Source organism: Peribacillus sp. Aquil_B1, assembly GCF_022603275.1.
In the GTDB taxonomy this organism is placed as follows: Bacteria; Bacillota; Bacilli; order Bacillales; family DSM-1321; genus Peribacillus.
In genome coordinates this window covers 165900-223570 of the sequence record NZ_JAKXEE010000001.1, presented here as the reverse complement: position 1 = coordinate 223570, position 57671 = coordinate 165900, and the positions used below count along the sequence as shown (strand labels likewise).

The following is a 57671-nucleotide window of genomic DNA, read 5'->3' as shown; positions in this document are numbered from 1 at the left end:
AATTTTTGGATACCATAACATAAGCGGTTTCCCCTTCAAGTCTGTCAATGTCATCGACGGAACATCTAACTGTGCATCTAAAGGTATGACCATTCACATGGAAGGTGCTCCTGCTCATGCCAGTCAACCCGAGGACGGGGCAAATCCTGCCTTTGCAATAGCGAAGATCATCGATGCCATTCCTGAGTTCATCTCTCCGGATAAAAACAGGGGTTTAATCCTTTGCACGGTTGTTCAGGTAGCGATTGGAGAAAGAGCCTTCGGCTTATCTGCGAGTAAAGGAGACTTGCTTTTAACCATCCGTGCTTTGTACGAAGATGAATTGGATAGGCTTCAGAGTAATCTTGAAGATCTTGCTAAGGCTCAAGCAGAGGAATTTGGTTTGAAGGTACGCTTCTTTTACAACGATGAATTCCCAGGAACCGTAAACCACAGTGAGAGCTCTGACAAGATTCGTCAGGTTGCAAAAGAAAAGGGAATGCAGCTGCTTGAAATGAAAGAAGCTTTCCGCGGCTCTGAGGACTTCGGCCACTATACGAAGTTAACAAAAGGAGCCTATTGCTTCATCGGAAATGGAGAGGATTATCCCCAAGTTCATACATTTGAGTATGACTTCCGCGATGAACTCATTGAAGCTGGAGTTGAGCTATTCAAAGGACTTGCAGAACTGTAACGATAATGGATGACAATAGGGTAAACGGGTTAGGGAGAATCATCATGATTCTCCCTTTTTTATTTTGCGGTGAATCTTAACCATTCATGGATTTAAAGTAAAATAATTTTTACTCAATTAGTAAAAATTATTTTACTTTCGGAAACCAATCCTGCTTCGGGGGTCGTCAGTTTTATTACCTATCATTTTGATGTGGATAAAATTTAATTGATAAAAATTAAGAATGATAGGATTTCATCACCATATTGAAAGATAATTCAAAAATTCTCACTAAAACTAAAAGTAATTTATTAAGCTGGCATTAAATTTGCATAATATATTTTTAATCTCCAAATTATTTTGCAAACATAGGAAATCGCTTTCAATAGTTTGTGTGGATTCGAGCCTTTAGAAAAGGAGTGATTTAATCTTACCTTTCGCAGTTAAGTTGTAGCTCTGAACACTATGTTATGGACTAATTTGTAAAAAAGGATGTGTTATATGAATAAAAAAGGAAAGATTTTTTATGGTTGGTGGATAGTGGCGGCTACCTTCATGATTATGACGTTAATCTATGCGCCGATAGCAAACTTGGTTTCCCTATTTACTCTGCCTGTTACGAAAGAACTTGGATTTGGTATACCTCAGTTTATGGTTTATTATACGATAATGGCTTTAGCAGGAATGGCTGTAGGCCCAATAGCAGGAAAACTAATGAAAAAGATGGATATAAGATTATATTTAACTATATTTATCGTAATTGGGGCTAGTGCATTTGTTGGTTTTTCGTTTGCAACTAAGCTCATTCACTTTTATCTATTTGCCATACTTATGGGTGCAGGTCTCATTGGAGGCGCAGCGATTCCTGCATCGGTTCTTATCACGAATTGGTTTAATGAAAAACGCGGATTATGTTTAGGGATCGCTTTATCTGGGAGCGGTTTCGGCGGTATAATTTTCAGTCCCTTAGTTAACTGGCTGATTACAGCCTACGGATGGAGATCAGCTTATCTCGCGATAGGTGTTTTAATATTTGTTGTATTAGTTCCATTAGCGGTGTTTGTCATAAGATTGAATCCAGCTGACAAAGGACTATTGCCTCTAGGTGAAGCAAAGTCTTTGAATAGTACACAAAGAACCGTATTTACAGGTACACCCCAGGGAGAAACATTTAAATCATTATCATTTTGGGCTCTTTGTTTAGCCATTACAATAGGTGGCATCGTTGTAAATAGTATGCTTATTAATCTTGCTCCCTATTTAAATGAAATAGGCACCACAGCCAAAACAGCTGCACTTTTATTATCATTGGGTTCAGCAATGGTGATAGTTGGCAAGCTATTAATAGGGCGATTATTTGACAGGTTAGGATTAACAACGACTTTACTTATTATATCTGCAGGAAGTTTAGTGAGTTTCTTATTCTTGATGAACGCAAACTTGTTATTGCCAGCCATTTTATATGGAGTATTCTCGGGATTAGGCGCAACGGCTGTTACTGTAACCCCTGCCTATATTACAGGAGCACTTTATGGCGAGAAAGAATTTGGTGCCAAATATGGGATTGTATCCATATTCATCTCACTAGGCGCGGCCATCACCCCTATCATTTCAGGGGCCATTTATAATATTAATCATTCATATGGATTGCTTCTAAATGTTTTAATTGTGCTTTCTGTTGTGCAATTTGCGCTATTTTTAGTTGCGATTAAAACAAAACCAAAATTCGATATACATTCAGATAGTTTAAAAGAAGAGGCATTTTAATTTACGATGAACCATATTGCATGAGTATATCTTGATTATGAGATATCTCATTCGGATTTAAAAGAATCCATTATCACGCCCCATCTTTAAGATGGGGTATCCTCAGCCTTGATAAAAAGGTTACAACGCTAACGATATGCTAAATAAGGAGGAATGAACATGGTTGATTTTTCTGCAGAATCAAAAAAACACAAAGAACAAATCATTAAAGACCGTCGTTATTTACACCAATATCCGGAGCTGGGCTTCGATCTTCCAAATACACAAAAATATATTCGACAACGTTTGGATGAAATGGGGATTGAAAATGAACCATGCGGTGTCTTCCCTGATGATATTAGACAAAAATATGTGAAAGCAGGATTTGGGGAAAATAAAAATTGTACAGGTGTAGTAGCCAGCATTGGCAAAGGTGAACCTTGCATTCTCCTTCGTGCAGATATGGATGCACTTCCAATTGAAGAAGAATATGAATCCGACTATAAATCCAAAATTTCAGGTAAAATGCATGCTTGTGGTCATGACTCACATGTAGCCATGCTTTTAGGGGCCGCTCAAATGTTGAAGGACCATGAAGATGATTTACAAGGAACGGTTAAACTAATGTTTCAGCCGGGTGAAGAATGGGGCTATGGAGCCAAGTTAATGATTGATGGCGGTATCCTTGAAAACCCTAAGGTAGATGCCGCTTTTGGCATTCATATTATGCCTGACCAGGAAGCAGGCACATTATCTGTTCACAAAGGAACTTTAACACAAGCTATGGATACCTATATCATTGAGATTCAAGGTGATGGCGGACATAGCTCACAACCTCATAAAACAATTGATGCCAATATGATCATGAATCAATTATATACAAGTTTAAATTTATTATATACTCGCGAAGTGGATCCCAAAGCGAATGTTACATTCTCTATAGGAGCTATGTCTGGCGGCACGGTTACAAATGTCATACCGGATAAAGCAGTATTACAGGGGAATATGCGCAGCTTTGATCAAAAATCCAGAGATCATTTGTGCAATCGAATTCCCGAAATGATTGATCATGTTGTTAAAGCGTGGCGCGGGAAATATAATGTAGTCGATTTCCATACACCAACCACTTACAATGATTCACAATTCATTGCTGAAATTATGCCTGCTTTAGAAGAAGTCATGGGTAAAGACAATATTGGAGATAATGGACCACTGGGCGGTTCGGAAGACTTCTCCTATATCTCTCAGGCAGTACCTTCTGCATTTGTGGTTTTAGGTACAGGTAAAGAGGGTGCAGCACCCGTTCATAATCCCCGCATGCACCAAAATGAAGAAATGTTTATATACGGTGCTGCTTTACATGCAAACGTTGCTATGGAATGGTTAAAAGCTCAACATGAATAAGAATTTAAATAATACGGTTCTGGGAGTAAGATAACTCTAAATAAAAAAAAGAAATGGATAGTCCCTTTGTTTTCGAAAGGCTCTATCCACTTCTTCTTATATAAAAATATTCCTTACTTTCTATGTGTCAAAATTAAAACGCCGGTATGGCGGTTTCACTATATTTCTCTTCTAAAAATTTGCGTACCTCCGGGCTTGTCATGGCCTTGGCCAACTTTTGGACTGGCTCGGAATCCACGTTATCCTTGCGTGCCACTAATGTAATCGCAAAGTCATTTTCAACACCCTCTGTTAGAAGAGCGTCATTTTTTGGTGTCAAACCAAGCGGTGCGGCGTAAGCAGGTGTTATCACGATCGCATCTGCTTCATCATATGTTCTCGCTAGCATTAATAAATCGACTTCTTTAAACTGATAGTTTTTAGGGTTCTCAGTAATATCAGACATTGTATAGTATGGTCCCTTTTTTTCCTTTAAAGTAATAACTTTATGCTGTGCCAGCAATGCCAATGAACGATCGATATTCGACACATCATTTGCAATCGCAATAACGGCACCCTCTGGCAATTTATCCATTGAATCGTATTCTTTGGAATACACCCCATAATTGGCAAAATAAATGGGTTTCACTGGTACAAGCTCGGCATTTTTGTTTCGATTGAATTCCTCCATATACGGAACGTGTTGGAAGAAGTTCACATCCACTTCTTTTGCCGCTAGTGCGGTGTTAGGCTGCACATTATCACCTAATACAACCATTTCCAGGTTAATGCCCTCCTCTGCCAGCTTTGGTTTAACAAGCTCAAGAATTTCCGTCATTGGGGGAATGAGTGAGGCCACTTTCAATGTTACCTCTTCCTTCTCCTGATTCTGGGCATTTTCTTTCTCTTTACCTTCATTCGCCTTTCCGCATCCGACTAAAAGCAACATGATTGCTGTCATAAGAAAGAGTATTTTTTTCATGATGTTTCCCTCCATTATTTATCTTTTATCAATCATTCTGGCAACAGCCGTTCCAATGAATTGGATAAGCTGTACTAGAATAATCATAATGATAATCATATAAATCATTAGTTCTGTTTTAAATTGCTGATAGCCATACCTGATGGCAAAGTCGCCGATACCACCGCCCCCGACCACACCCATGATCGTTGAATAGGAAATAAAGCTGATAATCGAGGTTGTTAGTCCGAGGACAAGCCCTGAACGAGCCTCCACGTAAAGAAATTTAAAGATGACATCCTTAACGGAAGCCCCCATGGAAATGGCTGCCTCGATCACACCCTTTGGCACATCCAATAAAGATTGCTCGACCAACCGCGAATAATGGGCAATGGCAATGATCGCCAATGGAACGCAAGCAGCTGCTGTACCAATGGCTGTGCCGATTATGAGTCTTGTAAACGGGATTAAAAAAACAACCAATAATAAAAATGGAAAAGAACGGATAATATTGACCAATAAATTCAAAATCGAGAAAGCCCACGGATTTTCAAGCAAATGCCCCTTCCTACAAAGAAATAGCAAGGTCCCGACAGGCAACCCAATCAAAATCGCAGCTAAAATGGACACACCAACCATCGTAATGGTTTCTCCAATAGACTGCCAAATTTCTGCCTCATATTGAACTAAAATCTCAGGCATGACCTCGCCCACCATTCTCTGCTAATTGTTCGATAAAGTATTCTGGACGATTATCCTTTTTTTGAATCCCGGTTGGTTCGATTAAGACCGTGTCATAAATTTCTCCATCTGCCATGATCGATACACGATTGCATATACTTTTAATGACATCCAGCTCATGACTAACAATGACAATCGTCACACCGAAGCGTTTGTTTATGTTCTCCAGCACGTCCAATATTTCAGCCGTTGTATTTGGATCAAGGGAAGAGGTCGGTTCATCACATAATAACACTTGCGGGTTATTTGCCAATGCCCTTGCAATGGCAACACGTTGCTTTTGTCCCCCGCTTAATTGTGCAGGATATCTCTCCATCTCACCCTCCAATCCGACAAATTGAAGGCACTCAACAACACGGCCCCGACGTTCCTTCTTTGGATACTGTGCCAGCTCTAAAGAGGCTGCCACATTGTCATAAACCGTTTTATTTGCCACGAGATTAAAATGCTGAAAGATCATGCCAATCGACTTCCGTGCCCCTCTAAGTGCTTTATTGTTCAATGTTGTCAGCCTTTGGCCATTTACCTCCACGTCGCCCGCATCTGGGGTCTCCAACAAATTCATTAGCCGCAGCAACGTTGATTTCCCTGCTCCACTTGCTCCGATTATTCCATGAATTTCACCTTTAGGTATTGTTAAAGTAACAGACTTAATGGCCTGAAACTGTGAAAATTTTTTACTCACTTTATGCAGGTTAATCATAAAATCCCACTTTCTGTTTGTTGAAAGATAAGCATACCGCTCCTCATTATCGTTTCATCAAAGAAACACAGCTGATAAATCATTTTATCAACTAATGAGGACCTAATGCAAAGACACAAATTAACAGTTAAAGACTTCCAACCCAATTAAGTTCCCTCTTTCTATTGGCACTCTTAGAAATCACGGATTATTTCATTATTATCATCCTTTATGACTGGAGTTTTCACTCTATTAGTCGGATTATTCCTTTCAAAATAACTAAGTGTGCATTATAATTTTAAATGATAATGGTTATCATTATCATCCGTTTTTTTCTAAGGCTGTTTTCGCATACTTTGTTGCTATTTACCAAGTAAAGCGTTGTGTTGATTTCCCCTCCAGATGCTCGCTTTCCACGGGGCGGCCGGTGCCCCCGCAGGAGTCTCGCACTTGCGCTCCAATCAACCTTAAATCGTTTCGTTTTAAAAACAACAACCTTTACGAAAAGACCCTTTTTTAAACTTCAACATACGAATATTCTAAAGAACGTGGAGGAAAATACATGATTCGATACCTTGATGAGAAAATTGCCAACTATGAAGTATTTGTCATCTTACCTTCAAGTTATGATCCAACCAAGAAATACCGAACGCTCTATATGCATGATGGTGGTGAAACTGCCAAGCAAGCTGCAAACTATATCGATCATTTAATTCTTTCAGGGCAAATTGAACCGCTTATCGTTATTGGAATTGAACCCATTGATCGCAAAAATGACTATACGCCGTGGGAAGCACCATCACTTGCACCACATGCTTCCACCTTTGAAGGACAAGCGCAGGTTTATTTACATACTGTCGTAACCGAAATAAAGCCATATATAGATGCCCATTATGCTACGAATCCCGAGCCTTCACATACAGCGATTTCCGGCTGCTCACTTGGAGGACTTGTTTCGATTTTCGCCTCCTATTATTATCCAGAGGTATTCCATCAATATATCTCATTATCGGCTTCCTTTTGGTACGAGGATGTTCTTCGCTATCTTCAAGGGGAAAAGATCGAACGGCAAGGAAATATCCATCTCAAACCAACTGTGAATCGTCAAGATCATCAGCTTTATTTATATGTCGGGGAATTAGAGGGAATTTATAAAGAAACGATACAAAAGCATATGGTTAACTACACGAAGAAGGCCCACCTTGAATTTATCAAGGAAGGCTATTCGGAATCTAATCTATTATTTGAGTTAGATCCAGAAGGAACTCATGATGACCTATTCTTTACTACCTACTTCATTCAGTCCCTTCGTTGGTTATTTGGCATCGAAACTAAAAACGAAACGCTGGATCGTTAATTCCCCTTAATCGATTGCATCACAACAGCCCCCAAGAATGGTGATTTCCCTCCAGTCTTGGGGGTTGCTTTTTCAAAGATTTTTATCTATAGGCCAATCGAAAGTCCCTGCTTATAATGGTCGGGACTACAGAAGCATGATTTTCATACATCGCTACATACAGCTCAACTGCTAGTGGATGATTCAGCTACAAGCTTTTTAGCAAGAAATAACAAACGATAACTAAGCAAGGGTTTTCCTCGTAAAAATGTTTTGTGGTATGATAGTTAAATTGTTTATCTACCCTGTGACACATTTACATTCATCTAAGAAAAGAGGTATTTATGCACGCCACAGAATTATCCAAGCGACATTGGTTGCTCATCTTAACACTTACTTTATTAACATTTGTTCTCGGGACAAGCGAATTTGTTATCGTCGGGATCTTAACCGATATTTCCTCGAGTCTCCATATCACAAATGCCAAAGCAGGCACACTCGTTTCTGCGTTTGCGCTTACGTTTGCCGTTGCCACACCGCTCGTGATGTCGGCAACGAGCCATTTTCCAAAGCGGAAATGGATGTTGTTTTTGATAGGCTCGTTCATCGTCCTTAATGCTTTGTGCGTGATTTCGACGAGCTACATCATGCTCCTTGCACTTCGGATGCTGACTGCGATTGTAACAGGCGTTTTAATTTCACTTGCCATGGTTGTTGCAAGTGAAAACATGCCGATCGCTAAACGCGGACTTGCTATATCATTCGTTTTCGGTGGCTTTACGCTTGCAAACGTGATTGGAGTACCGATAGGCACTGTCATCGCTGAATGGTACGACTGGAATACATCCTTCCTGTTAACGACTTTTCTCGGAGCTATTGCGTTTTTGGCATCTTTCTTCGTATTGCCTACTATGCACAGTACAATTCGCAGTTCGATGCGTGATCAATTTTCTTTATTAACACACCCGCGAATTTTAATGGCTTTTTTCATTCCATCTCTTGGATTTGGAGCGACGTATGCCGTTTATACGTATCTCGTTCCAATCCTGAAAGGAATGGAAGCACCAAGCAGTTCAATCAGTTTGATCTTGTTTGGCTACGGGTTCATTTCCATTTTCAGCAACATACTCGCGGGTAAAATTGCCAACTACAATGCGATCGGACGACTCCGGTTTGTTTTCCTCGTGCAAGCAATCGTTCTGATCAGTTTGTATTGGACGACAAATCATTTTATCTTTGGATTGATTAACATTGGCTTGATGTCATTAATGGCCATCCTTTTAACAACATCTACCCAGCTTTATTTGATAGACCTTGCCGGTATTTATCAACCAAAAGCAACAGGGCTAGCTGCTTCACTGATGCCAGTAGCAAGCAATGTCGGTATCGCCTTTGGTTCCGCTTTAGGCGGAATTGTTTACCATCAGGGAAATTTAATGAATGTGACTTGGGTCGGTGGGCTGGTTGCTATCCTTGCAAGTCTTCTAACATTCCTAAGTTATCGCTTGGACCAAAAACAAAAGAAAGCAGCATAAGAGAAAGCTAAGAACGCTTTAGTATGCTTCCTTTGGTACCTCATCATTTCATGGCATAATAAACGAGATTACAGTTAATCCTTCAAATAAAATGGAGAAAGGAGTATCGAGAACGCTAGTTGTTCTTTGATACTTCTTTTTTTAAAAAAACTAGGTGCTAAAAACCAAGCGGACAATTGCGATTTACGCTGCCTGAATTATACGCCCTTTTCTTCCATTTATATACCATGCCGTTATTTCGACGACACCACCAAAAACCGGACAATTTGATCCGAGAAGTTAAACCAGTAATGGGCTTTTCTAGCATCGAACATGAACGACTGCTGTTCATGGAGTTCTATTCTTTCTCCCTCTATTTCCACTGTTAACTTCCCTTCGACAATGAATAAAAATTCATGTCCGCTATGAGAAAAAGCGCTTCCTTTATTTTCCCCTGGCTTTAACGTGACAAGAATAGGCGAAAAAACAGCATCACGAATGCCGCTGGATAAATTCTGATAATGAAATTGTTCATGATTATAATCTGAATTTTCTTGGGAGCGGTCCTCAGAAAAAAAGAAGCTTGGGTTGACATCCAATGTATCAGCGATTTTTTTTAATGACTCTAATGTGACGCTTGATTTTCCCCGTTCTACTTGTGATAAAAAGCTGATCGAAACGCCTGTTTGTTCAGCCAGGCTCTTTAATGTTAGTTTTCGCTCTTTCCTCAATGATTTCATTTTTTCTCCGATTGAATCAAAAGGCATACAGATGCCCCCTTTTTTACATAGTATCTAGCTTCATTATACAGTACAAAATTTAATGAATGCTTCGTCATTAATAACTTATTAAAAAATATTGACAGAAAATTTTAAATTATTTAAAATGAAGAAAATCATAAATTGAAGTGATACTTCAATTTTAAAGGGGTGACTCATGATGGAGAAGAAACAAATGCGGCGAATTTTAGTCGCGAGTTTAGTCGGAAGTTCAATTGAGTGGTTTGACTATTTTTTATATGGGACCGTTGCAGCTCTCGTGTTTAACCAGCTATTCTTCGTGAATGAGGATCCGACAATAGGGCTGTTGCTTTCCTATGCATCCTTTGCGTTAGCATTCTTCATCCGCCCTTTTGGCGGAGTGATCTTTAGCCATATTGGCGATCGTATCGGGAGAAAGAAAACACTTGTTATAACACTTAGTTTAATGGGCGTCGCAACATTTGGGATGGGGCTTCTTCCTACGTATCAAGCCGTTGGTATTTGGGCGCCGATTTTATTAATCACGTTGCGCTTAGTTCAAGGTCTGGGAATTGGCGGTGAATGGGGAGGCGCGCTATTATTGGCCGTTGAATATGCTCCCGCTGAAAAACGGGGCTTGTTCGGAGCCATTCCTCAGATGGGTGTTACTATAGGAATGCTGCTTGGAACCGTTGCCTTATCTATTATGACACTGCTTCCTGAAAACGCATTCATGACCTGGGGATGGCGTATACCATTCATTTTTAGTGCTTTGCTTGTATTTTTTGGCCTATGGATTCGTAAAGGAATTGATGAAACTCCGTCTTTCAAAAAAGTAAAGGAATCCGGAGAAGTTCCAAAGCTGCCGATTGTAGAAACTCTTAAGAATTATTGGCGTGAAGTGCTTATCGCCGTGGGAGCCAAAGTGGTAGAAACAGCGCCATTTTATATTTTCAGCACATTTGTCGTATCTTATGCTACTGCAAATCTCGGTTTCTCACGGACAGCTACATTGACTGCAGTCATGATTGCAACAATTATAACGACAATTTTAATACCATTCATGGGGATGTTATCTGATAAAATTGGCCGCAAAAAGCTGTTTATAGGCGGAACGATTGGGATGGCACTGTTTGCATTCCCATACTTCTGGTTGCTGCAGCAAAAATCGGTACTGCTTTTAATCGTTGCAACAGTGATAGGTTTAGGGGTTATTTGGGCTCCGATCACAGCTGTTCTGGGAACGATGTTCTCGGAAATTTTTGATGCAAGGATTCGTTATACCGGCATCACGCTTGGTTATCAAATCGGAGCAGCTCTGGCAGGAGGAACAGCGCCGCTAGTTGCAACGGCTTTACTTAATAGGTTTAATAACTCCTATGTTCCTGTCGCCATCTATATTATTTTTGCATCTGTCCTGTCACTAGCAGCGATTTGGGCAGTTAAGGATCGCAGCAATCAGAAATTAGACGAAACGCATAATACTAGTGCCATGTAATCTATGGTTCTTTTACTTCAAGGAGGACAATTGAATGTTGGTTATAAATGAAAAGGAAATTCAACAATCATATGAAATGAAGGATGCAATATCAGATGTAAAGGCCGTATTACGTGCACATGGTGCTAGAAAAATAGACAACCCTCATCGCACGGTTCTTGATTTTCCTCAACACGAGGCATCAGCACTTTACATGCCAAGCGCTGATTTATCTGAAGAAGTTTCGGCGGTCAAAGTCGTTACCATTTTTTCAAAGAATCCTTCAAGGGGGATGGCAACCACACAAGGAGTCATCTTGCTTTCAGATGCAGAGAATGGCGAACACTTAGCATTGTTGAATGCCTCCTATTTAACACGTCTCAGAACGGGGGCATTGAGCGGCATTGCCACGGACTTTCTTGCTCGTAAAGACGCCCGGGTTCTCACGATTATTGGAACAGGGGCTATGGGATTTGAACAAGCAATTGGTGTGTTAGCCGTAAGGGACATTGAGCGTATTTTATTAGTAAATCGCACACGAGAGAAAGCGGAGAAATTCGGTGAGAAGCTGCGGGCATTCGGAGTAACCGTTCCTTTTGAAGTTTGCGAAGATGTTTCAGCAGCTGTTCGCCAAGCAGATATAATTTGCTGTGCAACCCGCTCGAACGAGCCAGTATTTAATGGACTCGATTTAAAGCCGGGCACACACATTAACGGGGTCGGGTCTTATTTGCCGGATATGAAAGAAGTGGATAATGCCACGGTTACACGCGCTGCTAAAATTATCGTCGACGATTTGGCGGGCGTGAAGGATGAAGCAGGAGAGCTCATTGATGCAGCCAATCGGGGAAATTGGTCGTTCAATGATATTCACGGGGAGCTTTATGAACTTGTAACGCTGACCAAAACAGGCAGGGAAAATGAAGAGGAAATAACCTTCTTTAAATCAGTCGGTGCTGCTTACTTTGACCTCGCTGTGGCAAAAGGTGTTTACTTCCAATCAAAAGAACGGAACATCGGGATGGAGATCGAGGTATAGCAGAAGCTGCGGTCTATTATTTGAGTTAAATCCAGAAGAAACTCATGATACCGTATTCTTTTCCAACTACTTCATTAAGTCGCTTCGTCGGTTAATGGGCATTGAAAAAATAGAAACGATGGATCGTTAATCATTAAAATAGCCGCAAAGAATGGTGATGTTCACCAAGTCTCGGCGGCTCTATTTAATATACAATCTTTAATTACTCAACTTACGAATCATTTCCAAGTATTTTCTCTAATAATCCCATCTGACTAACTGTTTCAATATCATTTTTAAAATTTTGTAAACTAGCTTTATATTCATCGTATTCTAAATCTTTGGAGTAGCCAATACATAAGTTTAATATACTGTTTAGTTTTTCAGCAGAACCACTAATAAAATAGGTCGTGAGTATTTTATTATTTGTGCTTGCAAGTACTACAATTGTTGCCATGTCCAGTGCATATTCTATGTCTGTATCTGAAATCTTTCTATTCTTTTTCTTAGGATATTTAAATTCATAACTATTAATAGAATGAATTTTTCCTGTGAGTAATTCTAGTATCGTTTTATTATAGATTAAATATACTCCTTTAATTAGCTTCATTTCTGGAGCATAAGGATCAGCCAGTATATATTTTATACGTTCATCTTCTTTAGGAATCTCCATTCCGTCTAAATCATGCTCTAATATATTAGCTACTTCCTCAATTCTTTTAGGAGGGAATAACTTTGCGAAGTCGTATTTTTTTTCCATTGAAAACTTCCTTTATAAACAAATTTGATAAATTACCAGAGCTTACCTCCTCCGTAGAATGAGTGGGTACCATATTCATGAGGATGATAATGTGCAAATGTACGTTTTCCTTTACCAGCAGTATGTGCTGAATCAAATCTATATCGTCCAGTTGGTGAAACACCTTTTGCTATACTGAGTGCATTTGATGAGCCAATACTCCAAGTATCTAATCCACTTTTTAATCTTGAAATTGCTTTCGATTTAGATCTACCTGGACCAACCCATAGCCCCTTGGAGTTTGAAGTTCTCATTGCTTCATAATGCACATACCTCTTATTTTTTGTGTTATCATTAGCTACCTTACCTACTACCCATAATGCACCTGCTTTTAATGAAAGAAGTCCTTGAGCAGCCAAATATATCAGTGTAGTTGCTCCAACACTGATAGCTAATAATTGAAGCATACTTGCAGTCGCCACCACTCCTAGAGCTGGAATCCAAAAGGCAGATGTTTTGAATTCTTCATTATTGAAATCTACACTCACATCTTCTCCAGTATTTAAATTAGTGACATCTGCTTTTACTGAATCCTCGGTAAGAGTAGTTAATTTAATTTCATATTTTGTATATTCACCAAGTTCTGTTTCTGAAAACACATTAATTATATTGTCCCCAATTTCAAAACCAAATCCTACAAGAAATTCTTCATTAGACTCATTAGTTCCTTCAATTTGGACAATTATATCTTTTTGAACATGAAGGAGGAAATGAAGAGCTTATTGATGGTAGATTTTGATACACCCCGGATTCCTTTTTTATTATCTATAGCTCCAATAATTCCTGCAACAGCTGTACCATGCCCTGTATCATCAATGATTTCATTATTAGGATTTATTGCATTATACTCTTTTGTAACAATTCCCTTTATATCAGGGTGAGATTTATCAATTCCAGAGTCAATTATTGCAATTTTTATTATCCTCTTGTGAACTTTGTTACCTTGAATATTTAAAGATTTATACTCCCAACTTTCCATTTGTTTATCATATAAATCTGGAATTTTCTGTTCTTTCTCCCAATCTTGAATCTCAATACTTTCAGGATTTTTTATCCAAATGCTTATAAAAAGACCTGAAACGATCACACCAACCATAAATATCCATTTCATTCAAACCACACATTTCTTGAAAATTTTAACTATAGGAAGAAGAGCCTTGCTCATAAGGAGGCGTATATCGTTAAATAGAAGAAAGCAGATAAAATAATAATCTGCATCACCTACAGTTTCTTGTGGAACATCCACATCTACCGCAAAAGTACCATCCATTTGAATTACCTTTAGATTTTTTTATCCTCCGAACTTACATTCTTTCTTGGAATTAGAACAAGTTGAAACGATCAAAGAAAGACTAACTATAAATAATAGTGAAGCAAGTAACCGAACTTTTTTCTTACCCATTTTTTCACCCCTCCTTCCTGTTAGTATTTCTTATAAACTGTATAGATGCTCTATCATAATGGCATAATAACCATAAATTCAGATTGATAGGTCCCAAAATTGAATTCAGGAATATCACATATGGAATCGTTCCTCCTTCGTTTCTGTGACCCTCCACGTTATACCTTTCTTGCCACAAATAAAAGCCCCTGACACTAGAAGTGCCAAGGGTTGAAAGAATAATGAATTTATACATATAGTTTGCATTCCCAACATTTCTCGAGAGTAAAAGTTTTAATTCTGAAATAATCTATATCATCCTATTTTTTATTGACCTTTGAACGAATAAGTATAGATATGACACAAGTACCATAGAGAAATAAAGCTACGAAAAGTAATGGTACAAATATTGTTGATATTTGGTCTTTTGGGACAACCCAAAATAATAGAACTGCAAAGGAAATTGTTCCACTTAACCCCACGAATATAGCATAAAATAATAATCCAAAATTTAAAGCCTTTTTAAAACTCTCTTTATACGTAGACACCAATATCAAAATTCACCACCTAAATTTTATTTTGTTTTACCCACTGTTTTTTAGAATTACTTATCTTCTTCTAATCCTGCCTTTACCAATTATTCTCGTATTTCTTAAAACGTCGTTAAGTGCCTCCGTTAGGAAGTAACCCCCTTTTTTAGGAGTACCTGTAAGTTCAATAAAAAATCTCCTCCATCCCAATCTTTCACGACAAATAAAAAAAGAATCTACCTTTAATAAAGATGGATTATTTTAATATCTGCGTTGCTGTGTCGATGTAGTTTTCACGCAGAGTTGATTGAAACGGAAGGTGGAGACTCCTGCGGGAAATACGCGTCCAAGGGAGACCCCGCAGGCGCAAAAACGCCGAGGAGGCTCCCGGACCGTCCGCGGAAAGCGAGTGCCTGGAGTGGAAATGAACGTCACAATTTCACAAAAAAAGATGGATCATTTTCTATCTGTATTCCTCCACAATCGTGCCCGGCTGGGAAGATTTTTCTGGTTTTAACGAAGAAGAGCTAGTTGTTACCCGTTTCGGCTTCAGCTACCTTTTTGACACGGTCCAAAAATTCAACGACCACTTTATCGGTGGCAAATAGTAAAAGCAATTTCAAATACCACTTCAATGGGCGACTGGCGACTGTATATGTAAAGGAAGTTCTATTGTCATTGATTTTATTTAGTTCATATAAAGCGGTAATATCAAACATTTTTGCAAGTACAAATCCTACTTTAAGCTTTTTCTCATTAGTCTCATTCAAATATTCCAATGTTTCTATATCATACTCTTCTGTTCGTTTTCCTTCTCTATATGTTTGACGATATACGCTTCCAACCACTTCTTCCGTTATTTTAACCGGCTTTTGTTCAATTACTTGAGGCATGATTTTTTGCATATTTTCTACAGAACCATCAAGAAACTTCCATACCTGTTCAATTGGGGCGTTTATTTCTATTTCTCTTGTCCATTTTTTCAATGTAATCACCTCTACCTATATTATATTTCCTTTATTATGTAAAACCAAATTTCCAACTGATAAATCGGTAAATAATTCAAGTTACATTAGATACATTAACCAACTCTTTTTGAATTTAAATGTCTTTCTGTAAAAAAATTACTTTATTATGACTCTCTTTTTTGGTGTTATTCTTGTATAATAAACCAAACGGTTACTTTTTCAGGAGAATCCTATGAATTTTATATATATCAATCAAAACATATTAGATAATCTCTTTTATATCTTAGTAAGTATTTTAATTTATTACATCTTATTAGATCATGGCAAAAGGTTAAGTCATTATGGAAAGACCCTTATTACTGCATGCATGAGCATTCCTATTATTTTATGTATGAAGTTTCCTATTTATATCGATGAATATTGTGTCCACGATCTCAGGCAAATTCCTTTTATAATAGGGACCCTTTATGGTGGTTGGCCTGTAGGGGCTGCTCTGTTAGTCATCATATTAACTTTTAGGTTTGCTTTTTATGGCTTTAATTTACTTACGTTAATTGTATATATCGTCATCTTTATTATAACGGCTCTATTTTCTTCGAAATTCAAAAATTTTAATCGGAAAAATAAGTTTAATAGCTCGATACTATTAATTTTGTTTCTTGGAATACTAACGAGCTTCATTTCACTCGCTATGTCTGATTATTTTCGCATAACGGAGGCGTATGTATTTTACTTTATCATCCTCCCTCCATTCATTATTGGTTTAGCTGTTTATATCATGGAAATTTTAAAGGATGCCATTTTAATCCGGACACAAATGATAAGGCTTGAAAAAATGGAGGTAGTCAGCCAGCTTGCAGCCAGCATTTCACATGAAGTAAGAAATCCTTTAACGGTTGTGAAAGGATTTGTTCAACTGCTAAAGACTCGTGATCTGACTCAGGAAGTAAAAGAACAATATATAGAGCATGTTGTCAGGGAGCTTAATAGTGCAGAATCCATAATTAGTGAATACTTAGCATTTGCAAAACCTGCACTTGAGAAAGTGGATAATATTTCAATTAACCGTGAAATAGGGTATGTAATTGAAATGATCAAACCATTGGCTAGCATGAATTTAGTTACTATATCTGAACAGTTGGCTCCAGGCATTACCCGGGGGAATATTCAACATTTCAAGCAATGCTTCCTAAACCTCATCAAGAATGGTATAGAGGCAATGCCACACGGCGGGGAACTTAATATTGTTTCTTATGTAAATAATTTCGATATCATTATCGAAATCAGTGACAATGGAGTGGGAATGAACAAGGAACAAATAAATCGTTTTGGCGAGCCTTATTACAGTTCCAAAGAAAAAGGGACTGGGTTGGGATCAATGGTGGCTGTTAAGACCATCCAAACGATGAATGGTACACTTCATATAACAAGCGCTTTGAATAAGGGAACAACGATTTCAGTAACACTTCCCGTCTATCAAGAAGATTATTAAAAAGGCCCGCCATTATCGGCGGGCTTTAAGACTGTAGAAAAACTCGATGAAAACTCGGTTTGCCTGCAGTTTTTTTATTTAAAAAGTTCAGTTGATTTCAGAAATCCGCTCCCTTTCCGCCGACTATCTGCCATACCTCCTCGACACAAGCGTCTGTGGGGGCTTATTCAGGAGTGTCGCAGTAAAAAAACATAAAAACCGGAGCACTTTATTCGAACAGCTGCACTGTCTTGGGCTGTTGACGCAGTTATCGACCTAATCCACACAATATTCGACCGTTCGCGCACAGTATTCGACCTAAACTACATAGTATTCGACCGTTCACGCACAGTATTCGACCTACCTCGGTATTCGACCTACCTCGCATAGTATTCGACCGTTGAGGCACTATATTCGACCGTTCACGTATTTTTTTCGACCTACACCTCACTATTCGGACTCTAATCCCTTATGTCCGCAAAATAAAAGTCCGCCTATTACGGCGGACTTTTCACTTTATTTTTTCTGGTCAAGGCATTGACTAACAGCCATCATGTCTCGTTTGTTCAGTTCACGAATCCGGGCGAAAATGGGGATATCGGCCACGGCCTCGGTACGTTCACTTTCAGCGACGACATCCTTTACTTTCCCTGTCAGCCAGGTCTGTACGTCGATATCTTCGACGATTTCTTTACGACCTTCATCATCGATGCCACTGGCATGACAGCTCACACAAGGGATCGTTAACTTATACACACCGTCATGGATGTTGTCTTCTGAAATGACTTTCTTGCCATTACAGAATGGGCATTTATGACTTGCTTTAATTTTATTGATTTGGGTAACGATTTTTTTGTAGCCGAATGCTTCATAGACATAGGTTAGTTTTTTGTATTTGCCATTGGTGAAATATTTATCAATAATGGTTTCTCTTGTTTCGTTAATATTGGCAAAGTCACAGATGGTGATCTGATTTTTGCTGCTGATCGCTTCGATATTGCCTTTAATGCTGTCCCAGAATGGTTGGGTATTTTGTAAAACCACTTCATAGCCGACGAAGCTTGCCAGTTCGAGTTCGAGCATTTTCAACGCCGCTTTTGTTTCACGTGGAAGGAATGAGACATCATCAGTAAGTGCGATATCGCCGCCTACAATCGCTTTTAGTTTTTCCAGTTCCGGCAGCTTTCCAACAATTTTGATGACTTGATCAATTGGCTGTTGGATGATTTCACGAATATCCGTATCACCAAATATCAGTTTTTTATGATGGTTCAGGACCGTTCCTTGACAGACAGGACAGGCGATCATCTCTTTTGTTTCTTTCATCTGCTCTTTAATGATTGATTTCGATACGAAGATATAACGCCCAATGATGAAATTGAACCCTTCCCAAATTCGCGATGCCTTGCCTGCTTTATCGTAAAAGGACTTTTCCCAATACCCATATAAAAAGGTATGCTTTTCGGCATCTGTCATCTCATTATAGCTTTTACTAATGTCGTGACCGAGTTCATTCTTGATCTCATCAAAGAGGAATTGCAGCTTCGAATGTTGATAATATTTTAATACTTCCATCACGTCTGGATGTAATAAACCATCCCAGAATGGCACGTTTTTGTCTTGAATGACGACATCAATGTCAAATTTTTCAATGACCCGGCGCCCCGAACAGCTTGGACAATGATTTTCTGCAGAATAGAAATCGAAGCTTCTTGTATCCTTATTGGTCGGATGTGCAGCCACTATATGGTTGATCATTCCGCCCAATTCATAAAGAAACGTATATTGACTGTACAAGTGCCGTTCAAGATCAATGGCGATCACAGGTGCAATCGTGTCTGACTCGTACTCCCCATAAATCACGCGAGCGATTGGTGATAGGCTTTTTAAAATGCCGCCCTTATAGACGTTCTCTGCATTTTTGAAATAGTCCAGATGATTTTCCTGTAAATAAGTGATGCCATTTTTTGACCGCAGTGTGGAAGAAATATGCAATGGCGCCACTTGATCGTCACTGTTTTTGTGACGATAATAATCATCATGACTGACAACGTCAAGATGCTGGACAGGTGTTAGCTGTCTTTTACCAAAATCCACGATATAATCCGAGCTTTCCAGCATATAGGCATTATGTTCAATCATGATGATGGAGACCGATTCATCCTCTAGAATGACTCTTACACTATCAATGAATTGGTTTAAAATATTTTGCGATAACCCTTTTGAAGGCTCGTCAAAAATGAACAGCGTGTGCGGGTTCCTTGTCTTGGCAAACAGCTCGGAAACTAAGTGGACACATTGAAATTCACCCGTCGATAGTGTTTGTGTTTTTCTTTCTAGCGTCAAATAACCAAGCCCAAGTTTGATCAATAAGCTCAAGCGTTTATGTGCGATGTCTTCATTAGGCAATTCTTCAATGATATCTTCGATTGAACGCTGAAAAATATCATCAATTTCATCACTGTATTTGGTGAGTTTCTTTTTAATATCAAGAAACGTCGCAACGGTTGAACGGCTGGTAATCGATTTGTTTCGATCCTGCCCGACCATGACCAGCTTATCCTTTGGATACCGCTTCTGAAAATCTTTAGAGATACATTCATTGACTAGTGTAGATTTACCGCAGCCTGACTCACCCGTAAAGGTAACGAGCCTATTCTTTGGAATTCGGATTTCCTCCATTTGAATATTACGGCAGTAAAGATCCTGAAATTGATAGAATTCAGTAGGCGCTGCTTCATTTCGTTCCCAGCTGATTGGTTTGGGACGCGGTGATTCCTCAACGATTTTCCCGCCATATTTTCCGCTGCCGGGTCCAAAGAACAATTGGTCATCTGTGCTATCCAGCACCGTGTCTGAGTGATCAATGAGCCAAATTTGATTTTTATAACCTAATTGCTTAATCTGCTCCAAAATTTTCAAAAGGGTTTGGTGATCAAGACCGACGGAGATTTCATCAATGATTATCACGGTATTTTCACTTGTTGCCATGAATTCGGCCAAATATAGCCGCGTTAATTCCCCTCCTGACACTGTCCCCATAATACGGTTCAAGCCTAAATAACCAATATTCATATTGATTATATTTTGGAGAATATGCTGTTTAGCTTCACTAATATGTAAGGTCTCTGCGAGTGAAAGGATCGTTTCGATGCTTAAGTTGTTGATATCGGAAATAGTATGCGGACGATCTAATAAATCAATCGTATATTGCTCGACTTCTGGATTGTAGCGCTTCCCCTCACACTTTGGACATTCGACATTTTTCGTCGTACCGCGTCCTTTACAAGTGGTGCACCAGCCTAAGGCATTATTAAATGAAAAAACTTCCGGAGAAAGATTGAATTTTTCTGCAAGACAAACACGAATCTCTTTAAACACACCAGTATGTGTGCCAATGGTCGAACGGGGATTGGCTGAAATGGATGATTTGCCGAGAAAAAGGACCAGCGGCATTTCTTCCATATTAATTGCACTGAAGTTGGTTTCCATAATATTAGGAAATAAATACTGATATTCAGACTTCGGCAATAAGGAAACGAGACGCTTCTTGGATTCTTCGCCGATCGTTTGACAAAACGTCGTCTTCCCGGAACCTGATAAACCAGCAATTCCTAATGATTGGTCGTCAGGCAGTGATGAATCTAAATGGTTTATATTGTTCGCTATTAATCGATTTATTTTCATATGTAACTCCTCTCCATTTGTTCAAGCTCAGTCTTTCATAATAGCACAGCGATACATGTATTTGTTATTTTTTTAACGGTAACCCCATCCTTCTATTCTTTCACATTCCACTTCCTCAAAAACGTATGATTCATCGACAAAAATCGTGAACTGACACGAATAGGGTTGGATATTCAATCAACTGCAGATTGAGCCTTCTTTTAGATTATAAAAGCCCCTCTCCATTAAGAGAAGGGCATTCTATATAAAGTATGACCATAATTTTGCCCAATACGCTTATTTTGTATTGGACTTTTTTGCCTTGTTTTCAAGCTCGCTTTTGGGCTCAGTGGAGAATTCGACATCTTTTCCATGTCCCTGCGGGTTAACACTTGGTGCGATACGACCTCTTCCTGTCTTTTTACTCATTTCCTTCACCTCCAAGTATATTATGTCCGAACTGTTATAAATTAAAAACGAGGTCGTTTCTTTCTGTGAACTCCTCTCTAAGATCAGGAACTTATAAAAAATACCTCAATAAAAAACCTGCATAGAACTAAAGTCTACACAGGTTTCAAAAAAGCTGTTTCCATATTTCGACTATGGAATTTTTATATCCATGAACCAATAATCCTATCATGTAATGTCCTTAAACACCTACAATGTGGGACGGAGCTACTTTAAAAGGCGAGTGTAATTAAATGTGTCTTTGTTCAGAGGAATATCAGGATTTTTTTTCCCGGCAGGCTGTACTGCTCTTCCTGTATTTCCACTATAGCCTTCTTCAATGGGCCCTGGATAATGATAATGACCATCATTAACTGGTTCAATTGTTGATGAATCAGTCACATGACTTTCTCCCGATTCCGCCTGATCAAGTCTTACAGATCTGTTTTCTTTCTCGTTAGGCAATTCATCTCCTCCTTTTCTAAAGATTCTCTTATAGTATTTGATAAAGGAACCATAAAATTAAAGGAGAAAAAAGGAAGCACTAATATGTCAGAAGTAAACGCTTTGTTGCATCGTTTTGCAAGAAAGGGCTGGGTGCGCCAACCGTATAGATCTGCAAGTTATGCATAGCCCTGGTACATGCGGTGTAGAACAATCTTCGCAGGCTCTCATCACCGTATGTTTGCACAGATGCATCATAGATGATGACAGCATCAAATTCGATGCCTTTGGCCAAATAAGCCGGAATGACAACAACACCCTGTTCATATTCATTTGTGCCTTTCTGAACGAGTTTAATTTCACCGTGGATACTAAGGGCATCGTATGCTGCGGCACTTTCCGCAGCAGATTTACAGATTATTGCGATTGTATTATACTCACGACTTTGAAAGTCTTTGACTTTAGACATGATATTACGGTGCAATTCATCACGGCTGGACACTTGAGTCAGTACAGGCTTCTCACCTTCACGTTCGAATGCCTTAATTCGATGGCCTTCAGGAACTAGTTCACGTGTAAATTCTATAATCTGCTTTGTGGACCTGTAGCTTTGATCCAAGGTTATGCTTTCGGTTTCACCTATCCCGTATAGACTGGTAAGAGTCTGGAAATCTACCCGTTCGCTGGCATGAGCGAATATTGCTTGGTTAAAGTCACCGAGCACGGTCATCCTTGCAGAAGGAAACAACCGTTTCAAAAATTCGAATTGAAACGGCGAATAATCCTGTGCTTCGTCTACAAGCACGTATTTTATAGCGGTATTCGTCTGAAATCCTAGAATTAGCTCTTTCAGCAGCAAAAATGGAGTCGCGTCTTCGTAATACAGTTTTCCTTCGTCCAGCATTTTTTGCGTTGATAAGCAAATTTCCCGTTCGGCAGGTGTTTTCCCCTCATTCCACAGTTCGATTCGTATTTGTTCGTCAAAAAGTTGCTTGTATATTCCCTTAATATTGATAAAATGAAGTGCTTTTATCCGTTTTCGTAACGTCTTCAATTTCTTTCGAACAATCATACGCGCAAGCATTTTATGCTCTATCTCGTAATCGTCAAAGGAATCCTCATTAAGACCGCGTTTTTTCTCTAAGTCAGTGAATACCTTTTGATAGTCTTCTTTGCTAAGATACTCGATTTCCTCCTGGACCCACGGTTTTTCCAATTCGGACTTTTCCGTTTCATCAAGTATCTGACATAACCACTCTTTCAACTTTTCAATCCTATTGTGAAATCTTAATGTGGTGTCTGTGTTATAAAATCTTTCTGAGATTTGTTTGGCGGAGACGAGCGTTTCCCCTCGGAACTTTACCCCTCTAAAGATCATTCCAGATAGTTCCAGTGATTGTCTGTATGTTTTGATGATCTCAAAGAAGCGAATGGATGCCTTAAATTGGATACTCGCTGTCCTGGTGCTATAGGAAGGATCATCCGCTGCAGTCAATAAAAATTCTAATTGCTCATAAGGATCCTCAACTTGAAACGAATCAGTCAGACGATGATCCAGGTATTCCTGGAATGTTACCTGCTGCATATTCTCTTCGCCAAGTTCGGGCAACACATTGGATACATAGTTATTAAACATGGAGTTAGGAGAGAATAGGATGATTTGATCAGCTTTCAGCCTTTCTCGATTCTTGTAGAGCAAGTAAGCAATCCGTTGGAGGGCAGCTGATGTCTTGCCGCTGCCAGCGGCACCTTGAACAATGAGCAGACGTCCGCGATCGTTCCGGATGATCCGATTTTGCTCCCGTTGAATGGTGGCCACAATACTGTGCATATGCTTATCCGTTCCCTTGCCAAGCACCTTCTGCAGTATTTCATCTCCAATGGTGAGACTCGTATCGAACATTGATTCGATAACGCCTCCCTTGATGATATATTGCCACTTTTTCTCCAACATCCCAGAAATTATGCCTCCGGGAGTAGAGTATTCCACGGGACCGGGAGGATAGTCATAATAAACACTCGAAATCGGAGCCCTCCAATCGTAGACAATGAAGTTTTCTCCTGTTGTATCAGTAAGAGTGGAGGTCCCAATATAAATATGCTCCGTAAGTGAAGACCCTTCTTCAGTGATATCGATCCGGCCGAAATAAGGCACATCCTGCATGCGGCGCAGTGTTGACAACCTCTTGAAGGAATATCTATGTGCACCTTCGCTTTGTGACAAGTCTTGAGCCTGCTGTCTCAAGCCAATGATGGTCTCGAGGTAATCATCGAAAGTATCCATATTGACCTTGAGGTCATCCCAAAAGTGTTTACGGATATTAACAACTTCTTTTCTGCGCTGTGAAGTCTCTCCTTCTATTTTGCTGATTTGTTTCGTGATTGTTTCTATCACCTCATCCAAACGTTCTTGCTCCTGCCGAATTTCATCGTTCATATCAGACACTCCTTTAAAAATTGAGAAATTAGGGGTTGACTAGAGGTGAGTTTTACCTTATACTTATAGTAAGGGGTAAACTGTTTTGTGTATTTCAATTTGTGTTTCTATACTAATTTATCATAATTTCTGAATGATATCAATGTATATTGCACAACAGTTGCCATAATAAATTGTCATTTTAAACTTTAATTTAACCTTTAATGTCAGTAACCAGTTGAGCCAGTAGCTTGACTGGTTATTTTTATGACTATTTATCTCTTGAAAGCCTAAATGCTTCGTCTTTCATAATAGCTGTAACACTCACATCAAAGGTTGATTCGTTGTAACGATGAATAATCCGGAACTAAAAAGCTGGATAGCCCCAATTAAGGCTATCCAGCTTAATTTATAAATGCTGTCTAAAAAATCACTTTACCTTTACCCCTGCTTTGATCAAGGTAGGCGGAGTTTCTCCCTGTAATCCTGCTACAAGGTTGGTTGCTGCCAGCATCGCCATTTTCTTGCGTGTTTCATATGTTGCGGAACCGATATGAGGCAGCGTGACGACATTCTTCATGGAAAGCAGAGGATTGTCCTCCTTGACGGGTTCTTGTACAAAGACATCCAGTCCTGCCGCGTGAATTTCACCGGTTTTAAGCGCAGTGATCAAGGCTTCTTCATCCACTGTTTTCCCTCTTGAACAATTGATGAAGATGGCGGACTCTTTCATGAGCTTGAATTCTTTTTCCCCCATCATTTTTTCAGTTTGGGGAGTCAGGGGTGTCATCAAGCAGACATAATCAGATTGCTTTAACAGATCTTCCAGAGAACAGTATGTAGCTCCATACTTTTGTTCCGCTTCTTCATTTCTGGATCTGTTGTGATATAAGATGTTCATATCGAATCCAAAACGGGCCCTTTTTGAAACGGCAGAGCCTATTCCGCCCATACCGATAATGCCTAATACTTTATGATGCACGTCCAACCCAAACGATTTTTCTCCGATATTCGCTGTCCATTGCCCTGACTTTACCATTTGATCCATCTCTGGCATTCTTCTCGCTGTGGACAGCATCAAGCCCATGATCGTATCTGCAACTGTCTCATTCAATACCTCGGGAGTGTTCGTAGCCATGATTCCGCGACTGGACAGCTCGGTTACATCCAAATTGTCGTATCCAACCGATGAATTACAGACGATTTTTAATTGCGGTGCTTGATCCAGTAAAGCTTTATCCACCTTTAACCCTGACCCTAATATACCTTGTGCGTTCTTCAGCTCTTGAAGGAATTCAGAGTGATTTTGTGAGTCAAGACCTTCAAAATAAACGACATCACAAGCCTCTTGAATATATTGCAGCACTTCCTGATCCACTTTCTTATAGATGATTACTTTCGGTTTCATCCTCGATACCCCACTTCCATTAAAGTTGGACCCCGTCGGGATCAAATGTCGACATAACCTTTATGTTTTGCGCCTCTATCTATAATCTACCATTATTTAAAAAAAGGTAGTAGCTAATTGAACGGCGGACCAAACCGCTAAAACGGAAGCTAAAGTTAGAATAATATTTTCAAACCAATTGTTTTTATATTTTCCCATCAAACTTTTTTTATTTGATAGCACCAGCATGCCAATTGCGATGACCGGAAAACCGATTATGTTTATTGCATTAACGCCAATTGTCAATGCAATGAAACCAGGCATGCCGGGAATGGACCAAATGATTGGCGTAACCAATACAAAAATCATAACCCATTTATACATTGGATCTTTTTCATATTTACCATTGTACTTTTCGCGACGATCCTTATTTATTACGTAAAAGGCATCTACAATCAATCTTGGAAAACCAGTTGACTTGCCTACTACACTCGCGAATAATACGCCAAAAACTCCAAGATAGAAAATGTACCAGCCAAATTGTCCTAACGACATTTGCAATGCCATTGCCAAGTCATCAATCGTTTCCACATGAATTCCATTCGGTTTTAAAATTTCTGCGCCAACAACCCAAATGGCCAAATTTATCACGATGCAAACTCCGATGGCAAACAGCAAATCATTTCTTTGAACCTTTAGATGACTCGGTTTCGTCCAGCCCTTTTCCCTCATGAAATATGGATGAACAAAGTTCGAAATCGAACCTGCCACTGCACCGATGATTGAAACCGCTACCAATAACGCTCCATGAACGCCAGTATCACTTGGAATGCTAAAACCAACTGTTCCTTTAATGATTTGCCCCACATCCGGTGTAGCTTGAATGGCCAGGAACAAGAAAGCAATGGTCAATAATGCCAAAAGCACTTTCATTACACTTTCAATTCTATTATAAATATTCCTGCCAATAAGCATAAAAACTAATCCCACAACTACCAATGAAGCTAAGAATGGCTGATTAACATGGAAGAGGGTCGATAATACCTCTCCCGCTCCCTTAATCATATAGGCATTAAAAAGATGACCCATGATTAATGCATAACCAAACATGAAGTAACCGAAAAACGGGTGGATACGTCCATATCCTTCAAGTATGGTTAACCCCTCTGTGTTACAAAGCTGGAACCGGGCGATAACATTTACGATAAGAAAACGAAGGATTAATGACAGTGCCAAAATCCACATTAAACTATATCCATAATCTGCCCCGGCAACAGAAGAAGTCACCAGATCCCCGGCTCCAAGCCATGTCAACACGGCAAGAATCCCCGGACCATAGGATGTTTTAAACTTCGTGATGAAATTTGGTTTCTTACTAACGACCTCAGGAACAATCACAGTGGATTCAGCAAGATTTGATTGATTTTTCATGTTATTCACTCCATCCCAAAGAGTATGTATTCGCTTTCATTTTTTAAAGCATTAACACTTTGATAACTCTAAGACATTCAGATATTGAAATGATGACAGAGCTTTATGTCATTTCCGGAATTGACATAAAGTTTACGCTGCAGTATGTTGTCATTCTTCATGTTGAAGTGAATTAGCTCGTTTAAAAAGCTCCCCTTCCATTTAATTGAATCTTTTGACTATTTACATTGAAATTGTAAGACAAATTAAAATGTAAGTCAATCATAATATTTAGAAGTTTTTTTATAGGCATAAAAAAGACCCTTCGTACTTGTTGACCATTCAAGAGAATTGGCTTTGCAGCGAATTAGTAAAAAACAGGTTTGTTACTTGGGGATACGTCAGCGTGCGAATAGATTAATGCCATCAGCGGATACTATAAGCGAAGGAGTGAAATATATGCCACAAGATAATAATGATCCATTTAATAATGCCGGGAACCTTGAAACACGTAAAGACCCTACTAATAATGATAGTTTGAACCCCGGGTTTCAAAGGGAAGAACGTCCTATGCCTAATGGTAATATCCCAACAACAGAGGGTGTTGCAAATGTTAAAGAGCGTTTTCCTTCGGACCATGAAAGACTTATGAGCAGAATCAATCTTGGGGATGCACTTATAAATCGGGAAAATACACATTTTGGACGGTTTGAAAGATAACCCACGAGAAAAAAAGCTAAAGACCTGTTTAGGCTTTAGCTTCCGTTTTTTTTAGTTTTGTAAAAAAATGAACTTTCCTCTCCAGTCACTCGCTTTCCGCAGGAGTCTCGTACCTACCGTTCCAATCAACTTTGTTTAAAGATCATGGTACCCCTTTTGTCTACAAACTCAGACAAAAAGGTCTCTTTGAATAATCCTTATTTTTCACAAGCGATCAAGTCTTTGTCACGATCGCTTTTTTTATTGGCATCATAAAGCGCCTTTGAAACATGAGGTTTGTATTTCGTTTTTCCTCCTTTATTTTTAACGGAAGATGTACGAGCTACGCCTCCTTTATAGTCTTTATTCAATGCTGTACAGTTTTTATACGTCTTCACCTTTGTTTTGGCACTGGCAACATCATTCGCGCCAAACGAGACACCCAATACTAGTCCAAAAGATAGTAAAATAGCAAATGTTCTTTTCAAAATCCGCACTCCCTTTCCTAAATATTAACTATTTACTAATCATAATGTATCATTTTATTTTTTACAATAACTATATTTCTATAGTTATAATTTACTTGAATTAAAACCGCTCTCACTATATCTAATCCTAAGAAAAGACCGCCAATCCGGCGGTCTTCCTCTCATCTTATTATTCCTTCCCTTTCACCCTGTAATGGACCTCCCCGGGTTCTTTGCAAAAGGTGATTCCGCTTCCCGGTTCGTAATAAAAGGTCTTTTTGCCCAATGAGCGTTCATGGAAGGTCGTATGCAGATAGGATGCTTGGTCCCTTTTGAAGGCGAGCTGATTTTTGCTTAAGTTTACAGGAAGGCAATGTCCATAGCTTGTGTGGACCAGCGTTTCTTTTTCGTTCATTTCCTCTAAGTCACGAATGTGGATGTAGGAAAACCAGACTCCCCCTCTTTTCCGGAATGAGCGGGAGGAGAACCAGACCATTCCTTGCTGGACGTTTATGCAGACTGGCAGCCTGTATTTTCCGCCAAGCACGGATTTGGCTGCTGCAAGTCCGCCATCCAGATCCAATCCAAAGTAGTTTAACGTGTTATTCAGGATTTCCTGGCGCGGTTGGGCAACATGGAATGTGTTCTCTCCCTCCACTACCGTGGACATCTCCACACCATTGGAATCGTAACGCTCCATCAATCCCACCGTTTCCTTATTCAATAAATAGTTTTTGCGTATCATCCTTCCATTCACTCCCCATTTCCCTATTCATTTTTTTGGAGTATACTGGATATAGAGGCAGGTATACTCCTGCTCGCAAGCCCTTAGGTGATGTCTTCCAGGACGTACTCACCTAGGGGTTTTTTAATTTCCGTCTATCGTCACTCTTTCATTTCTTGATATGTCATTCACCTCCATGCGACTATTATCCTATTTTATGAATTTTTTGTAAAATCAATCTAATTTTACCTCTTTCAAAATTCATTCCCTTTTTTTGACTGCATCGCCTGTTTGATTGGCTGAGTCTATATATAAAATCCCATCAAAGGTCTATAATTTCGAATTTCCTTTTAAAATCTGCTGTTCTAAATTGCTATTTTCTTGTTAATATGTGTCCATTTAGCGAACAAAAAGCCAAAATTCATATAAAAGTGAAATGAAATGACATTTTTGTGAAATTTTAAGACCAAAAAAAAGTCTATCGTGTTGATAGACTTTTTTCATGGTTATTCCGCCATTTTTATTTCAATTGCTAAATTCCGTAAATAATCCAATAAGGGTCTTACTTCCTCTGGGGCTGTTATGTCAGTAAATGAGTAAGACTGCTTCTTCTTTTCACCGGCTATATCCAGCTGGTATGAAAACGCGTCGAACCCTTGCGCTTTAGCTCCAGCCATTTTACTTTGGCTAGCATTAGGTAAGTCAGCTATCTTCATTAAATTCTGCAATTCCTCATTTTTCTCTTTCGGCAACTTCTCTGTATCTATCTGAAAATTCAAGTCGAGGTTGGCAAATCCCCCTATGCAGCTAAATTTGATATGCATGGTAGATAGAGCCTCCTATTCATGGAATATAACTACTCAGGCAGTCCCACCGCTTTAAAAGCATTTTCTATTGACTTGATGGCTGTTTTCGTAACTTCTCCGCTATCAACAAGTTTTTGCGCTGCCTTGATGACAATTTGCACGAATTGATTGAAATTCGCCGTCGCAAATAAATTCTGCATCGCATGAAACCAGATCAAGGCCGCTTTGTCTGTTCCGATCTCCATCGATACTAGATAAAAGGCTTTGTTTGGTATGCCGCTATTGATATGGACACCATGATTATCGCGTTCTCCTTTATAGAAGTTCTTCATATGATCAGGCTGAATATCCTTCCCCATTAACTTATTGTCAAATGCCGTACCTGGCGCTTTCATCGAACGGAGGGCCTGCCCTTTCAGTGTTGGTCCCATTATATCAGCACCGATTAGCCAATCGGCATCTCCTGCTGTTTGCTTTAAGTGAAATTGTTTAATGGCAACTCCAAATACATCTGAAAGATGTTCGTTCAAAGCCCCGGACTGGCCTTCATACTCCAATCCACTTGTGAACTGCGTAACCCCATGTGTCAGTTCGTGTCCAATTACATCGAGTGAATTGGCAAAATTGCTAAAGATGACCCCATCGCCGTCACCAAATACCATTTCATCTCCGTCCCAATAGGCATTCGTGAATTTATTGCCATAATGAACGTTCAGAATGAGATCAAGGCCTTGGTTATCAATTGAATTACGGTGCAAGACATCCTTGAAATAATCACGCACAACTCCGCTATAATCATATGCAGCGTTAACAACAGGATCTGCACTTGACCGATCTCCTTCTTTCCTTGCCTCATTCTGCCGGAGTTTCGTTCCCCCCCTGCAATCGTAAACATGTCGGGCAGATTCACCTTGCCGTTCAGATTCTGCATCCGTTAATGCGACAACACCGTCAATATCATATTCTTTAAAGATTCTGCGCCTGCGCATTTGACGGCTTTTCGCTAAACTGATCCGTGCTTCTTCCACTTCATTTTGTGCCAAATTCTCAAGAATATAGTTAGGTACGATAAAACACTGACACTTTTTGGAACAATCCTTATTATGCATATTCATCACTCCTTTAAAGTTTTTTACGATTTATACAATTTCTTTTTTCAATACTTTTCTTAATGCGTTTTTCTTCAACAACACATTTCTATAGTGTACTTTCGCCGTAGAAACCCCATTTCCCTCCATTTCTTCCCTGCCCAACTTGTAAAGACCACTTCGACTTTGTTTATTAAATTATTCTGCTCGTGCTGCATATACTGCTTTAAACAAGGAATCTTCCTCAGAACATAAACAACCTTTAAGGGAGGGCATAGCATTGGTAACTTCACAGGGCACTGCTTCGGTTAGCTTTCCATTCCCATCGGTTTGGGGCATCCACTCTTCAATAGCTGGCAGAACGATCATTTGGGGCACACTTACCATTAACTCCTTTATAGATAATAGGGTGGTTGGTACGGTTAATTTTCGTGGGAGACCTATTCCGGTTAATGGATTTTGGAATGAAAGCAGCAAACAAATCGCATTTGATTCACCTTATGCCACTTTTTCTGGCAACTTGACCATAATCGATGATCAACAGAGTAGAATTCGGCATTTCATTCTTCAAGGACGTTTTCTTATGAAGCCTCCCTCTCTGCATGCAGGTGAGTCTGGATCATGGATTGCCACTACTGATATACCCTTGAATCAATTTCCTGTTAGCGGTAATGCCTATACCGGGCAATTGCCTCCTGTTGGAGCTTTTTTAACATCGAATCTCCTTCATCAGCATCAGAATTTTTGAAGAACAGTATAGGGTAATCCATTCTGTGTAGAATGGGTGTTTAACATGAGGAATCGTCTCTGCATTTCATAGGGGCGATTTCTTTACTTAGAGGAAATTAACAAAAGTCATATTGAACTGAAAGTTGGCTGAGAATTTAAGGTTACATTGATTAAGGTTCGCTATAAGTTCCTCCCTGGCGTTCAGCTGATCGCAATGCTTCCCCAGTTAAGTGCCGTTTTACCTATCTCATTAAGTAGATTCTATATATGAAATAGGTATTTTGATAGATGAATTATGAATCCATAAACTTAAAATGAGTACAGATGGAATATAGATTGACAGCATTTTATCTGTACTTCATACTAATGTATTAACAGAAGTGACAGAATATTTGGTTAATTGGGAGGAGTGAAACAATGAAACCAGCAATAATGACAATGGATTTACAATTATTAGCAGATGTTCTTAGGGAAAATAATTGTACAAGCTTAATAAATGCAATAGCAGAAAAGGATTTTCAAGTGGCTCAAATGCTTGATGTATTAATATTTGAGGATAAATGGGAGGATGACATATGACTAAGCTCAGAATCATTTTAACCATTCCTATTTTGCTATATGGAATTTACGTATTTGTTGCCATTCAAAACGATAAGGATATTCCCCTTTATTTGCATCTTCTATTCGCACTCTACTTGATGTTGTTTGTACATTATGAAGAAAAAACGGAGGTGAAATCCTGACAGATTTTTAGTTTAATAAAGAAAGCCTAAAAAAGCCCCAATTCCTCTAAGGAATTGAGGCTTTCTCTATTAATCATCTTTCTTCCGCTTCCAATTAGATAATACGAGTTGTAACGATGCCTTCGATTTGTTTGATTTTTTCTTCCAATCCAGGAATGATATCGCCGTTTACTTCACCGTCAATGTCGATGATCGTATAGGCATATCCCCCACGGCTTCTATTAACCATGTCAGCGATGTTCAGATTAAAGCTTGATACAGCCAACGTGATTTGCCCAACCATGTTCGGTACGTTTTCGTGGAAAGTTGCCACACGACGGTTTCCTGTATAAGGAAGGGAAGTGTTCGGGAAATTCACAGAGTTCTTGATGTTCCCTGTTTCTAAAAAGCTCTTCAGCTGACGAGCCGCCATGATCGCACAGTTTTCCTCTGACTCTAGAGTAGAGGCACCTAGATGCGGAATTGGAACGACATTTTTCATTTTCAACACGTTTTCATTCGGGAAGTCTGTAATGAACTTGCCTACTTTTCCGCTTTCAAGGGCAGCTTGCATATCATTTTCATTCACTAGCTCGCCGCGAGAGAAATTCAAGATATGTACGCCTGGCTTCATGATGCTGAATGTATCTTGGTTGAACATTCCTCTTGTGTCGTCAGTTAATGGAACGTGTACTGTAATATAATCAGATTCTGCAAACAATTCTTCAATCGTCATGGCGCGCTGTACATTGCGTGACAAATTCCAAGCTGTATCAACAGAGATGAACGGGTCAAACCCAATGACATCCATGTCCAAATCAAGCGCATCATTCGCTACAAGTGCACCGATCGCTCCTAAACCGATTACGCCAAGTGTTTTTCCCTTGATTTCTTTACCAACGAATTGTTTCTTTCCAGCTTCAACAAGCTTTGGAATTTGTTCTCCTTCGCCTTCCAGTGTCTTTGTCCAAGCCACACCTGCAAAAAGGTTACGAGATGAAGCCATTAATGTCGTCAGCACCATTTCTTTTACAGCGTTTGCGTTAGCACCAGGTGTATTGAAAACGACAATTCCTTGCTCGGTACATTTGTCGACCGGAATGTTATTGACTCCAGCCCCTGCCCTTGCGATTGCTTTTAACTGATCGCCGAATTCCATACTATGCATGTTAAAGCTGCGAAGAACGATTGCATCAGGGTTTTCACTGTCATTATCAACCGTAAAATCCCCTTTGTTGAATACATTCAGTCCGCTTTCGGCAATATTATTTAAAGCCTTGATCGTTTTCACTTTTTCTAAAAGAATTGTGCTCATTTTGTTTGCTCCTCTTTTGAATATGATAGTTTTGAAATTTTAAATACTGACTTTAAACCTTCAATATCTGTTAATATACAGAAAGAGGCAAGGGATAAAATCCCTTACCTCTGCCCAGGCGAACGGCTACGACACTATGTGTTCCCTCACGGTTATCCGTGTTTCGCCAGTTGCACATAGTCTTTTTCATTTATTTTATTCTATCAAACTATTCTGCAATCTTCAATATCAAATTATATGTTTATCCCTTTTTTTGCAGAAGCCACAACTCACCACGTGCGAATGTCGGACTCAAGCAGGTTTAATCGCCTTTGCCAATTCTTGTTCACGCCAGTATTCTTCAATTTCCTCCAATGATTTCCCTTTTGTTTCAGGAGTTTTATAGTGTATGAATACGCAAGCTACCACTGATAAGACCGCATAGATGAGAAAAACGTTATTGCCAATGACACTCAACAGTGGAGGGAACGTGTATGAAAAAAGGAAGTTCAATGTGTATTGTAAAAAGGTGATGACGCCCATTCCGATCGCTCTTGCCTGCAATGGCAGCACTTCCGGTATGAATAGCCAGAAGACAGGGCCAAGGCCGATTCCGAATGCGAAGACATATAAGAACACACAAACCATGCTGAAGATCGTATAATCCGAAAATAGTGCCAATCCGATCAGTGGCAGGACCTGACCGCCAATACTGTAGATTAGCAGCGTTTTTCTGCCTAGTTTATCAACGATGAATAACGAGATGGCAGTGGAAACGACCAAGGCCGTCCCGATTCCGAAGTTTGCTATATTGGAACCGCTCCATCCGTTGATTTCAACCCCGTCGAAAATGATCGGGGCAAAGTATACAACGGCATTGATTCCCGTGAAGACTTGGAAGAATGTTAAGATGAAATTCATATTCAATATTTTTTTATATTGGTGTACTAAATGTTTGAATCCTACGCTTTGCTGTTTAAGGGAATGATTGATATCACTTATTTCATCTTCCACTTCTTGCTTCGTTCCCCTTAGTTTCATCAAGACCTTCCTCGCACGGTCTTCCTTTCCTGCAGCCATGAGCCACCGTGGGCTTTCCGGTGAGATAAGCATTCCAAATGTGAAGATTGCTGCTGGAATGATCCCGATTCCGAGCATGATTCTCCAAGACCCGTTAGCGGAGAAGGAAGCCCCCACTATGTAAGCACTCAAAATCCCGACGTTTACACTTAGTTGATATAAAGCGCCGATCAATCCCCTGATTTTAGGAGGAGCCAACTCCACCAAATAAATAAGTGAACACATATTGGCTATTCCGCAGCCAATTCCAAGGATGAACCGTGATGCAATTAAAACGCTTACATTTGTAGCGAAGGCACAACCAATCGACCCGACGATGAAAGTGATGCCTGCTCCAATCAGGAGTGATTTCCTTCCTAGCACCTTAGAGAGTGAAGTGGAAAGGACGATAGCAGGCAATGCCCCTAATAGCAGGAAACTTACTATCAATCCTTGACCTGACGGGCTTAGTCCAAACTCTTCGGTGATGAATGGAATCGCTGGAGAAATGGCACCTGAATCGAAACCATATAATAGTCCGGCCAATCCGCCAAAAATCGCATAAATATACATAATATTCGGAATCTTTCGCAAAGCAATCACTCCTTTTAGTAAATTAAAGTACACCTTTTTTCAATATGAGATTTGCATACTGTGCTCGTTCACTAGTTGCGATAATGGCATAGGCCGCTTTACTTCGTTCGTAAAAGTCCATTCGTTCCAGTTTTCCGATCTTGATAGGAATATCGTTCGTTTTTTTCATTATATCTTCATAACTCTTCCAGATTACAGGGCTTTTTTCATCTCCTTCCACAGGATTCATCAATATGACGGGATGTGCCACATACGTATCGAGTGGAAAGAATGCCAATATCGCTTGCAGGAAGTCGGCCACACCATGTCCATGACCGTTGATGATCCGGCTTGAATGACTTGCAGCCGGGAAATTTCCGTCTGCAAGTACGATTTCATCACCGTGCCCCATCTCCATCATGATCTTCATCAATTCAGGAGAAAGTATGGGCGGAATTCCTTTAAGCATTCGTCAAAGCCTCTTCGCTTTCAGCCACGAATGTGTTCGTGAGTGATCCCAGTTTTTCGATTTCAACGGTTACCACATCCCCTGGCTGAATATAAACACGCTGTTCGGCAGGTAAGCCCAATACGACTCCTTCAGGTGTACCTGTCAATATAAGATCGCCCGGTTCCAATGTCATATGCTTGGAAATATAACTGATGATTTCCGCACATGAAAAGATCATATCGGATGTATTGGAATTCTGTCTTATTTCACCATTTACGTACGTTTTCAACTGGAGGTCGTTTGGATTTCCCACTTCGTCCGCTGTTACGAGGAAAGGACCAACAGGGCTGAAATCATCACAGGTTTTACCAAGCAGCCATTGCGGCGTTCTCATTTGCAAATCTCTTGCCGACAAATCGTTGACCGTACAATACCCGAATGCATGGGAGAGTGCCGCTTCTTCCGATACGTTTTTTGTCTTTTTGCCGATCACGATTCCGAGTTCCACTTCATAGTCCAGTTCATTCGTTACACTTGGTATGGCAATCTCACATCCGTGACCCGTTAATGTATTATCAAACTTGTTAAATAAAATCGGCACTTCAGGATATGGTGCATTGGTTTCATCGGCATGTCTTTTGTAATTCAACCCAACGCAAATGATTTTATGCGGCTTTGTCACACTGGGACCGAAAGTGAGCCCTTTCTCTTCAATTACGGCTGCCATTCCTTCTCTGACAGCTTCATGGACCTTAGTTTCAAATTCGTCCCGTTCGGATTGGCTGAAGTTTATCACTTGCATCACATCCGACACGATTTGGTTCCATTCATTCCTCTTCGCCGTTTCTTCGATATCTATTAACTGATCCTCCATTTGAACGGCAAGTTTCTGCTGTTCATCTATAATAAAAGTAGCCAACTTCATCGTTTCTTCCCCCTTTTATGCATTTTTCCCAAAAACAACCCCGCCATCGATATATAGAGGCGATCCCATCATGAACGCAGACTCATCCGAAGCTAAGAACAGTGCCGCTTTTGCTACATCACCAGGTCTGCCCAAATCGCCGCTCAATTGTCTTTTCTTGATCGTGCCGATGGCAACCTCAGGATCGTCATATGAAGTTTTCAAGTAATTTTCGACGAACGGTGTCAAGATCGTACCCGGCAATAAAGCGTTCACCCGAATATTATAAGGTGCATAATCGACTTGCATCGCTTTCGTTAAAGCGAGTACAGCGCCTTTCGTTGCAGAGTATGCGGCACGTTTCACGAGACCCATTTCCGCTGCACATGATGACATATTGATAACGACCCCACTTTTTTGTTCCATCATATAAGGAATCGTGTATTTAGAAGGCAGATAAACCCCCTTCACATTCACGCTCATGATGCGGTCCCACACATCCGGTTCCACTTCGTCCACCCTGCCTACGTTTGAGATTCCGGCATTGTTGAATAAGATGTCTATTTTCTTATAGGTTTCGATTATCTGGGAGATTGCAGATTGAACTGCTTTCGGATCCGTAACATCCACCTCATAAAATGCCGCTTTCCCGCCAGCTTCCTCTATTGCAGACACGGTGCCCTGCCCGTTTTCAGCATGAATATCGGTAATGATGACAAATGCGCCTTCACTAGCGAATAAACGGGCTGATTCCTTTCCTATCCCGCTTCCCCCGCCAGTGATGACAGCGATTTTATTTTGCAGCCTCATGACGTTACCTCCTGTTCATGATTCATATGGTCTTCAGGCTGTGCCGCTTTCACCGTTAAACCGCCATCCACCATTAACAGATGTCCGTTGATTTGCATGGCTTCATCGGATGCCAAAAATACGACGGAATCACCAATTTGTTTTTCGGTCCCAAGTCTCTTCATCGGGTTGGCTTCAATCTCTTTTGCGAGAATTTGCGGATCCTCTAAATATTCCTCACACATATCCGTCGCAACGGTGCTTGGGCCGACAGCATTCACATTGATATTGTATTTGCCTAGCTCAATCGCCAATGCCTTCGTTAAATGCGAGGCAGCTGCTTTCGATGAAATATAGTGGGGAATTACCGGACTCGTGACAAGGACGCTAGCCGTTGATGTAATATTGATGATCTTGCCATATTTATTTTCAATCATTCGCTTCGCCGCTCTTTGCGTCGTCAAAAAGATTGATTTCACATTGGTCCGATACGTATCATCCCATGTCTCTTCCGAAAGGCTTAAAAAAGGCTCAAACGGGGCAATACCAGCATTATTCACTAGAATATCCACCGTTCCCAACTCTTTTTCCACGTTATCGATCATGGCATCGACATCTTCCTTCACCCCAACGTTCGCTTTCACGACGATCGCTTTGATATGAAACTCGGATTCTACTTTTTCTTTTAAAGCATTCGCTTTTTCAAATGAACCTGGCGATGTATAGTTAATCGCCACATTGGCACCTTCTTCAGCCAATCTCACGACAATCGCAGCACCGATTCCCCGGCTGCCTCCTGTGACAAGCGCTGTTCGATTATTCAATTTACCCATATGAATTCTCCTCCCTTTTCCTATCTGTTTCTAAAGGCTTATGCTGATCCGGCTGATGCTGAATTCCTGATGTCCGAGAATTTCCGCCTTTGTCAGTTCACCTTGTGCTGTTTTAGCAATCGTTTCAAAAATGCGATTTCCCGCTTCCTCCGTCGTTTCTTTCCCTTTCATGACTGGGCTAGTATCAATATCGATGTTATCGATCATCTTGATTGCCGTATGTTCATTTCCCGTTATTTTGATGACCGGGATAATCGGGTTTCCTGTTGGTGTCCCTCTTCCTGTCGTAAAGCAGACCATATGTACACCGGCGGCCGCCATGCCTGAAACACACTCGATATCATTCCCCGGGGAATCCATGAAGTAATAGCCATTACCCGGGATTTCTTCTGCAAATGATAAGACATCATTCAAGGGGGCCGTACCTGCTTTACTGATGCAGCCCAGCGATTTTTCCTCGATGGTCGAGAGCCCGCCCTCAATATTGCCCGGGCTCGGGTTTCCGCCGCGCATATCTGCCCCGATGCGTTCCACTTCTTTTTCGAATCTATCAACATATGCATATAGTTTATTGGCCACTTCTTCGCTCACTGCTTTTTGGGCGACAATATGTTCAGCTCCGATGATTTCCGTGGTTTCACCCATTACAATCGTACCGCCCTGTTTCAAGAGCTGATCAGCGGTTTTCCCTAAAGCGGGATTGCTGCACAGACCGGATGTAGCATCTGAACCGCCGCATTTCACACCTACTATCAATTCTGAAATGGGGGCATCCACTTGCGGCACTTTTTCGAGTTTCAGAAATAGACCCTTCGCCACTTCAGTCCCCTTCTTAATCGCGTTTATCGTCCCGCCTGCATCTTGGATATCAAGCCACTCCACAGGCTTTCCCGTTTCTTCTTCAATTTCCTGTTTCAATACCTTGGCATCAATCACCTCACAGCCTAAGCTGATTAACAGAACCGCACCCACGTTTGGGTTTTTCCCCATTCCGCCAAGAAGTTTATGTGTACGTTCTTTGTCATCCCCAATCTGGCTGCATCCATGCTGATGCGGAATGGCCACTGATTCCGGTACAGCTTGCTGGATTCTGTTGGCCACATGATTGGCGCAAATGACGGTAGGGATGATCAATAGATGATTACGGATTCCAAATTTACCATTTGCACGGCGATACCCTTTTATCATGCTCATTTTGTTTGCTCCCCTTCCGCCTTATCTCCTCTTCCTCTGATTCCCTCGATATTATGTACATGGACATGTTCACCAGGCTCGATATCCATCGTGGCTGCCCCGATCACTTCTCCATATTTAATGACCGTCGCCGATTTCTGAATCGGTTTGATGGCGATTTTATGCCCAAAAGGAATCGAATGCTTCGCTTCCACTTCCATTTTTTGACCATTGATGACATAGAGTAATGTTTCCCCATCTTTTACATCTTTCAATGAAGTCGCTACATTATCCTGATCAGACATGACGATGCTTGTAACGTCCTGTTCATAAGCTAACTGGCCCATTTCGCTCTCCCCTTTCTTTTAGTTTGTAAAAGGCTTCAGCATTTCCAGAAAATATCCCATCCACTTCAGCTTGTGTTAAAGTTTCCGGTAAATTCCCATTAATGACCCTCACTGTGTCTTCATAGCACCCAGCTGATAAACATACAGGCCAATCGCTGCCGAAAAGTAAACGTTCCGGCCCGAATGCCCGAACAATATGTTGTATGTATGGCTTAAAGTCATCCACCTTCCACCTTGCAGGATCCGCTTGGGTCAATAAGCCCGACAGTTTGCACCAAATGTTCGGAAGCTGTGACAAAGCATTCATTTCTTCTTGCCATTCGTTTAATTCCCCTGCTGATATATTCGGTTTAGCCAAATGGTCGATGACGGCCTTTAGGTTAGGAAGCGTTTTCATTAATGTTAAAACAGATGAAATATGTTTTTGATTAATCAACAAATCCAGCGGGAGATCATATCGAATAAGCTGTTTCAAATTTTCCACCACTTGTTCCTGTAAAATCCAAGCACTGTCTTCCAGATCCTGCAACATAGGGCGTAAACCAACAATTCCAGGTCGTGTCATTAAAGAATCCAATTGCTCCGGGAATGATGGAGCAGATAAGTCAAGCCAGCCCACCACGCCATATATCCAGTCATGGCGGTCATACAAGGATAATAGAAATAAAGTCTCTTCATAGGTTGGAGCCGCTTGCACAAGGACGGTCCCCGAAATATCATTCTTATGTATTAAGGGCGATAAATCGTCGGGAAGATAATCCCGATAAAGGACTCCCATCTCATTTGTAAGCCAAGAGTAATCACCTCGGTCAATTCTCCAAAAATGCTGATGTGCATCAATCATCAGGCTGACCCCCTCTTGTTATCTTTATGTTACCGGTAACATTAAAATAACAGCAATATTTTAAATTGTCAATAAATTAAACAAAATCTCTTAAACTATCTAAAATGGAATGACCATTTTCAACTCTTGTTAATAAGAAACTCGCCATTCCCAATTGGAACGGCGAGTTTTAATCATTTAGACTGTTTCATTCTTTTCATGACAAATAGAAATAGAAAAATAACAAAAATCAGGATGAAAACGATCATGAACGGAATGGTCGTTGTCAAAAAGGTAACCCATCCACTTGTCGCTTCGTCTTCTGGCGTAACCTCAATTTTTTCTATACCATTTTCCTCTGCAGCATTATTCATTCTTTCTTGCCAAATTTCACTATTTGGTACAGACGCGATAAAGTATTGATCCTTTTCATACCCTGCCAGCTGACCGCTTATTTCAATAACACTTTTTTGCGGCTCCACCTTTAAGAATGTCACTTTTCCATCCTCTAAAGTTGTAAAAAATTCATCTTCAGTTAATTCAGTCGGTTCATTCTCATTATTAAAAACTAGCACAATCCCCAATGTAACCATGAAGATTATTAAATAAAATATTTTACTACGAAAAATCTGCTTCATCTCATTCCTTCTCCTACATTAAACAAACTATAGGCAATAGTATCATATAAAGTTAATTATTAACAATCAACCTATCGTTGTATCACTTGCTAAATGGATAATATTAGTAAACAATAGAATTATAGCAAACTTATAAAAGGAGGAACTACTATGCTAATAAGAGAGGCAACAGTATCAGATGCGGAAGGGATAGCAATAGTCCATGTGGATTGCTGGCGAACTACTTATAAGAATATAATTCCAACTGATTTTTTAGAAAAACTTTCTTATGAGAAAAGGAAAGACATTTGGATAAAGAATATAACTAGCGAGGGAAAATATGTTTATGTCGCAGAAAATTGCGAGGGAAAAATAGTTGGATTTATAGATGGCGGGAAAAGGGAAAAAAATCAAGTTGAGAATTCGGGTGATTTAACTGCTATCTATATACTCGAAAATTCTCAAAAAATGGGGATAGGAAAGAAACTCATCAAAGAGTTATTCTTAAAATTCGAGGCACTGGGATTTAAGACAATTTTTGTGGAGGTGCTTGAAGAAAATAAATCTCGGTACTTCTATGAGGCATTTGGTGCTGAATGGATTAAAACCGAAAAAATCAAAATGGCTGGCGCTGAAATGAATCTATTGGTTTATGTGTGGAAGGATATTAGCCCGGTATTGTTATGAGCGACATGCCCCTTGATTAGCCTTTTTTTCTTTGGCAAAACAAAAAAACTCCTATTATTTTATAGGAGCTCCAGATGATTTCCTGATTACCAATTCAGGCTTTAAATTGATCGTCCGATAGTCGGCAGGACCGACTTCATCCACTCGCTCGATCACTAATTGTGTTCCTAAATATCCGAAGTCGTAAGCTGGCTGAGAAGATACGGTTAAAAAGGGATCGAAGTCCGAGAATAATTCTAAGTCGTCAAAGCAAACGACAGCAATGTCTTCAGGTACTTTAATCTGTTTTTCTCGTAAACTTTTTATAATTTTGATGGCAATGAAATTATTGGCGGCAAAAATTGCCGTTGGACGTTCAGGTGGCAGAACATTCATCAATCCGTCAATACCGTTCCATTGCTTTTCCTGTTTGTAATGAGTCTCTATTACGAAAGACTGTTCGATGTTCAAATCATTTATTTTCAGCGTTTCAATATACGCCTGATAACGCTCTTTCGAAGTGGAAATCGTTAGCGGACCATGAACCATCGCGATTCGTTCGTGTCCAAAATCGATGAGATGCTGAAGAAGCTTTTTCGTTCCTTCATAGTTATCACCAAGCACCCGATCACATGAAACATCTTGAATTTGCCTATCTATCAATGTAAATGGAATCCTGTTTTTAATTAATTTCTTCAAATTTTTAGTCGATTGATCGCCTGTTGGTGCAATAATGACGCCATCCACCCGTTTTGAAATCAATGCATCGATATATTCACTCTCTTTTTCGTAATCCTCATCGGTATTGCATAAAATGAGCTGATATCCCATTTGATTGGCCTTATCCGCGGCTCCTCTCGCTACTTGGGTGAAAAAAGGGTTGGTGATATCGGTTATGATTAATGAAAGCAGCTTCGTTCTTTTAATATTCAAACTTTGGGCAGCGGAATTCGGTATATAGTTCAGCTCTTTAATGACCGCTTCAACTTTTTCCCTTGTCTTTTCACTGATATTTCCCTTATTATTAATGACTCTCGATACAGTCATCGTTGATACATTCGCTTTTTTCGCAATATCGTAAATTGTCGTCACTTTTTGTACCCGCCTTTACATTATCCCTTATATTGTATCATAAGTATAAATGGTTATTTTATACTTTAGCACTTAGAAGATCATGTTGACCCGGATACGGCGCTGAGCTTCAAAAAAAGACACAGTCCTTCGTGAAGGATTGTGCCTTGCTTTTGGTTTAATTTTGGTTAAATCCGCTTTCGTCCATGTAAAATACTTCCCAAGAATGTCCGTCGGTATCCAGAAAACTCCAACCATACATGAAACCATGATCAATGGCTTCGTTAAAAGGCTTTCCGCCAGCATCAAGTGCCCTATTCACGATCGCATCGACTTCTTCCTTGCTTTTAACGGACAGGGCAACGATGGCTTCGGTACTCGCTGCAGAATCCGGGATCTCCTTCTTGGTAAACGTTTTAAAGTAATCTTCCACCAATAACATGACATATATGGACTCGCTGATAACCATGCATGTCGCATTTTCATTGGTCATTTGCTCGTTAAACTCAAAGCCGACCTTCGTGAAAAATTCTACTGAGGCATCCAAATCTTTAACAGGCAAGTTTACAAAGATCTTTTCTGCTTGAACTCCCATCCAATTCACCCTCGCTTGATTTATTTGTTCACTCACCTATTATTCGCTGCATTTTTCGATTATCCTGCTTCATTGCATTCACATTGAACAGATACAACCTTAGTCACGGGGAGCATTCATAATTCACCTACTTAAAGTATTTCAAATATTAAACAGGCTGATTCAATTTTGATACAACCTGGGAGTTAGAAATTTCAAGAAGTATATGCCCCTCCCCTTGCTGCTTCAACATTGGATGACGCATAAAAATTGAAATTCGTATACCAGATGGTTTCAAAACTAAAACACATTTTGTCTTTATTGAAATAAAAACTATATAATTCCATGCTTTACTAAAATTAATTACTTTTAAGGAGGTATGCATATGAAAATCAGTATTAAAACATGAAGTATCCGGAAAATTTCCTTTACTGGTTTTGGTTTTGATTTCAGTTGTTTTACCAGGATTCATCCCAATCATTTCATCCTCCGATAGCTAAGCAAACGCTCAAGCACCACCTATTATGCAAGTAAGAGCAATCCTCGTTTTGCAATGCAACACAAGTTCAAAAAATAGATGGGAAACGTAAACATTACCCTATGGGATAGGTGGTTCATAGATGGGTAGCAAATCAACAGCTAATTAATTCAAAAGGAACTACCTTTTACGGCACAGTCATCATATCTTATCAACATCAATTTCTCTCTAGCTTTTATGATTGGGATGATGTTGATGGTATATGGCTTTCCATTTTACAGGCAATGTATGATTGTTTAAATATTGGTATTGGCAACTGCGGCTTTTCAGAACGCTCAATGGGTTGGCTAATGCACAGGTTAATAGAAAAGAATCCTGCTATATTATTTTCATGGTACCATGGTTGGGCTAACAAAGAATGGAACGATATTCCTAAGAAATCCACACTAAGATTCCCTGAAAATGCGCTATTGAATAGTTGAATAGAAAAGGGAACCGAGTTCTTAAGATATAGAAATGCTCTATATGATAGCGGTCCAGACGGAAATATTAACCAGTTAATTAATGATCTTAAATCATTTAATAGTGATTTAGGGCATGTGCAACTGGAATAGATCACTGTGCTAAGTGAAGCTGAAGTCTTGCAGCTATAGTAAAACAGTCCTTGCCGGCATTCACCGGCAAGGACTGTTTTTCATGTGCTAGAAGGCACGAAGTCTAAATGGTACCTTTTCTTTTATTTCAAATAAACACTCATAATCTGTGTTTCGTTAATTTTTGCCTGGGTACTATTAGTTTTTTCCAGTTTTTCAACTAGCTCGCCATTCGTAATAACAATCGGAGTTACGATGCTTGGAGCTTTGGCTTTCAAAAATTCGATATCAAATGTAACAAGCTTGTCTCCTGCTTTTACCTTTTGCCCTTCTGCAACATGGACTTCAAATCCCTCACCATTAAGGTTAACTGTTTCCAATCCAATATGAATCAACAATTCTATGCCATGCTTAGTGCGGAGGCCTAGCGCATGTTTAGTATGAAAAACCTGGATTACTTCTGCATCGATAGGAGATACGACCAACCCCTCCTCAGGAAGAATCGCTATTCCGTCCCCCATCATTTTACCGGAAAACACTGGATCCTGAACATCTTCAATATTCATTACTTGTCCATTTATAGGAGCAAGCAGTTGTTCTATACTCTCTTTTTTACTGAATAATTTTTTGAACATAATATTTCCACCTTTCTCATTCGGTCTTGAATCTCACAATGAATTGTTAAATATTTTGTTAATTCCGATAATAGTTTTTATTATTTTTTCTTTTTCAATTTCCCTTCTGCTTTCTTTTTATTCTGTTCCACTCTAAATATAACCATCTCGGTTATTAATTCATAAGGAATTGGCTTGTTTAGTGGAAACTGAACGGCCCCTTTTGAACATTTATATTCAGATAACGCAGATTCAAAAGCAGAGATCGCGCTTGGAGCTGGATAGAATCCTATATGTTTTTTATAGGCAGCGAAATGCACCAGATTTCCATATAAAACAAAGGTAGGCATTTGATAGCTTATCTTTTCTTGTGCATCCGGTGCTGCATCCTTTATGACTTTTCTTAACGTTTTTAATATCTCCTGAACTTCTTCGGGAAATTGTATAATGTATTCATCAATTGAATGAAAAGTATTGGTTCCTTCCATGATTTCTCCTTTCATAAAACCAGCTACAATACCTTTATTATAACATTTTCCCCCTCCACCATCATGTACCGTTACCCTTAAGGAAAGGGCTCCAAACGGAACCCGGGCACATATCGGGTTATTAATTGGAAATCAAAAAGATAGTTGGATACCAATCAGTAAAAGCTGGGAGTCACAATTAACGAGGCGGATGCTTAGATAGACATATTGCATTTGCATGACAAAACCCCCGAATTCAAGAAAATTCGGGGGTTTTGTATTTTTGTAATTAACGGCTGGTGTAACCTGCATCAGCGTGCAAGGTTGTGCCCGTTACATAAGAAGACTGGTCTGAAGCTAACCACAGGCTAGCCTGTGCGACTTCCCTTCCTTGCCCGAACCGGTTCAACAGGCTAAGCTGCGGTGCGTATTCTTCTTCGGTGAAGCCAAACTGTTCCAATGCTCCACGCAGCATCGGAGTATCAATGGCACCAGGGGCTACTGAGTTAACACGGATGTTTTTGTCTCCATTTTCTAGTGCAGCGACTTTCGTCATTCCGACAACGCCATGCTTTGCCGCGACATAGGCGACATTATTTGGCTGAGGCCGGAAGCCGCTGACGGATGAAATATTGATGATCGATCCACCGTTGCCTTGCTTGATCATCTGTTGCAGTTCATATTTCAGGCATAGTGCCGTTCCTTTAAGATCTATTGCCATGAGCCTGTCCCAATAATCCTCATCAAACTCGGCTACTGGTTTGTCATCAGGAGTCAGGGCTGCATTATTGACCGCAACATCCAGCCTTCCATATTTCTCAACAGTTGCATCGACTAGTGCTTTTACCTGTTCCGTTTTAGAAATATCGACCTTTTGGAAGAATGCGATTCCGCCGTTAGCCTCAATTTCCGAAACTGCCTGCTTACCTTTTTCTTCGTTCAAATCAGCCACCACAACTTTGGCACCTGCTTCTGCAAATAGTTTGGCGGTTTCTAGACCCATGCCCATTGCAGCTCCTGTGACGATTGCCACCTTATCTTGTAATACTGGATATGTCATTCCAATCACTCTTCCTTTCAGTATCCTAGGGTATCGTGTAATTTCATCTAAACCAGGATTCAGGTGATTTATCTCACCTAACCTTCCCTTTATCATGGATTTTATCCAAATTAGAAACTATCTCGACATTGAGATATCATGAAACAATTTAAGTATAAAATGTTTATGTAAGGGCTTCAATATGCAATACTATAAGAAATGTACGATACCCGACAGATTTATCTTTTTTGTTCATTAAAAATTCGGAAGGAGTATTTCCATGTCCATTCAGCACCCAGATAGACGAGTAAGAAGAACAAAAGAGAGCTTTAAAGCAGCTTTATTATCTTTGATGGAAGAAAAAAACTTCCATAATATCACCATTACTGAAATCGTGAATATGGCAAATTATAATCGAGGAACATTCTACTCCCATTACGAACAAAAGGAAGATTTATTGGATGAAATAATCGGGGAGATGTTCGAAAAATTGAATGAAGCTTACCGTAAACCATATCGCGGTTTATCAGTCGTCGAATTCAATAACTTACCTTCAAAATCGATTGTATTATTTCATCATTTCTTAGAAAACAAAAGATTTTATAAACTGATGTTAAGCCCAGGAACTACCTATAATTTCCGTGAAAAAATGACAACCAAATTAGCAGAATTATTCAGGGAAGACTATAAATACTCGACTGAGTTAAATCCGAATATTGATATTGACCTATTTAGCACGTATCGGATCCATGGCATCATTGGATTGATAATAGAATGGATTGACAATGATTTCGAACAATCACCTTCTTATATGGGAGACCAGCTTATCCAAATATTGAATTTTCACACACCCAAATTCTATTTAAAAGGCCACTGATTCCCCACATAGCCTCATTGATTTCTTGTTTTTCCTTGCCTTCCCCCCTTATCGTTCAATCGCGATTGTCCTCCCCCTTTAAAAACTCTTCCATTCTATTCATTACACCTTCTAGCATGATAATCGTCCTTGAAGCATTCAAAGGTTCAATATCCAATGAATGATTTGCATACGGGATTTTATCCATGCTTATATTCGTTTTATTTTCAATCGCTTGAATTTTAGATGGAATATAATGATGATCTTTTTCTCCTATAACTATATGTGCTGAATGATTGCTGCTCAATAATCCTTCAAAAACCGAATCGAACTTCAATAGCGGCGTGAGCAATATCATTTTGGCATTCATAAACCGCACACTTTTCATGATTCCGTTGATGATGGGTATGGTGCCAAGTGATTTGCCTAGAAATACTGTTCCTTTATATTCATGATTATGAAGTACTTCCGTAATGACGGGATTGATATCATTAACGATCACTTTTGTGATATCTACCAATGGATGCTTGAATATACCCTGGTCGTAAGCGTAATGAATATGCACGACATCATACTGATTTTGAAGCATGATCATCGTCGAATAATAAAATAACGGCTTCTCATACGTGTACCCCGCACCTGAAAACATAAAACAAATGGCAGGACTTCCGTTTTCAATATGTGTGTATGTAATTTCTTTTTCATTACTATTTATTTTTCTTTGGTTAACCTCCATGATAGATTCCTCCCATTCTTTCGTTTGCTTTTTATATTCCTTAGCTACCTGCTGAATTCCTCCTTGATCGATACTATCTAAACAGAATCCAAGAATAAGGTTTCGTTTTTTATCATGAATAGGTATACTTTGACTATCAACCTATTTTATGGAAATTACTCTGATGATCGATCAATCAAGCCTTAAAGGAGAGTGTGTAATGAAAGTCAAAGCGTTATGTTTCTTTCTTGTCCTGCTAGTCACTGGTTCCATGAGTGCGATTCATGCAAGTGCAAACGATCAAAAGGTGAAAGAACTGGATATCGGGAAGTCTTTCGATGGTGCGGAAGGTACGATGGTTCTCCAAAACTTAAAAAATGATAAAGTGTTTATCTATAATAAACAGAGAAGTAAAGTGCGCTTCACTCCAGAATCGACATTCAAAGTGGCGAATGCATTAATCGGCTTACAGACAAAGGCTGTAAGCGATGAATATGAAGTGAAGCGCTGGGATGGCGTAATCAGGGAATTTGAGGATTGGAACAGAGATCATACGCTGGCTTCAGGCATGAGGCATTCTGTGATCTGGTATTATCAAGCAATGGCCCGCGATATCGGTGTGGAGGATATGCAGCAATATGTGAATCTGATAGATTATGGCAATCATGATATCTCCGGTGGAATCGATCAGTTCTGGCTGGATAGCTCTATTAAAATATCTGCACAGGAACAAGTCCAATTCATCGAAAACCTTGTAGAAGAAAAACTGCCTATCGATAAACAGCATATGAGAACGGTTAAGAGAATCATGATCAATGAAGAAGCAGACTCATATATCCTCCATGGAAAAACCGGGACACGCCTTTCTGATATGGGATTGGGCTGGTATGTGGGTTACATCGAAACGGACAAAGGCAAATGGGCCTTCGCAACGAACATGGACGGCAGCGGAAGCAAAGCCAAAGCGATTACGCTGAATGCCCTGAAAGAGTTGGATATCATAGAAGAATAAAAGTTCACGCATGCTCTTACTTCTTGGGCATGCGTTTTGCTTTGTCTAAAAAGATATCTTAAACCTTGGCATTGCCTGCTCTGAAGCCTTTTTTTGGTTTGTCCAATCAAAAAAAAGAAAATTCTCATCTAATATAGTATGGATAATATAGAAAGGGGGATTAATAGTGAAATTAACCGAAATCAAGAAATCTTATGATGTAATCATTCCTTGTGGCAGTGCTTGCACTCCCACTTTAAACCTAAGAAGACTTGGTTTAAGAAGATTTTCTTTGCCTCTTGACTGGGTCTATACTGAGTCATTTGCAGAAGTGGCCAGGCTCTATAAAAATCAGTTCAAGGAATATATGGAATTAAAGAATTTGACTTTAGTAGATGGTTCCGGTACTTATTTTGATGATGACGTAGAAATAAATGCCGTAAATACCTATTTGGTCAGAGATAACCATTATAAGGTTACTTCCGTTCACGATTTCCCCATCCTGCCTGATAAAGAATGGTTTGAAACATATCCTGATTTTAAAGAACATTTAGATAAAAGAATAGCAAGATTCAATGATACGATTAACAATAGTGATTCAATCCTATTTATAAGATGGTCAACAAAATATGACCAAGCCTATTTATTTCAACAAACAATGCAGGACATGTTAAAAGAAAAAGAATTTACTGTATTAATATTAATCCCCTCGGTTGATGCCACAAGCATTTCTGAATTAGAATGGAACCTGGAAAAAGTTTGTGCTTTAGAAGTTCCTAACCAAATTTGGGATGAGGCCATTTGGGATCATGTTTTTAGCGGCATACAATTGAATAGTCAGGTTTAATGCTAAGCTAATAACGCTAATGTGTTAACTATTTCAATTTGGACATTCTAGTTATTGTCTTATGTTTTTCATATGGTCATCAATGCCTTTTCGCTTCTCTTTTAGTTCATTAAAGCAAGAATCGTTTTATTTAGGCTATCATAAATCATATTAATCGCCCTGAATTACCTAAAGAAGTTGAAGAGAAAGGCATCTGTCAAAAGCGGATGCCTTTCTCTTCTTTACGGAGTCAGGTTAATCCTATCTCCCGTTTTCTTTTATGTTTTAATAAAGCGGGCTTTGGGACTTGCTTTGATAGTGCCGTACATTCAGCAAATGAAAACTGTTTACACCCTTTACAGCGGTTCTCATCCAGTTTGGATAAAGCTTTATTGATGGCATCACCCGTATTGGAATAGAACTGTTCCTCACCAACCAGTTTAATAAATCCAGTTTTTTTCAGCATTTCTTTAGGTTCCTGTTGAATTCCGGAAATCAACACTTGTCGGTTATGAAACTTGAATTGCTTCACGATGTCGGTGAGAAGTGCTTCTCCTGATGTATCAATAAATGGCACATTGCTCATTCTTAATAGCAGGACTGTTGGTTTAGAGCGCATTATTTCCTCGATTTCTTCTTGCAGTTTTTCGATTGAACCAAAGAATAAAGGTCCTTCTATCGTATAAATGTTAATCTGCGGGCAGCTTGAACCTTGTTGCACCATTTCTGGTTTAACTAGTTTATCAGCTGGATCTGGTAATACCTTTGATAATTTTAATGTACCGCTCATCAGTTTAACGAACGATAGAATGGCTAATAGTAATCCGATCCCTACACCTGTTGTCAGGTCAATCAATACGGTTAACACGAAAGTAACGATCAATACGACCGAGTCCATGGTTTTTGCTTTTAAGATATGCGAAAATTCTTTGCGTTCGCTCATGTTCCAGGCGACAAACATAAGAATGGGGGCCATGCTGGCCAAAGGAATGGCTGAGGCATAAGGAGCCAAGCTGACTAACACGAGCAATACCACCAGCCCATGAATCACACCTGATATAGGGGAGACTGCACCGTTTTTAATATTCGTTGCAGTACGCGCGATGGCGCCTGTAGCCGGAATTCCTCCAAATAAAGGCGTAATCATATTGGTCAAACCTTGCCCCATCAGCTCTTTATTGCTGTTATGTTTACTGTTGGTCATACCATCTGCCACTACAGCGGATAATAGTGATTCAATTCCTCCTAGCATGGCAATGACCAAAGCAGCCGGAAGGAGTTCAATCACCAGACCGCCAGTGATCTGGGGAAACTGAAACTGGGGCAATGCATTAGGAATGGCGCCATAGGCCGAGCCAATTGTCGCTACCTGACCTGGAAAGAATAAGCTGGCGACTAGAGTTGATACAATCAATCCCAGCAATGCTCCAGGAATTTTCGGTACATATTTTGGAGTCAGTATGACGAGAGTTAAACTTATGATAGCTACCAGTACACTATAGATATTCACTGTATTGAAATTCAATAGGATTTCTTTCATATTTAAAAGAAAGGCTTCTTCTTTTTTTAAGTTACTGAGTCCAAAAAAATTGGCAATCTGGCCTGAGAAGATAATCACGGCAATTCCAGCAGTAAAGCCGATGGTAACTGGACGGGGTATAAACTTGATGAATCTTCCTAGTTTGAATACACCCATAAGAAAAATCATGATACCTGCCAGGAAGCCGGCGATTAACAGTTTTTCATATCCGTACTGCATGACCACCCCGAACAGGACCGGGACAAAGGCTCCAGTCGGGCCTGCAATTTGATATTTCGATCCTCCAAAGAGGGAGACCATGATTCCTGCAATAATGGATGTGTACAGTCCGTATTCCGGCCTTACTCCAGAAGCGATGGCAAAAGCCATCGCTAAAGGAATTGCTACAATCCCAACTACCACTCCGGCAACCAGGTCTTTCTGAAAATGTCCTAAGTTATATCCTTCAAGCCTGCTAGAACCTATCATTGTATCGCTCCTTCTTTTGAATATGTATTTCGTCCTTGCTATATCCATCTATGATTCGATCCAATTTACCCGTTTCGGGATGGATGACCATACCGTGAACGGCAATGGATTTCGGTAATAATGGATGATTTTCAATCAAACGGACACTCTTCGTTACACTCTCCTCAACGCATTGAAAACCTGACAGCCACTTTGATAAATCAATACCAGAGTTGGTAAGGATATCAATTTGCTCCTGACTGACTTTCTTCTGCTTTGCGGCATCAAGAAGTGAAGAGGATTGAAGCCCCACCATACCGCATCCGTGATGTCCGATCACACACACTTCCTCCACTTTTAGCTCATAAACAGCCACAAGGATACTGCGCATAATGCTGCCAAAGGGATGAGAAACAATAGCTCCAGCGTTTTTAATGATTTTCGCATCTCCATTTCTTAACCCCATCGCCTTTGGAAGCAATTCCAACAGACGGGTATCCATGCACGTTATGATGACGATCTTTTTATCTGGATACTTTGTCGTTTGAAACTCTTTAAATTTGTTTTGTTCAACAAACGTCTTGTTGTAATCCAGAATACTAGAAATAACTGACATTGTTTATTCTCCTTTCTCATGTTGAAATATGATGGAAATGTTCTATGTACAATAATCCAGATGCCTTTCATAAACGGTCTTATTTGGCTCTGTTTTATCATTTGGTGCTTTATTCCATGTTAGAGATAGTAAATTAGAGTTAAATGATAGAAGGATTAGAAAATGGTGAGAATTATTACAGTTCCTTCTCTTTTTTTTTGCATTTTTCTTACTAAAAAAAGGGTGATGCATAATTAACTATGCATCACCCTTTTTTATGTTTTGTTCCAATTACTATTCGTGGCCATCACTATCATCCACTTCATCATCTTCCCATGTGATTGTTTTTACTTCTTTTGTATAGCCATCCACTTGAACGACTGCGTCTCGATCGTCCTCTAATTCAACTTCGACCAAATAATAAGGTGTCTGATCTGAAGGTTGATAAAATTCTGTATCGTCACCTGTTCCTTTTACGTGTTTTTCGGCAATCGCAATTGCTTCGTTTTCTGTAATGATACTATCTGCCACCATTGTCGAGTCAATTATAGCTCCTGTATATGGGTCGAGGATTAATGTGACTTTTTCCTTATTCTTATTTACCACTGCTTTATAATGGGAGGTTTCTTTCTCCTGTACAAAATCAATTTGTTCCAGATCGCCTTGTGAGGAAATAAGCGCCTTTATTTCGTTTTGGGTCAGTTGCTTTTGGGGTGTTTTTTCCGCCGTTTCTTCAGAATGTGCTATGGTTTCTTTTTTTATAGAAAGAACCTCACCGCTTGTCGCATCCATACTAATAAGATAAACACCGGTTTCAAGCTGCATTTCAATCTTATATTCTTCACCTTCAGTTTTCGTGGTCTTTATAATGGTTCCAGGGTATTTATCCTTTGCTGTCTGGTTCACTTCTTCTTCAGTTAAGCTTTCCGCGGATAATGATGGGGCCCACCATTGAAATCCGACGAATGATAGCAGACCAAAAACGAGAATTGATCCAGCTGTTATCAGCACTTTTCCATTCTTCATCGTATCACCCATTCAACGTCATTCTGGTTTAATTAAATAAAAGAGTAACGTTCGTTCCCCTGCCTTCGAGACTATCCATTTCAATCCGTACATCAATTGCATCCGCAATTTCCTTTGCCACGGAAAGCCCTAAACCTGATCCGCCTTGCTTTCGGCTTCTTGCTTCATCTACACGATAAAAGCGATCGAACACTTTTGGCAATTCAGCCTTTGGAATTCCACTCCCTCTGTCTTCGATGCGGATATATGCTTCCCTACTTGTTTGTCCTATGTAGACCGAGATAGGCTCGTCACTATACTTTCTTGCATTGTCTAAAAAAATAAACAATAGCTGTTTTAACTTTTGAACGTCCGTAACTGCTTCAATTGCATCGCCACTATAAATCTCCACGGTTCGATTGTACGCATTTTTATATACTTTAGCTAAATCCGCCATGATATCGGTCAGATTGACGTTTTCCTTCTCTATATTCCATTTTTCCTGATGCTTAGCAAGCAGGAGCATTTGCTCTGTCATCTCTCTCATTCTAATGGCTTCAGAATGAATGGCCTCTATGGATTCATCAAACAACTCAGGACGCTCCAACCCTTTTCTTTTCAAAAGGCTTGCATAGCTTTCGATGACAGTTAGCGGTGTTTTTAATTCATGTGAGGCATTTGATACGAATTGCTCCTGTTTTTCGAAGTTAGCTTGCAGCAAATCAATCATGTGATTAAAGGTCTTCCCCATTTCCACAAGTTCATCTTTTGCTTTTTCTTCCAGGCTAAGTCGCTTAAATTGGCCGCTTGTTTGAATTTCCTTCATCGTAACAATCATCGATCGAATCGGACGGGCGATGAAGTTACTGAGAATGGTGCTAGATATCAGAACAGGTATCATGGCTATGATGGTTACAGTGATTAATACGATGCGCAGAACAGCGAGCATTTCCTCTGTTGCTGAAATGCTTTTGGTGATTTGAAGATTAACTACACTTCCATCCCCCCAAATGATCGGGTTTGAAACGAATACATACTTGTTCTGATGATAAGTGATGATCGTGCTCTTCTCACCGGGATAAAAGCTGCTATTGCGATTGCTTAATTGTTTCTCAGAATTGGATGTAACAGCTGTACCTTTTCGTTGACCCTCTTTTACAATACCAATCATGCCATCTATAGGCAGATAGGATCGAAGTAAATCATTTGGAGATATATTATTAACATTTTCACTAACATCAAAGGCAATTTTCTCTGTCTCCGCTTTCGCACGATTAAGTTCATTCACCATCATCAGATTACTAAAGACAAAATAAATGGAAACATTCATCAATAGGAGCAGGAAAATGAATAGCACCGCTGTATATAAATTTATTTTCTTGCGAAGTCTCATTTTGCACCCTTCAGGACGTAGCCAACGCCTCTTACAGTATGGATAAGCGGCGTATCAAAGCCATATTCGAGCTTTTTGCGAACATATCGGATATACACATCCACCACGTTTGTTTCTCCATGGAAATCATACCCCCAAACCGCTTCCAGAATTTGATCCCGGTGTAGCACTTGACGCTTATTCTTCAGTAAATAAAGAAGTAAATCATACTCCTTTGGCGTTAGGTCAATTTCGCTTTCACCTCTAATGACTTCACGTGTTTTGACATTCACCTTTAAATCAGCAGTATTCAGCCATCCATCGTATTCAGCTTCCATTGAAGGTGCAGCAGTTCGCATTCTTAAAACCGCACGGATCCGGGCAAGCAATTCCTCAATTTGGAAAGGCTTCGTGATGTAGTCATTCGCACCGCGATCAAGACCGGAAACTTTATCTTCAACCGAGCCCTTTGCCGTTAACAGGATGACAGGGGTGAAATTGTTTTTCGTACGAATTTTCCGAAGCAGCTCGATCCCGCTTATGCCCGGAAGCATCACATCCAATAAGATCAAATCCCACTTTCTTGATTGATAGGCTTCAAGAGCTTCCTTGCCGTCCATTGCCTTCCCGACTTGATAGCCTTCGATTTCAAGCTCCAATTCAAGCAGTCTTAAGATCTTTTCTTCGTCTTCCACGATTAGTACTGATTCATTATTCATTTGGAAGACCTCCTTTTGTGTGGGACTGTCCCCATTTATGTATTCTGTGAAACAAAGATACTACAGATGGAATACGATGAAAATAGTGTATTATGACGAGTTTAATAGGTGTATGATTTGCTTCGGGCGAAGTGTCCCGCTAAAGGTAATTCTGCAAAACAATCTTTCTAAACTATCGAATCAATATAAATAGCCATATTCTTTTACGAAAGAATATAGCTTTATTTATTCACTCTTTTGGCTGATTCACGCAACGCTTTTATGAAAACATCGCGCCCATTTATTGAACAAGGCTTCAATTACTATGCCCTAAATAAACTGGAGACTTTTGAGGATTAACATGCTGAATGATATATTTCCTTAGTTCTTTAGGATATATCCTATACTGAAGTATGTATCCATTCTACCCCTACTTGGTGACTATCTGGATTGGTAGGCGCTTTATAATTTTTCTCCTTTTATTGCCTTGATATCCTCTATGAGCATATCAACATGTTCTTTTTTCGTAGCCCAACTGGTACAAAATCTCACAGCACTGTGTGTAGCATCGACTTTTTCCCAGAAGGAGAAAGAATACTTTTTGCCCAATTCCAAAATTACATCTTCCGGCAAGATGGGAAATTGCTGATTTGATGTGGAATCATATCGTAATGGAAATCCATTTTCAACAAATGCTTCTCGAATCATCATTGACATTTCAACGGCATGATTAGAAATTTCATAGTATAAGCCATCTTCAAATAAGGTTTCAAACTGGATCCCCAATAGTCTCCCTTTAGCCAGCATTCCTCCCTTTTGCTTGATGAAATAGCGGAAATCCTTTTTCAGGGCATCATTCATGATGACTACCGCTTCACCAAACATGGCACCAACTTTCGTTCCCCCTATATAGAACACATCACATAGCCTTGCAACATCTGCCAAGGTTAAAGCGCTGTCTTTCGCAGCCAAGCCATACCCTAATCTAGCGCCATCCAATACCAATGGCAAACCACATTCCCGGCAAACTTCACTTAATGCTTCCAATTCGGCTTTACTATAAGTCGTTCCATTTTCTGTAGGGTTGGAAATGTAAACCAAGCCTGGCTGTACCATATGCTCATGAGTAACATCATTCCAGTGGGCATCATATAATTCTTTCACCTGTCCAGCCTGAATTTTTCCATCATCACTCGGCAAAGTAAGCACTTTATGACCAGTAGCTTCAATCGCCCCTGTTTCATGTACTGCGATATGACCGGTAATTGCAGAAACTGCACCTTGATGCGGCCGCAAAATTGAAGCGATGATCGTTGTATTCGTTTGTGTTCCTCCTACTAAAAAGTGTATATCTGCATTTGCCGCATCACACTCTTTTCGAATGTAGGCTCTCGCTTTTTCACAGTGTTCATCCACTCCATATCCAGGTGTTTGTTCTTCATTGGTTTCAATTAATCGTTTCAGAATTCGCTTATGAGCACCTTCTGTATAATCATTTTCAAAACGTATCATCCTATAATCTCCCCAAACTATCCAATTTCTTCTGAATGAACATCATAGAAGCATGGATTTCTTTTATTTCGTCTTGTGATAATCCTTGGAATAACCTCACTAATTGTTCATCAGATCTTTCATTAAGCTGGTCAAAAAGAGTCAACCCTTCAGGAGTCAGCCGAATCAGACTAGTTCTGTTATCCAAGGTCGAGTTTTCCTTCATAACCAGTCCATCTTTTCTTAACTTATTAATTATTCTGCTCATATAGCTGCGATCAATTTCCAGTTTATCAACTAAATTGTTTGCTATACACTGCTCCATCAAACCGATTTCTAAAATTACCCGTGCCTCAGTGAAAGAAT

The 57671-nt window shown here is 39.8% G+C and carries 59 protein-coding genes and 1 riboswitch (2 of these 60 cut by a window edge); of the genes, 17 read left to right on the top strand and 42 right to left on the bottom strand.

Annotated features, from left to right (window positions below; translation table 11 throughout):
- From MPH60_RS01145 to MPH60_RS01135, 3 genes are all read left to right on the top strand, one after another.
- Positions 1 to 673, top strand: partial view of a M20 metallopeptidase family protein gene (locus tag MPH60_RS01145; protein WP_241589277.1) — the 3' portion only. The gene continues 536 nt to the left of window position 1, outside the view; only the last 673 of its 1209 coding nucleotides appear in the window; its start codon lies off the left edge, out of view; its stop codon occupies positions 671 to 673.
- Between the two features lie 480 nt (positions 674 to 1153).
- Positions 1154 to 2419, top strand: a complete 1266-nt coding sequence (locus tag MPH60_RS01140; RefSeq protein ID WP_241589278.1) for an MFS transporter — start codon at positions 1154 to 1156, stop codon at positions 2417 to 2419.
- Between the two features lie 159 nt (positions 2420 to 2578).
- Complete coding sequence (locus MPH60_RS01135; protein WP_241589279.1) at positions 2579 to 3802, top strand: M20 metallopeptidase family protein; 1224 nt, start codon at positions 2579 to 2581, stop codon at positions 3800 to 3802.
- 133 nt (positions 3803 to 3935) lie between these two features.
- On the opposite strand, the gene MPH60_RS01130 is transcribed toward MPH60_RS01135, so the two are convergent.
- From MPH60_RS01130 to MPH60_RS01120, 3 genes are read right to left on the bottom strand one after another with little or no spacing between them, the layout of a single operon-like run.
- A complete protein-coding gene (locus MPH60_RS01130; protein WP_241589280.1) occupies positions 3936 to 4763 on the bottom strand; it encodes a MetQ/NlpA family ABC transporter substrate-binding protein in 828 nt (275 codons plus the stop codon).
- Between the two features lie 18 nt (positions 4764 to 4781).
- Positions 4782 to 5444 (bottom strand): methionine ABC transporter permease, encoded by a 663-nt coding sequence (locus tag MPH60_RS01125; protein WP_101223248.1) that lies wholly within the window; start codon positions 5442 to 5444, stop codon positions 4782 to 4784.
- On the bottom strand, positions 5437 to 6186 hold the full coding sequence (locus tag MPH60_RS01120) for a methionine ABC transporter ATP-binding protein (protein ID WP_241589281.1): 750 nt from the start codon (positions 6184 to 6186) through the stop codon (positions 5437 to 5439). The genes MPH60_RS01125 and MPH60_RS01120 overlap by 8 nt, the downstream gene beginning before the upstream one ends.
- 541 nt (positions 6187 to 6727) lie before the next feature.
- On the opposite strand from MPH60_RS01120, the gene MPH60_RS01115 reads away from it, so the two are divergent.
- Positions 6728 to 7522, top strand: coding sequence for an alpha/beta hydrolase (locus MPH60_RS01115; protein WP_241589282.1), 795 nt, complete (start codon positions 6728 to 6730; stop codon positions 7520 to 7522).
- Positions 7523 to 7845: 323 nt separating this feature from the next.
- Complete coding sequence (locus MPH60_RS01110; protein WP_241589283.1) at positions 7846 to 9036, top strand: MFS transporter; 1191 nt, start codon at positions 7846 to 7848, stop codon at positions 9034 to 9036.
- Between the two features lie 233 nt (positions 9037 to 9269).
- On the opposite strand, the gene MPH60_RS01105 is transcribed toward MPH60_RS01110, so the two are convergent.
- Positions 9270 to 9782 carry a helix-turn-helix domain-containing protein gene (locus MPH60_RS01105; protein ID WP_241589284.1) on the bottom strand — a complete coding sequence of 171 codons (513 nt, stop codon included), beginning with the start codon at positions 9780 to 9782 and terminating at the stop codon, positions 9270 to 9272.
- A 172-nt stretch (positions 9783 to 9954) separates the two neighbouring features.
- Here MPH60_RS01105 and MPH60_RS01100 point away from each other — a divergent pair, with 172 nt between their 5' ends.
- Complete coding sequence (locus MPH60_RS01100) at positions 9955 to 11253, top strand: MFS transporter (protein WP_241589285.1); 1299 nt, start codon at positions 9955 to 9957, stop codon at positions 11251 to 11253.
- Between the two features lie 34 nt (positions 11254 to 11287).
- Entirely contained in the window at positions 11288 to 12271 is a 984-nt protein-coding gene (locus MPH60_RS01095) for an ornithine cyclodeaminase family protein (RefSeq protein ID WP_241589286.1), read from the top strand.
- A gap of 211 nt (positions 12272 to 12482) precedes the next feature.
- Here MPH60_RS01095 and MPH60_RS01090 read toward each other — a convergent pair whose 3' ends face one another.
- From MPH60_RS01090 to MPH60_RS01075, 4 genes are all read right to left on the bottom strand, one after another.
- A complete protein-coding gene (locus MPH60_RS01090; RefSeq protein WP_241589287.1) occupies positions 12483 to 13010 on the bottom strand; it encodes a hypothetical protein in 528 nt (175 codons plus the stop codon).
- 32 nt (positions 13011 to 13042) lie between these two features.
- Complete coding sequence (locus MPH60_RS01085; RefSeq protein WP_241589288.1) at positions 13043 to 13648, bottom strand: hypothetical protein; 606 nt, start codon at positions 13646 to 13648, stop codon at positions 13043 to 13045.
- 83 nt (positions 13649 to 13731) lie between these two features.
- Positions 13732 to 14160: a S8 family serine peptidase gene (locus MPH60_RS01080; RefSeq protein WP_241589289.1), complete on the bottom strand. Its 429-nt coding sequence runs from the start codon at positions 14158 to 14160 to the stop codon at positions 13732 to 13734.
- Between the two features lie 1327 nt (positions 14161 to 15487).
- Positions 15488 to 15946: an SRPBCC family protein gene (locus tag MPH60_RS01075; RefSeq protein WP_241589290.1), complete on the bottom strand. Its 459-nt coding sequence runs from the start codon at positions 15944 to 15946 to the stop codon at positions 15488 to 15490.
- A gap of 214 nt (positions 15947 to 16160) precedes the next feature.
- Between MPH60_RS01075 and MPH60_RS01070 the strand changes: the two genes are divergently transcribed.
- The gene (locus MPH60_RS01070; RefSeq protein WP_241589291.1) at positions 16161 to 17420 is read left to right on the top strand and encodes an ATP-binding protein; all 1260 of its coding nucleotides are present in this window, start codon (positions 16161 to 16163) and stop codon (positions 17418 to 17420) included.
- A 495-nt stretch (positions 17421 to 17915) separates the two neighbouring features.
- On the opposite strand, the gene MPH60_RS01065 is transcribed toward MPH60_RS01070, so the two are convergent.
- From MPH60_RS01065 to MPH60_RS01040, 6 genes are all read right to left on the bottom strand, one after another.
- On the bottom strand, positions 17916 to 21086 hold the full coding sequence (locus tag MPH60_RS01065; RefSeq protein WP_241589292.1) for an ATP-binding cassette domain-containing protein: 3171 nt from the start codon (positions 21084 to 21086) through the stop codon (positions 17916 to 17918).
- A 276-nt stretch (positions 21087 to 21362) separates the two neighbouring features.
- Positions 21363 to 21494, bottom strand: a complete 132-nt coding sequence (gene sspL / locus MPH60_RS01060) for a small, acid-soluble spore protein L (protein WP_061464729.1) — start codon at positions 21492 to 21494, stop codon at positions 21363 to 21365.
- A gap of 246 nt (positions 21495 to 21740) precedes the next feature.
- The gene (locus MPH60_RS01055) at positions 21741 to 21977 is read right to left on the bottom strand and encodes a hypothetical protein (RefSeq protein WP_241589293.1); all 237 of its coding nucleotides are present in this window, start codon (positions 21975 to 21977) and stop codon (positions 21741 to 21743) included.
- Between the two features lie 79 nt (positions 21978 to 22056).
- Positions 22057 to 24393 (bottom strand): RNA polymerase recycling motor HelD, encoded by a 2337-nt coding sequence (gene helD / locus MPH60_RS01050; RefSeq protein ID WP_241589294.1) that lies wholly within the window; start codon positions 24391 to 24393, stop codon positions 22057 to 22059.
- A gap of 409 nt (positions 24394 to 24802) precedes the next feature.
- Positions 24803 to 25780, bottom strand: a complete 978-nt coding sequence (locus tag MPH60_RS01045) for a 2-hydroxyacid dehydrogenase (RefSeq protein ID WP_241589295.1) — start codon at positions 25778 to 25780, stop codon at positions 24803 to 24805.
- Positions 25781 to 25876: 96 nt separating this feature from the next.
- The gene (locus MPH60_RS01040; protein ID WP_241589296.1) at positions 25877 to 27190 is read right to left on the bottom strand and encodes an Nramp family divalent metal transporter; all 1314 of its coding nucleotides are present in this window, start codon (positions 27188 to 27190) and stop codon (positions 25877 to 25879) included.
- Positions 27191 to 27628: 438 nt separating this feature from the next.
- Here MPH60_RS01040 and MPH60_RS01035 point away from each other — a divergent pair, with 438 nt between their 5' ends.
- The gene (locus tag MPH60_RS01035) at positions 27629 to 27889 is read left to right on the top strand and encodes a hypothetical protein (RefSeq protein ID WP_241589297.1); all 261 of its coding nucleotides are present in this window, start codon (positions 27629 to 27631) and stop codon (positions 27887 to 27889) included.
- A gap of 197 nt (positions 27890 to 28086) precedes the next feature.
- Here the strand turns inward: MPH60_RS01035 and MPH60_RS01030 are convergent, their stop codons facing one another.
- From MPH60_RS01030 to MPH60_RS01015, 4 genes are all read right to left on the bottom strand, one after another.
- Positions 28087 to 28356, bottom strand: coding sequence for an excalibur calcium-binding domain-containing protein (locus tag MPH60_RS01030; protein ID WP_241589298.1), 270 nt, complete (start codon positions 28354 to 28356; stop codon positions 28087 to 28089).
- 169 nt (positions 28357 to 28525) lie between these two features.
- Entirely contained in the window at positions 28526 to 29080 is a 555-nt protein-coding gene (locus tag MPH60_RS01025) for a competence protein ComK (protein WP_241589299.1), read from the bottom strand.
- Between the two features lie 485 nt (positions 29081 to 29565).
- Positions 29566 to 29883, bottom strand: coding sequence for a protealysin inhibitor emfourin (locus MPH60_RS01020; protein ID WP_241589300.1), 318 nt, complete (start codon positions 29881 to 29883; stop codon positions 29566 to 29568).
- Between the two features lie 32 nt (positions 29884 to 29915).
- Positions 29916 to 30974: a M4 family metallopeptidase gene (locus tag MPH60_RS01015; RefSeq protein WP_241589301.1), complete on the bottom strand. Its 1059-nt coding sequence runs from the start codon at positions 30972 to 30974 to the stop codon at positions 29916 to 29918.
- A 259-nt stretch (positions 30975 to 31233) separates the two neighbouring features.
- Here MPH60_RS01015 and MPH60_RS01010 point away from each other — a divergent pair, with 259 nt between their 5' ends.
- From MPH60_RS01010 to MPH60_RS01000, 3 genes are all read left to right on the top strand, one after another.
- Positions 31234 to 31701 (top strand): hypothetical protein, encoded by a 468-nt coding sequence (locus MPH60_RS01010; protein WP_241589302.1) that lies wholly within the window; start codon positions 31234 to 31236, stop codon positions 31699 to 31701.
- A gap of 398 nt (positions 31702 to 32099) precedes the next feature.
- Entirely contained in the window at positions 32100 to 32261 is a 162-nt protein-coding gene (locus MPH60_RS01005; RefSeq protein ID WP_241589303.1) for a hypothetical protein, read from the top strand.
- Positions 32258 to 32425 (top strand): hypothetical protein, encoded by a 168-nt coding sequence (locus MPH60_RS01000; protein WP_241589304.1) that lies wholly within the window; start codon positions 32258 to 32260, stop codon positions 32423 to 32425. The genes MPH60_RS01005 and MPH60_RS01000 overlap by 4 nt, the downstream gene beginning before the upstream one ends.
- Positions 32426 to 32519: 94 nt before the next feature.
- Here MPH60_RS01000 and MPH60_RS00995 read toward each other — a convergent pair whose 3' ends face one another.
- The 10 genes from MPH60_RS00995 to MPH60_RS00950 form a co-directional block, all read right to left on the bottom strand.
- Positions 32520 to 33719: a phosphoglycerate dehydrogenase gene (locus tag MPH60_RS00995; RefSeq protein WP_241589305.1), complete on the bottom strand. Its 1200-nt coding sequence runs from the start codon at positions 33717 to 33719 to the stop codon at positions 32520 to 32522.
- 105 nt (positions 33720 to 33824) lie between these two features.
- Positions 33825 to 33903, bottom strand: a riboswitch (ZMP/ZTP riboswitch).
- 107 nt (positions 33904 to 34010) lie between these two features.
- Complete coding sequence (locus MPH60_RS00990) at positions 34011 to 35351, bottom strand: sugar porter family MFS transporter (protein ID WP_241589306.1); 1341 nt, start codon at positions 35349 to 35351, stop codon at positions 34011 to 34013.
- 22 nt (positions 35352 to 35373) lie between these two features.
- Complete coding sequence (locus MPH60_RS00985; protein ID WP_241589307.1) at positions 35374 to 35799, bottom strand: RbsD/FucU family protein; 426 nt, start codon at positions 35797 to 35799, stop codon at positions 35374 to 35376.
- Positions 35792 to 36706, bottom strand: a complete 915-nt coding sequence (locus MPH60_RS00980; RefSeq protein WP_241589308.1) for a fumarylacetoacetate hydrolase family protein — start codon at positions 36704 to 36706, stop codon at positions 35792 to 35794. The genes MPH60_RS00985 and MPH60_RS00980 overlap by 8 nt, the downstream gene beginning before the upstream one ends.
- A 15-nt stretch (positions 36707 to 36721) precedes the next feature.
- Positions 36722 to 37495, bottom strand: coding sequence for an SDR family NAD(P)-dependent oxidoreductase (locus tag MPH60_RS00975; protein WP_241589309.1), 774 nt, complete (start codon positions 37493 to 37495; stop codon positions 36722 to 36724).
- Positions 37492 to 38307 carry an SDR family NAD(P)-dependent oxidoreductase gene (locus MPH60_RS00970; protein WP_241589310.1) on the bottom strand — a complete coding sequence of 272 codons (816 nt, stop codon included), beginning with the start codon at positions 38305 to 38307 and terminating at the stop codon, positions 37492 to 37494. The genes MPH60_RS00975 and MPH60_RS00970 overlap by 4 nt, the downstream gene beginning before the upstream one ends.
- Before the next feature lie 30 nt (positions 38308 to 38337).
- Positions 38338 to 39501: a UxaA family hydrolase gene (locus MPH60_RS00965; protein WP_241589311.1), complete on the bottom strand. Its 1164-nt coding sequence runs from the start codon at positions 39499 to 39501 to the stop codon at positions 38338 to 38340.
- Positions 39498 to 39827 carry a UxaA family hydrolase gene (locus MPH60_RS00960; protein WP_241589312.1) on the bottom strand — a complete coding sequence of 110 codons (330 nt, stop codon included), beginning with the start codon at positions 39825 to 39827 and terminating at the stop codon, positions 39498 to 39500. Before MPH60_RS00960 ends, MPH60_RS00965 begins: the two co-directional genes overlap by 4 nt.
- Positions 39808 to 40671, bottom strand: a complete 864-nt coding sequence (locus tag MPH60_RS00955) for an amidohydrolase family protein (RefSeq protein ID WP_241589313.1) — start codon at positions 40669 to 40671, stop codon at positions 39808 to 39810. Before MPH60_RS00955 ends, MPH60_RS00960 begins: the two co-directional genes overlap by 20 nt.
- A 173-nt stretch (positions 40672 to 40844) precedes the next feature.
- Positions 40845 to 41288 (bottom strand): ATP-dependent metallopeptidase FtsH/Yme1/Tma family protein, encoded by a 444-nt coding sequence (locus MPH60_RS00950; protein ID WP_241589314.1) that lies wholly within the window; start codon positions 41286 to 41288, stop codon positions 40845 to 40847.
- A 150-nt stretch (positions 41289 to 41438) separates the two neighbouring features.
- Between MPH60_RS00950 and MPH60_RS00945 the strand changes: the two genes are divergently transcribed.
- The gene (locus MPH60_RS00945) at positions 41439 to 41954 is read left to right on the top strand and encodes a GNAT family N-acetyltransferase (protein ID WP_241589315.1); all 516 of its coding nucleotides are present in this window, start codon (positions 41439 to 41441) and stop codon (positions 41952 to 41954) included.
- Between the two features lie 54 nt (positions 41955 to 42008).
- On the opposite strand, the gene MPH60_RS00940 is transcribed toward MPH60_RS00945, so the two are convergent.
- The 3 genes from MPH60_RS00940 to MPH60_RS00930 form a co-directional block, all read right to left on the bottom strand.
- Entirely contained in the window at positions 42009 to 43025 is a 1017-nt protein-coding gene (locus MPH60_RS00940; RefSeq protein ID WP_241589316.1) for a LacI family DNA-binding transcriptional regulator, read from the bottom strand.
- A gap of 157 nt (positions 43026 to 43182) precedes the next feature.
- Entirely contained in the window at positions 43183 to 43599 is a 417-nt protein-coding gene (locus MPH60_RS00935) for a VOC family protein (protein WP_241589317.1), read from the bottom strand.
- A gap of 148 nt (positions 43600 to 43747) precedes the next feature.
- Positions 43748 to 44059: a hypothetical protein gene (locus MPH60_RS00930; protein WP_241589318.1), complete on the bottom strand. Its 312-nt coding sequence runs from the start codon at positions 44057 to 44059 to the stop codon at positions 43748 to 43750.
- A 128-nt stretch (positions 44060 to 44187) separates the two neighbouring features.
- On the opposite strand from MPH60_RS00930, the gene MPH60_RS00925 reads away from it, so the two are divergent.
- Positions 44188 to 44538 (top strand): hypothetical protein, encoded by a 351-nt coding sequence (locus tag MPH60_RS00925; protein ID WP_241589319.1) that lies wholly within the window; start codon positions 44188 to 44190, stop codon positions 44536 to 44538.
- A 254-nt stretch (positions 44539 to 44792) separates the two neighbouring features.
- On the opposite strand, the gene MPH60_RS00920 is transcribed toward MPH60_RS00925, so the two are convergent.
- The 3 genes from MPH60_RS00920 to MPH60_RS00910 all read right to left on the bottom strand — a co-directional run bounded on the left by MPH60_RS00920 (position 44793) and on the right by MPH60_RS00910 (position 46790).
- Positions 44793 to 45284: a PTS sugar transporter subunit IIA gene (locus MPH60_RS00920; RefSeq protein ID WP_241589320.1), complete on the bottom strand. Its 492-nt coding sequence runs from the start codon at positions 45282 to 45284 to the stop codon at positions 44793 to 44795.
- 80 nt (positions 45285 to 45364) lie between these two features.
- Positions 45365 to 45751: an iron chaperone gene (locus MPH60_RS00915; protein WP_241589321.1), complete on the bottom strand. Its 387-nt coding sequence runs from the start codon at positions 45749 to 45751 to the stop codon at positions 45365 to 45367.
- Positions 45752 to 46019: 268 nt separating this feature from the next.
- On the bottom strand, positions 46020 to 46790 hold the full coding sequence (locus MPH60_RS00910; RefSeq protein WP_241589322.1) for an SDR family NAD(P)-dependent oxidoreductase: 771 nt from the start codon (positions 46788 to 46790) through the stop codon (positions 46020 to 46022).
- Between the two features lie 259 nt (positions 46791 to 47049).
- Here MPH60_RS00910 and MPH60_RS00905 point away from each other — a divergent pair, with 259 nt between their 5' ends.
- The gene (locus MPH60_RS00905) at positions 47050 to 47646 is read left to right on the top strand and encodes a TetR/AcrR family transcriptional regulator (protein ID WP_241589323.1); all 597 of its coding nucleotides are present in this window, start codon (positions 47050 to 47052) and stop codon (positions 47644 to 47646) included.
- 55 nt (positions 47647 to 47701) lie between these two features.
- On the opposite strand, the gene MPH60_RS00900 is transcribed toward MPH60_RS00905, so the two are convergent.
- Positions 47702 to 48361, bottom strand: coding sequence for an alpha/beta hydrolase (locus MPH60_RS00900; protein ID WP_241589324.1), 660 nt, complete (start codon positions 48359 to 48361; stop codon positions 47702 to 47704).
- Positions 48362 to 48560: 199 nt separating this feature from the next.
- On the opposite strand from MPH60_RS00900, the gene blaOXA reads away from it, so the two are divergent.
- Positions 48561 to 49352 carry a class D beta-lactamase gene (blaOXA, locus tag MPH60_RS00895; protein WP_241589325.1) on the top strand — a complete coding sequence of 264 codons (792 nt, stop codon included), beginning with the start codon at positions 48561 to 48563 and terminating at the stop codon, positions 49350 to 49352.
- A 166-nt stretch (positions 49353 to 49518) separates the two neighbouring features.
- On the top strand, positions 49519 to 50178 hold the full coding sequence (locus MPH60_RS00890) for a DUF1796 family putative cysteine peptidase (protein WP_241589326.1): 660 nt from the start codon (positions 49519 to 49521) through the stop codon (positions 50176 to 50178).
- 229 nt (positions 50179 to 50407) lie between these two features.
- On the opposite strand, the gene MPH60_RS00885 is transcribed toward MPH60_RS00890, so the two are convergent.
- The 7 genes from MPH60_RS00885 to MPH60_RS00855 form a co-directional block, all read right to left on the bottom strand.
- Positions 50408 to 52165 (bottom strand): SulP family inorganic anion transporter, encoded by a 1758-nt coding sequence (locus tag MPH60_RS00885; protein WP_241589327.1) that lies wholly within the window; start codon positions 52163 to 52165, stop codon positions 50408 to 50410.
- Complete coding sequence (locus MPH60_RS00880) at positions 52152 to 52760, bottom strand: beta-class carbonic anhydrase (RefSeq protein WP_241589328.1); 609 nt, start codon at positions 52758 to 52760, stop codon at positions 52152 to 52154. The genes MPH60_RS00885 and MPH60_RS00880 overlap by 14 nt, the downstream gene beginning before the upstream one ends.
- A gap of 273 nt (positions 52761 to 53033) precedes the next feature.
- Entirely contained in the window at positions 53034 to 53765 is a 732-nt protein-coding gene (locus MPH60_RS00875; protein ID WP_241589329.1) for a PepSY domain-containing protein, read from the bottom strand.
- A 28-nt stretch (positions 53766 to 53793) separates the two neighbouring features.
- Positions 53794 to 55137, bottom strand: coding sequence for a sensor histidine kinase (locus tag MPH60_RS00870; protein ID WP_241589330.1), 1344 nt, complete (start codon positions 55135 to 55137; stop codon positions 53794 to 53796).
- Positions 55134 to 55835, bottom strand: a complete 702-nt coding sequence (locus tag MPH60_RS00865) for a response regulator transcription factor (RefSeq protein WP_241589331.1) — start codon at positions 55833 to 55835, stop codon at positions 55134 to 55136. The genes MPH60_RS00870 and MPH60_RS00865 overlap by 4 nt, the downstream gene beginning before the upstream one ends.
- A 441-nt stretch (positions 55836 to 56276) precedes the next feature.
- Positions 56277 to 57326, bottom strand: coding sequence for a threonine aldolase family protein (locus MPH60_RS00860; protein ID WP_241589332.1), 1050 nt, complete (start codon positions 57324 to 57326; stop codon positions 56277 to 56279).
- A gap of 1 nt (position 57327) precedes the next feature.
- On the bottom strand, positions 57328 to 57671 hold the 3' portion of the coding sequence (locus tag MPH60_RS00855) for a MarR family winged helix-turn-helix transcriptional regulator (RefSeq protein WP_241589333.1). 94 nt of this gene lie beyond the right edge of the window; the window shows 344 of its 438 coding nt (coding positions 95-438); its start codon lies off the right edge, out of view — the gene reads right to left on this strand; the stop codon is at positions 57328 to 57330.

Coding starts and splice junctions, on each gene's coding strand:
- MPH60_RS01140 (WP_241589278.1), top strand. CDS start 1,154: ATGAATAAAAAAGGAAAGATTTTTTATGGTTGGTGGATAGTGGCGGCT.
- MPH60_RS00985 (WP_241589307.1), bottom strand. CDS start 35,799: ATGCTTAAAGGAATTCCGCCCATACTTTCTCCTGAATTGATGAAGATC.
- MPH60_RS00960 (WP_241589312.1), bottom strand. CDS start 39,827: ATGGGCCAGTTAGCTTATGAACAGGACGTTACAAGCATCGTCATGTCT.
- MPH60_RS00950 (WP_241589314.1), bottom strand. CDS start 41,288: ATGAAGCAGATTTTTCGTAGTAAAATATTTTATTTAATAATCTTCATG.
- MPH60_RS01035 (WP_241589297.1), top strand. CDS start 27,629: ATGCCACAAGATAATAATGATCCATTTAATAATGCCGGGAACCTTGAA.
- MPH60_RS00910 (WP_241589322.1), bottom strand. CDS start 46,790: ATGACATATCCAGTATTACAAGATAAGGTGGCAATCGTCACAGGAGCT.
- MPH60_RS01025 (WP_241589299.1), bottom strand. CDS start 29,080: ATGATACGCAAAAACTATTTATTGAATAAGGAAACGGTGGGATTGATG.
- MPH60_RS01130 (WP_241589280.1), bottom strand. CDS start 4,763: ATGAAAAAAATACTCTTTCTTATGACAGCAATCATGTTGCTTTTAGTC.
- MPH60_RS01005 (WP_241589303.1), top strand. CDS start 32,100: ATGAAACCAGCAATAATGACAATGGATTTACAATTATTAGCAGATGTT.
- MPH60_RS00900 (WP_241589324.1), bottom strand. CDS start 48,361: ATGGAGGTTAACCAAAGAAAAATAAATAGTAATGAAAAAGAAATTACA.
- blaOXA (WP_241589325.1), top strand. CDS start 48,561: ATGAAAGTCAAAGCGTTATGTTTCTTTCTTGTCCTGCTAGTCACTGGT.
- MPH60_RS01100 (WP_241589285.1), top strand. CDS start 9,955: ATGGAGAAGAAACAAATGCGGCGAATTTTAGTCGCGAGTTTAGTCGGA.
- MPH60_RS01135 (WP_241589279.1), top strand. CDS start 2,579: ATGGTTGATTTTTCTGCAGAATCAAAAAAACACAAAGAACAAATCATT.
- MPH60_RS01045 (WP_241589295.1), bottom strand. CDS start 25,780: ATGAAACCGAAAGTAATCATCTATAAGAAAGTGGATCAGGAAGTGCTG.
- helD (WP_241589294.1), bottom strand. CDS start 24,393: ATGAACGATGAAATTCGGCAGGAGCAAGAACGTTTGGATGAGGTGATA.
- MPH60_RS00865 (WP_241589331.1), bottom strand. CDS start 55,835: ATGAATAATGAATCAGTACTAATCGTGGAAGACGAAGAAAAGATCTTA.
- MPH60_RS01120 (WP_241589281.1), bottom strand. CDS start 6,186: ATGATTAACCTGCATAAAGTGAGTAAAAAATTTTCACAGTTTCAGGCC.
- MPH60_RS00965 (WP_241589311.1), bottom strand. CDS start 39,501: ATGAGCATGATAAAAGGGTATCGCCGTGCAAATGGTAAATTTGGAATC.
- MPH60_RS01065 (WP_241589292.1), bottom strand. CDS start 21,086: ATGAAAATAAATCGATTAATAGCGAACAATATAAACCATTTAGATTCA.
- MPH60_RS00915 (WP_241589321.1), bottom strand. CDS start 45,751: ATGGAAGGAACCAATACTTTTCATTCAATTGATGAATACATTATACAA.
- MPH60_RS00875 (WP_241589329.1), bottom strand. CDS start 53,765: ATGAAGAATGGAAAAGTGCTGATAACAGCTGGATCAATTCTCGTTTTT.
- MPH60_RS01105 (WP_241589284.1), bottom strand. CDS start 9,782: ATGCCTTTTGATTCAATCGGAGAAAAAATGAAATCATTGAGGAAAGAG.
- MPH60_RS00920 (WP_241589320.1), bottom strand. CDS start 45,284: ATGTTCAAAAAATTATTCAGTAAAAAAGAGAGTATAGAACAACTGCTT.
- MPH60_RS01090 (WP_241589287.1), bottom strand. CDS start 13,010: ATGGAAAAAAAATACGACTTCGCAAAGTTATTCCCTCCTAAAAGAATT.
- sspL (WP_061464729.1), bottom strand. CDS start 21,494: ATGAGTAAAAAGACAGGAAGAGGTCGTATCGCACCAAGTGTTAACCCG.
- MPH60_RS01125 (WP_101223248.1), bottom strand. CDS start 5,444: ATGCCTGAGATTTTAGTTCAATATGAGGCAGAAATTTGGCAGTCTATT.
- MPH60_RS01115 (WP_241589282.1), top strand. CDS start 6,728: ATGATTCGATACCTTGATGAGAAAATTGCCAACTATGAAGTATTTGTC.
- MPH60_RS00970 (WP_241589310.1), bottom strand. CDS start 38,307: ATGGGTAAATTGAATAATCGAACAGCGCTTGTCACAGGAGGCAGCCGG.
- MPH60_RS01015 (WP_241589301.1), bottom strand. CDS start 30,974: ATGCATAATAAGGATTGTTCCAAAAAGTGTCAGTGTTTTATCGTACCT.
- MPH60_RS00870 (WP_241589330.1), bottom strand. CDS start 55,137: ATGAGACTTCGCAAGAAAATAAATTTATATACAGCGGTGCTATTCATT.
- MPH60_RS01080 (WP_241589289.1), bottom strand. CDS start 14,160: ATGAAATGGATATTTATGGTTGGTGTGATCGTTTCAGGTCTTTTTATA.
- MPH60_RS00955 (WP_241589313.1), bottom strand. CDS start 40,671: ATGATTGATGCACATCAGCATTTTTGGAGAATTGACCGAGGTGATTAC.
- MPH60_RS00880 (WP_241589328.1), bottom strand. CDS start 52,760: ATGTCAGTTATTTCTAGTATTCTGGATTACAACAAGACGTTTGTTGAA.
- MPH60_RS00980 (WP_241589308.1), bottom strand. CDS start 36,706: ATGAAGTTGGCTACTTTTATTATAGATGAACAGCAGAAACTTGCCGTT.
- MPH60_RS01040 (WP_241589296.1), bottom strand. CDS start 27,190: ATGAAAAATCAATCAAATCTTGCTGAATCCACTGTGATTGTTCCTGAG.
- MPH60_RS00905 (WP_241589323.1), top strand. CDS start 47,050: ATGTCCATTCAGCACCCAGATAGACGAGTAAGAAGAACAAAAGAGAGC.
- MPH60_RS00995 (WP_241589305.1), bottom strand. CDS start 33,719: ATGAGCACAATTCTTTTAGAAAAAGTGAAAACGATCAAGGCTTTAAAT.
- MPH60_RS00885 (WP_241589327.1), bottom strand. CDS start 52,165: ATGATAGGTTCTAGCAGGCTTGAAGGATATAACTTAGGACATTTTCAG.
- MPH60_RS01070 (WP_241589291.1), top strand. CDS start 16,161: ATGAATTTTATATATATCAATCAAAACATATTAGATAATCTCTTTTAT.
- MPH60_RS00935 (WP_241589317.1), bottom strand. CDS start 43,599: ATGGGAGTTCAAGCAGAAAAGATCTTTGTAAACTTGCCTGTTAAAGAT.
- MPH60_RS00945 (WP_241589315.1), top strand. CDS start 41,439: ATGCTAATAAGAGAGGCAACAGTATCAGATGCGGAAGGGATAGCAATA.
- MPH60_RS00930 (WP_241589318.1), bottom strand. CDS start 44,059: ATGATTGGGATGAATCCTGGTAAAACAACTGAAATCAAAACCAAAACC.
- MPH60_RS00975 (WP_241589309.1), bottom strand. CDS start 37,495: ATGAGGCTGCAAAATAAAATCGCTGTCATCACTGGCGGGGGAAGCGGG.
- MPH60_RS01000 (WP_241589304.1), top strand. CDS start 32,258: ATGACTAAGCTCAGAATCATTTTAACCATTCCTATTTTGCTATATGGA.
- MPH60_RS01110 (WP_241589283.1), top strand. CDS start 7,846: ATGCACGCCACAGAATTATCCAAGCGACATTGGTTGCTCATCTTAACA.
- MPH60_RS00860 (WP_241589332.1), bottom strand. CDS start 57,326: ATGATACGTTTTGAAAATGATTATACAGAAGGTGCTCATAAGCGAATT.
- MPH60_RS01095 (WP_241589286.1), top strand. CDS start 11,288: ATGTTGGTTATAAATGAAAAGGAAATTCAACAATCATATGAAATGAAG.
- MPH60_RS01020 (WP_241589300.1), bottom strand. CDS start 29,883: ATGCATATCAAATTTAGCTGCATAGGGGGATTTGCCAACCTCGACTTG.